58 protein-coding genes, 3 tRNA genes and 1 other RNA gene (2 of these 62 only partly in view) are annotated in these 55876 nt (G+C 67.7%); 33 read left to right on the forward strand and 29 right to left on the reverse strand.

Translation table 11 applies throughout. The features are described from left to right. Nucleotides 1–93, forward strand: the 3' portion of a protein-coding gene (glgC, locus tag ABJK40_RS18290) for a glucose-1-phosphate adenylyltransferase (protein ID WP_348479325.1). It extends 1131 nt beyond the left edge of the window; 93 of the gene's 1224 nt are visible here — the last part of the coding sequence; its start codon lies beyond the left edge, outside the window; it ends in the stop codon at nucleotides 91–93. A 25-nt stretch (nucleotides 94–118) separates the two neighbouring features. Here the strand turns inward: glgC and ABJK40_RS18295 are convergent, their stop codons facing one another. Continuing rightward, nucleotides 119–1159, reverse strand: coding sequence for a hypothetical protein (locus tag ABJK40_RS18295; RefSeq protein ID WP_348510367.1), 1041 nt, complete (start codon nucleotides 1157–1159; stop codon nucleotides 119–121). 101 nt (nucleotides 1160–1260) lie between these two features. Further along, a complete protein-coding gene (locus ABJK40_RS18300; protein WP_348479323.1) occupies nucleotides 1261–2223 on the reverse strand; it encodes a TIGR03621 family F420-dependent LLM class oxidoreductase in 963 nt (320 codons plus the stop codon). 114 nt (nucleotides 2224–2337) lie between these two features. On the opposite strand from ABJK40_RS18300, the gene ABJK40_RS18305 reads away from it, so the two are divergent. The 4 genes from ABJK40_RS18305 to ABJK40_RS18320 all read left to right on the forward strand — a co-directional run bounded on the left by ABJK40_RS18305 (nucleotide 2338) and on the right by ABJK40_RS18320 (nucleotide 6553). Then, on the forward strand, nucleotides 2338–4593 hold the full coding sequence (locus ABJK40_RS18305) for a transglycosylase domain-containing protein (RefSeq protein ID WP_348479322.1): 2256 nt from the start codon (nucleotides 2338–2340) through the stop codon (nucleotides 4591–4593). 69 nt (nucleotides 4594–4662) lie between these two features. After that, nucleotides 4663–5409 (forward strand): C4-type zinc ribbon domain-containing protein, encoded by a 747-nt coding sequence (locus tag ABJK40_RS18310; RefSeq protein ID WP_348479321.1) that lies wholly within the window; start codon nucleotides 4663–4665, stop codon nucleotides 5407–5409. 9 nt (nucleotides 5410–5418) lie between these two features. Beyond that, entirely contained in the window at nucleotides 5419–5907 is a 489-nt protein-coding gene (locus tag ABJK40_RS18315; protein ID WP_348479320.1) for a hypothetical protein, read from the forward strand. A gap of 73 nt (nucleotides 5908–5980) precedes the next feature. Then, entirely contained in the window at nucleotides 5981–6553 is a 573-nt protein-coding gene (locus tag ABJK40_RS18320; RefSeq protein WP_348479319.1) for a histidine phosphatase family protein, read from the forward strand. Nucleotides 6554–6569: 16 nt separating this feature from the next. Here ABJK40_RS18320 and rnpB read toward each other — a convergent pair. The 5 genes from rnpB to ABJK40_RS18345 all read right to left on the reverse strand — a co-directional run bounded on the left by rnpB (nucleotide 6570) and on the right by ABJK40_RS18345 (nucleotide 10501). Then, an RNA gene (gene rnpB / locus ABJK40_RS18325) (RNase P RNA component class A) lies at nucleotides 6570–6923 on the reverse strand. Nucleotides 6924–6965: 42 nt separating this feature from the next. Continuing rightward, the gene (locus ABJK40_RS18330; RefSeq protein ID WP_348479318.1) at nucleotides 6966–7793 is read right to left on the reverse strand and encodes a hypothetical protein; all 828 of its coding nucleotides are present in this window, start codon (nucleotides 7791–7793) and stop codon (nucleotides 6966–6968) included. Then, entirely contained in the window at nucleotides 7793–8419 is a 627-nt protein-coding gene (locus ABJK40_RS18335; protein WP_348479317.1) for a ferritin-like domain-containing protein, read from the reverse strand. The genes ABJK40_RS18330 and ABJK40_RS18335 overlap by 1 nt, the downstream gene beginning before the upstream one ends. A gap of 133 nt (nucleotides 8420–8552) precedes the next feature. Further along, on the reverse strand, nucleotides 8553–10064 hold the full coding sequence (locus ABJK40_RS18340) for an FGGY-family carbohydrate kinase (RefSeq protein WP_348479316.1): 1512 nt from the start codon (nucleotides 10062–10064) through the stop codon (nucleotides 8553–8555). Continuing rightward, a complete protein-coding gene (locus ABJK40_RS18345) occupies nucleotides 10061–10501 on the reverse strand; it encodes a hypothetical protein (RefSeq protein WP_348479315.1) in 441 nt (146 codons plus the stop codon). The genes ABJK40_RS18340 and ABJK40_RS18345 overlap by 4 nt, the downstream gene beginning before the upstream one ends. 207 nt (nucleotides 10502–10708) lie before the next feature. Between ABJK40_RS18345 and ABJK40_RS18350 the strand changes: the two genes are divergently transcribed. The 4 genes from ABJK40_RS18350 to ABJK40_RS18365 all read left to right on the forward strand — a co-directional run bounded on the left by ABJK40_RS18350 (nucleotide 10709) and on the right by ABJK40_RS18365 (nucleotide 14468). Continuing rightward, nucleotides 10709–12031, forward strand: coding sequence for a heterodisulfide reductase-related iron-sulfur binding cluster (locus ABJK40_RS18350; protein ID WP_348479314.1), 1323 nt, complete (start codon nucleotides 10709–10711; stop codon nucleotides 12029–12031). 179 nt (nucleotides 12032–12210) lie between these two features. Next, entirely contained in the window at nucleotides 12211–12465 is a 255-nt protein-coding gene (locus ABJK40_RS18355) for a WhiB family transcriptional regulator (protein WP_348479313.1), read from the forward strand. Between the two features lie 117 nt (nucleotides 12466–12582). After that, a complete protein-coding gene (gene trpD, locus ABJK40_RS18360; RefSeq protein WP_348479312.1) occupies nucleotides 12583–13632 on the forward strand; it encodes an anthranilate phosphoribosyltransferase in 1050 nt (349 codons plus the stop codon). Then, a complete protein-coding gene (locus tag ABJK40_RS18365; protein WP_348479311.1) occupies nucleotides 13629–14468 on the forward strand; it encodes a hypothetical protein in 840 nt (279 codons plus the stop codon). The genes trpD and ABJK40_RS18365 overlap by 4 nt, the downstream gene beginning before the upstream one ends. 18 nt (nucleotides 14469–14486) lie before the next feature. Here ABJK40_RS18365 and ABJK40_RS18370 read toward each other — a convergent pair whose 3' ends face one another. Then, on the reverse strand, nucleotides 14487–16160 hold the full coding sequence (locus ABJK40_RS18370) for a DEDD exonuclease domain-containing protein (RefSeq protein ID WP_348479310.1): 1674 nt from the start codon (nucleotides 16158–16160) through the stop codon (nucleotides 14487–14489). Nucleotides 16161–16245: 85 nt separating this feature from the next. On the opposite strand from ABJK40_RS18370, the gene ABJK40_RS18375 reads away from it, so the two are divergent. The 3 genes from ABJK40_RS18375 to ABJK40_RS18385 all read left to right on the forward strand — a co-directional run bounded on the left by ABJK40_RS18375 (nucleotide 16246) and on the right by ABJK40_RS18385 (nucleotide 18286). Continuing rightward, a complete protein-coding gene (locus ABJK40_RS18375; protein WP_348479309.1) occupies nucleotides 16246–17499 on the forward strand; it encodes an NYN domain-containing protein in 1254 nt (417 codons plus the stop codon). Between the two features lie 67 nt (nucleotides 17500–17566). Further along, entirely contained in the window at nucleotides 17567–18223 is a 657-nt protein-coding gene (locus tag ABJK40_RS18380) for a hypothetical protein (protein WP_348479308.1), read from the forward strand. Continuing rightward, a tRNA-Asn gene (locus ABJK40_RS18385) sits at nucleotides 18214–18286 on the forward strand. The genes ABJK40_RS18380 and ABJK40_RS18385 overlap by 10 nt, the downstream gene beginning before the upstream one ends. Before the next feature lie 71 nt (nucleotides 18287–18357). Here the strand turns inward: ABJK40_RS18385 and ABJK40_RS18390 are convergent. The 3 genes from ABJK40_RS18390 to ABJK40_RS18400 all read right to left on the reverse strand — a co-directional run bounded on the left by ABJK40_RS18390 (nucleotide 18358) and on the right by ABJK40_RS18400 (nucleotide 19321). Next, nucleotides 18358–18434 (reverse strand) — tRNA-Ile (locus ABJK40_RS18390). Between the two features lie 30 nt (nucleotides 18435–18464). Further along, complete coding sequence (locus ABJK40_RS18395; RefSeq protein WP_348479307.1) at nucleotides 18465–18728, reverse strand: hypothetical protein; 264 nt, start codon at nucleotides 18726–18728, stop codon at nucleotides 18465–18467. A 23-nt stretch (nucleotides 18729–18751) separates the two neighbouring features. After that, a complete protein-coding gene (locus ABJK40_RS18400; RefSeq protein ID WP_348479306.1) occupies nucleotides 18752–19321 on the reverse strand; it encodes a hypothetical protein in 570 nt (189 codons plus the stop codon). Nucleotides 19322–19346: 25 nt separating this feature from the next. On the opposite strand from ABJK40_RS18400, the gene ABJK40_RS18405 reads away from it, so the two are divergent. Next, nucleotides 19347–20171 (forward strand): inositol monophosphatase family protein, encoded by an 825-nt coding sequence (locus ABJK40_RS18405; RefSeq protein ID WP_348479305.1) that lies wholly within the window; start codon nucleotides 19347–19349, stop codon nucleotides 20169–20171. An 80-nt stretch (nucleotides 20172–20251) separates the two neighbouring features. Here ABJK40_RS18405 and ABJK40_RS18410 read toward each other — a convergent pair whose 3' ends face one another. Then, the gene (locus tag ABJK40_RS18410) at nucleotides 20252–20413 is read right to left on the reverse strand and encodes a hypothetical protein (RefSeq protein ID WP_348479304.1); all 162 of its coding nucleotides are present in this window, start codon (nucleotides 20411–20413) and stop codon (nucleotides 20252–20254) included. A gap of 88 nt (nucleotides 20414–20501) precedes the next feature. Here ABJK40_RS18410 and ABJK40_RS18415 point away from each other — a divergent pair, with 88 nt between their 5' ends. From ABJK40_RS18415 to ABJK40_RS18425, 3 genes are all read left to right on the forward strand, one after another. Beyond that, a complete protein-coding gene (locus ABJK40_RS18415) occupies nucleotides 20502–20846 on the forward strand; it encodes a hypothetical protein (protein WP_348479303.1) in 345 nt (114 codons plus the stop codon). 55 nt (nucleotides 20847–20901) lie between these two features. Continuing rightward, a tRNA-Val gene (locus ABJK40_RS18420) sits at nucleotides 20902–20975 on the forward strand. A 186-nt stretch (nucleotides 20976–21161) separates the two neighbouring features. Further along, nucleotides 21162–21422 carry a hypothetical protein gene (locus ABJK40_RS18425; protein WP_348479302.1) on the forward strand — a complete coding sequence of 87 codons (261 nt, stop codon included), beginning with the start codon at nucleotides 21162–21164 and terminating at the stop codon, nucleotides 21420–21422. A 58-nt stretch (nucleotides 21423–21480) separates the two neighbouring features. Here the strand turns inward: ABJK40_RS18425 and ABJK40_RS18430 are convergent, their stop codons facing one another. The 3 genes from ABJK40_RS18430 to ABJK40_RS18440 form a co-directional block, all read right to left on the reverse strand. Continuing rightward, nucleotides 21481–21825 carry a hypothetical protein gene (locus ABJK40_RS18430; protein WP_348479301.1) on the reverse strand — a complete coding sequence of 115 codons (345 nt, stop codon included), beginning with the start codon at nucleotides 21823–21825 and terminating at the stop codon, nucleotides 21481–21483. A gap of 579 nt (nucleotides 21826–22404) precedes the next feature. Beyond that, nucleotides 22405–23373, reverse strand: coding sequence for an alpha/beta hydrolase (locus tag ABJK40_RS18435; RefSeq protein WP_348479300.1), 969 nt, complete (start codon nucleotides 23371–23373; stop codon nucleotides 22405–22407). 12 nt (nucleotides 23374–23385) lie between these two features. Then, entirely contained in the window at nucleotides 23386–23586 is a 201-nt protein-coding gene (locus tag ABJK40_RS18440; protein WP_348479299.1) for a hypothetical protein, read from the reverse strand. Nucleotides 23587–23590: 4 nt separating this feature from the next. Here ABJK40_RS18440 and ABJK40_RS18445 point away from each other — a divergent pair, with 4 nt between their 5' ends. Beyond that, complete coding sequence (locus tag ABJK40_RS18445; RefSeq protein WP_348479298.1) at nucleotides 23591–24490, forward strand: DinB family protein; 900 nt, start codon at nucleotides 23591–23593, stop codon at nucleotides 24488–24490. 18 nt (nucleotides 24491–24508) lie between these two features. Here ABJK40_RS18445 and ABJK40_RS18450 read toward each other — a convergent pair whose 3' ends face one another. Beyond that, on the reverse strand, nucleotides 24509–25048 hold the full coding sequence (locus ABJK40_RS18450) for a hypothetical protein (protein ID WP_348479297.1): 540 nt from the start codon (nucleotides 25046–25048) through the stop codon (nucleotides 24509–24511). Nucleotides 25049–25470: 422 nt separating this feature from the next. Then, nucleotides 25471–26949, reverse strand: a complete 1479-nt coding sequence (locus ABJK40_RS18455; RefSeq protein WP_348479296.1) for a hypothetical protein — start codon at nucleotides 26947–26949, stop codon at nucleotides 25471–25473. Nucleotides 26950–27236: 287 nt separating this feature from the next. On the opposite strand from ABJK40_RS18455, the gene ABJK40_RS18460 reads away from it, so the two are divergent. Continuing rightward, entirely contained in the window at nucleotides 27237–28094 is an 858-nt protein-coding gene (locus tag ABJK40_RS18460) for an enoyl-CoA hydratase-related protein (RefSeq protein ID WP_348479295.1), read from the forward strand. A gap of 8 nt (nucleotides 28095–28102) precedes the next feature. Here ABJK40_RS18460 and ABJK40_RS18465 read toward each other — a convergent pair whose 3' ends face one another. Beyond that, the gene (locus ABJK40_RS18465) at nucleotides 28103–28831 is read right to left on the reverse strand and encodes a nitroreductase family protein (RefSeq protein ID WP_348479294.1); all 729 of its coding nucleotides are present in this window, start codon (nucleotides 28829–28831) and stop codon (nucleotides 28103–28105) included. Continuing rightward, a complete protein-coding gene (locus ABJK40_RS18470) occupies nucleotides 28828–29502 on the reverse strand; it encodes a DUF2889 domain-containing protein (protein ID WP_348479293.1) in 675 nt (224 codons plus the stop codon). Before ABJK40_RS18470 ends, ABJK40_RS18465 begins: the two co-directional genes overlap by 4 nt. An 88-nt stretch (nucleotides 29503–29590) precedes the next feature. Between ABJK40_RS18470 and ABJK40_RS18475 the strand changes: the two genes are divergently transcribed. Continuing rightward, nucleotides 29591–30772 (forward strand): acyl-CoA dehydrogenase family protein, encoded by a 1182-nt coding sequence (locus ABJK40_RS18475; protein ID WP_348479292.1) that lies wholly within the window; start codon nucleotides 29591–29593, stop codon nucleotides 30770–30772. A gap of 99 nt (nucleotides 30773–30871) precedes the next feature. On the opposite strand, the gene ABJK40_RS18480 is transcribed toward ABJK40_RS18475, so the two are convergent. Further along, a complete protein-coding gene (locus tag ABJK40_RS18480) occupies nucleotides 30872–31069 on the reverse strand; it encodes a hypothetical protein (protein ID WP_348479291.1) in 198 nt (65 codons plus the stop codon). Between the two features lie 167 nt (nucleotides 31070–31236). After that, nucleotides 31237–33306 (reverse strand): UvrD-helicase domain-containing protein, encoded by a 2070-nt coding sequence (locus tag ABJK40_RS18485; RefSeq protein ID WP_348479290.1) that lies wholly within the window; start codon nucleotides 33304–33306, stop codon nucleotides 31237–31239. Between the two features lie 54 nt (nucleotides 33307–33360). Here ABJK40_RS18485 and ABJK40_RS18490 point away from each other — a divergent pair, with 54 nt between their 5' ends. From ABJK40_RS18490 to ABJK40_RS18520, 7 genes are all read left to right on the forward strand, one after another. Beyond that, the gene (locus tag ABJK40_RS18490) at nucleotides 33361–33984 is read left to right on the forward strand and encodes a PH domain-containing protein (RefSeq protein ID WP_348479289.1); all 624 of its coding nucleotides are present in this window, start codon (nucleotides 33361–33363) and stop codon (nucleotides 33982–33984) included. Next, nucleotides 33981–34700, forward strand: coding sequence for a helical backbone metal receptor (locus ABJK40_RS18495; RefSeq protein WP_348479288.1), 720 nt, complete (start codon nucleotides 33981–33983; stop codon nucleotides 34698–34700). The genes ABJK40_RS18490 and ABJK40_RS18495 overlap by 4 nt, the downstream gene beginning before the upstream one ends. An 88-nt stretch (nucleotides 34701–34788) precedes the next feature. After that, nucleotides 34789–35718: an alpha/beta fold hydrolase gene (locus ABJK40_RS18500; protein ID WP_348479287.1), complete on the forward strand. Its 930-nt coding sequence runs from the start codon at nucleotides 34789–34791 to the stop codon at nucleotides 35716–35718. Between the two features lie 43 nt (nucleotides 35719–35761). Then, nucleotides 35762–36922, forward strand: a complete 1161-nt coding sequence (locus ABJK40_RS18505; RefSeq protein WP_348479286.1) for a CaiB/BaiF CoA-transferase family protein — start codon at nucleotides 35762–35764, stop codon at nucleotides 36920–36922. Nucleotides 36923–36984: 62 nt separating this feature from the next. Then, nucleotides 36985–37803: a PIG-L family deacetylase gene (locus ABJK40_RS18510; RefSeq protein ID WP_348479285.1), complete on the forward strand. Its 819-nt coding sequence runs from the start codon at nucleotides 36985–36987 to the stop codon at nucleotides 37801–37803. Nucleotides 37804–37900: 97 nt separating this feature from the next. Continuing rightward, nucleotides 37901–38737 carry a hypothetical protein gene (locus ABJK40_RS18515; RefSeq protein WP_348510368.1) on the forward strand — a complete coding sequence of 279 codons (837 nt, stop codon included), beginning with the start codon at nucleotides 37901–37903 and terminating at the stop codon, nucleotides 38735–38737. A gap of 12 nt (nucleotides 38738–38749) precedes the next feature. After that, nucleotides 38750–39169, forward strand: a complete 420-nt coding sequence (locus ABJK40_RS18520) for a hypothetical protein (RefSeq protein WP_348480146.1) — start codon at nucleotides 38750–38752, stop codon at nucleotides 39167–39169. On the opposite strand, the gene ABJK40_RS18525 is transcribed toward ABJK40_RS18520, so the two are convergent. After that, on the reverse strand, nucleotides 39162–40268 hold the full coding sequence (locus tag ABJK40_RS18525; protein ID WP_348480233.1) for an HD domain-containing protein: 1107 nt from the start codon (nucleotides 40266–40268) through the stop codon (nucleotides 39162–39164). The genes ABJK40_RS18520 and ABJK40_RS18525 overlap by 8 nt on opposite strands. Before the next feature lie 237 nt (nucleotides 40269–40505). Here ABJK40_RS18525 and obgE point away from each other — a divergent pair, with 237 nt between their 5' ends. Next, nucleotides 40506–41762: a GTPase ObgE gene (obgE, locus tag ABJK40_RS18530; RefSeq protein WP_348480147.1), complete on the forward strand. Its 1257-nt coding sequence runs from the start codon at nucleotides 40506–40508 to the stop codon at nucleotides 41760–41762. A gap of 73 nt (nucleotides 41763–41835) precedes the next feature. Beyond that, a complete protein-coding gene (proB, locus tag ABJK40_RS18535) occupies nucleotides 41836–42915 on the forward strand; it encodes a glutamate 5-kinase (protein WP_348480149.1) in 1080 nt (359 codons plus the stop codon). A gap of 39 nt (nucleotides 42916–42954) precedes the next feature. On the opposite strand, the gene ABJK40_RS18540 is transcribed toward proB, so the two are convergent. The 4 genes from ABJK40_RS18540 to ABJK40_RS18555 form a co-directional block, all read right to left on the reverse strand. After that, the gene (locus tag ABJK40_RS18540) at nucleotides 42955–43737 is read right to left on the reverse strand and encodes a PspA/IM30 family protein (RefSeq protein WP_348480151.1); all 783 of its coding nucleotides are present in this window, start codon (nucleotides 43735–43737) and stop codon (nucleotides 42955–42957) included. 9 nt (nucleotides 43738–43746) lie between these two features. Continuing rightward, nucleotides 43747–45354: a murein biosynthesis integral membrane protein MurJ gene (gene murJ, locus ABJK40_RS18545; RefSeq protein WP_348480152.1), complete on the reverse strand. Its 1608-nt coding sequence runs from the start codon at nucleotides 45352–45354 to the stop codon at nucleotides 43747–43749. Between the two features lie 16 nt (nucleotides 45355–45370). Further along, nucleotides 45371–45988: a hypothetical protein gene (locus tag ABJK40_RS18550; protein WP_348480153.1), complete on the reverse strand. Its 618-nt coding sequence runs from the start codon at nucleotides 45986–45988 to the stop codon at nucleotides 45371–45373. Nucleotides 45989–46064: 76 nt separating this feature from the next. Beyond that, the gene (locus ABJK40_RS18555) at nucleotides 46065–47453 is read right to left on the reverse strand and encodes an AAA family ATPase (RefSeq protein WP_348480154.1); all 1389 of its coding nucleotides are present in this window, start codon (nucleotides 47451–47453) and stop codon (nucleotides 46065–46067) included. 72 nt (nucleotides 47454–47525) lie between these two features. Here ABJK40_RS18555 and ABJK40_RS18560 point away from each other — a divergent pair, with 72 nt between their 5' ends. Further along, nucleotides 47526–49205 carry a PEP-utilizing enzyme gene (locus ABJK40_RS18560; protein ID WP_348480155.1) on the forward strand — a complete coding sequence of 560 codons (1680 nt, stop codon included), beginning with the start codon at nucleotides 47526–47528 and terminating at the stop codon, nucleotides 49203–49205. A gap of 32 nt (nucleotides 49206–49237) precedes the next feature. On the opposite strand, the gene ABJK40_RS18565 is transcribed toward ABJK40_RS18560, so the two are convergent. Next, nucleotides 49238–49792 carry a TIGR03086 family metal-binding protein gene (locus ABJK40_RS18565; RefSeq protein WP_348480156.1) on the reverse strand — a complete coding sequence of 185 codons (555 nt, stop codon included), beginning with the start codon at nucleotides 49790–49792 and terminating at the stop codon, nucleotides 49238–49240. A gap of 73 nt (nucleotides 49793–49865) precedes the next feature. Between ABJK40_RS18565 and ABJK40_RS18570 the strand changes: the two genes are divergently transcribed. Continuing rightward, a complete protein-coding gene (locus ABJK40_RS18570; protein WP_348480157.1) occupies nucleotides 49866–50786 on the forward strand; it encodes a MoxR family ATPase in 921 nt (306 codons plus the stop codon). A 9-nt stretch (nucleotides 50787–50795) separates the two neighbouring features. After that, entirely contained in the window at nucleotides 50796–52271 is a 1476-nt protein-coding gene (locus tag ABJK40_RS18575) for a VWA domain-containing protein (protein WP_348480159.1), read from the forward strand. Nucleotides 52272–52371: 100 nt separating this feature from the next. On the opposite strand, the gene ABJK40_RS18580 is transcribed toward ABJK40_RS18575, so the two are convergent. Beyond that, nucleotides 52372–53172, reverse strand: coding sequence for a PP2C family protein-serine/threonine phosphatase (locus ABJK40_RS18580; protein ID WP_348480160.1), 801 nt, complete (start codon nucleotides 53170–53172; stop codon nucleotides 52372–52374). Nucleotides 53173–53367: 195 nt separating this feature from the next. On the opposite strand from ABJK40_RS18580, the gene ABJK40_RS18585 reads away from it, so the two are divergent. Then, nucleotides 53368–54303, forward strand: a complete 936-nt coding sequence (locus ABJK40_RS18585) for a hypothetical protein (protein WP_348480161.1) — start codon at nucleotides 53368–53370, stop codon at nucleotides 54301–54303. A gap of 10 nt (nucleotides 54304–54313) precedes the next feature. Here the strand turns inward: ABJK40_RS18585 and ABJK40_RS18590 are convergent, their stop codons facing one another. Next, complete coding sequence (locus ABJK40_RS18590) at nucleotides 54314–54862, reverse strand: hypothetical protein (protein ID WP_348480162.1); 549 nt, start codon at nucleotides 54860–54862, stop codon at nucleotides 54314–54316. Nucleotides 54863–55086: 224 nt separating this feature from the next. Here ABJK40_RS18590 and ABJK40_RS18595 point away from each other — a divergent pair, with 224 nt between their 5' ends. Continuing rightward, nucleotides 55087–55876, forward strand: the 5' portion of a protein-coding gene (locus tag ABJK40_RS18595) for a hypothetical protein (RefSeq protein WP_348510369.1). The gene runs 464 nt beyond the window's last position; only the first 790 of its 1254 coding nucleotides appear in the window; its start codon is at nucleotides 55087–55089; its stop codon lies beyond the right edge, outside the window.

A 55876-nucleotide genomic window follows, 5' to 3' on the forward strand; every position in this document is an offset into this window, starting at 1 on the left:
AGGATCGGGCTCGACCCGGAACAGGATCGCGAGCGCTACACGGTCAGCGACGAGGGGATCGTCGTGCTGCCGAAGGACTACAAGTTCACCTGAGCGAGCGAGGTGACCGGCGCCCTGGTCACTGCCGAAGTGCCCAGTAGAGGATCCCGGTGATCGTGTCGGCGGCGCGCCCGCTGCTGTCCGTCTCGGGAACCGCCGGGTACTCGCCGTTGTAGGAGATGACCACCACGATGTCGCCGGGGCGCCACAGCCCTTCCGCGGTGACCCGGTTGTACATGGTCTGGAACTCCCGCAACCAGCCCGAACGCGGTTGTCCCGGCAGGCGACTCGCGAGCCACACGAAGCGTTGTCCGGTGTCGCGTGCGATCCGCATCGCACGGAAGAATCCGTCCTCGTACTCTGCTCCGTTGCACACGTCGTGGGGGCACTCGACGAAGATGCCATCGCCCTCGTAGACCGCTCGTTCCGCGCTCGAACCGGGCGCGATCGGCGGGTACTGGCGGACGCGATCGGTGTAGAAGTTCTGTGGTTGCCAGCCCGTGAACACGTTGATGTACGCATCGTCTCCGGGGCCGTAGGCGGCGCCGGCGACGGAGCGCCTGGCTCCGGCGATGCTGTCACCGTCCCAGCCGCTCGGCCGGGACGTGTAGAAGGTGATCGCTTCGCGTTCGAAATCGACACGCTGATCGATGCGCTCCACGTAGTCGTACGTCTCCACGAAGAACGACGACCCGTTGAACGCGGACTCGGAGATCAACTGCCTGGTGTCGGTCTTGGTGACCAGTCGTGCGATCTCGTCACCGGCGATTCCTGCGTTGTTGCCCCAGAAGCCGTCGAGGTTCTCCCTGACGTAGCGCCACTGAGGGTCCAGTGCGGAGACGTTCGCCAACGCGTTCGACCCACTGAATGCGAGGAACACGCGCGGTCGATCGGGTGTGAGGTTCTGCGGGGCATCGACCCGCTCGGCCTGCCTCGTGGCGACGGCAGCACCGTCGATGTCACCGTTCCCGATCGCTGCGGAGACGACGACGGACATGGCGCCCACGCTGGCTGCGCCGATCAGGGCGGTGAGGGTGGATCGGAGGCGCACGGTGGTGGTGTCGGCGGGAAGTCGCCGTGACCGAGGGTTCTCGAGCATCGACGGTGCCTCGCGTGGCACGAACGTAGCATTCCCGAGGGGGCGCCGCGACGTCCGTGTGGCGACCGTTCGAGGTGGTCGGGAGGGCGACGGGGATCCCCGTCGGTGCGCACCGATCCGCGTCAGGTTCCGGCGAGGCGGGCCACGACGGGGGCGAAGTCGTCGATCTCGCCGGCTCCGACGATGACGTAGCTGAATCCGAACTCCTCGCGACGTGCCACCAGCGTGTCGCAGATCTCGTCGGCGTCGCCCACGAGGGCGAAGGGTGATTCCGAGATCATCCGCGGGTCGACGCCGATCATGGCGGACAGTGCGTCGACCTGGGTGTCGCGGTCGTCGGTGACCGACACGAAGAACGTGCGGATGTTCATCTCGATGTGATCGAGTCGGCCTGCCGTGCGTGCTGCGTCGGCGACGATCGCCACCTTGTCGACCACCGCGTCGCGCGTCATCGTCGCGATGGCGTCCGGCCCGATGACGCCGGCGTGCAGGGTGCCGTTCACACCGACGATGTCGGCCTCGCGAGCCGCGAGACCGAGGACTCGGGGGCCGCCACCTCCGATGATCACGGGCGGACGCGGCCGCTGGACGGGCTTCGGGAAGCCGTCGTGGTCGCGAATGGTGTAGTGGTCACCGTCGAAGGAGAACGGGCCGTCGGCCATGAGTCCCGTGATCACCGCGAGCCCCTCGACGAACCGGTCGATCCGCACGCCGGCACGGTCGTAGTCCATGCCGGCCTGCTCGTAGTCGCTGATCATCCAGCCCGCACCGATGCCGATCTCGACGCGTCCGTCCGACAGGACGTCCATCGTGGCGAGCTCCTTGGCGAGGACGAGGGGATGCCGGTAGTCGTTGTCGAACACGAGCGCCCCGGCGCGCAACGTCGTCGTCGCCGACAGGATCGCCTGGAGTGCGGGCACCGGTGCGAACTGGGAGTCGAAGTGGTCGGGGATCGTGGCGACGTCGTATCCGAGACCCTCGACACGGCGGGCCTGCTCGACCCATGCGGCACCGGAGTCGGCCGACTGCAACTGCACGCCGAACCGGAACGGCTTGGTCGGGAACGGGCTGCTCTGGTCGCTCATCACCCCATCCTGCCATCACGCGATCACCCGACCTGGTGACATCCATCCGGCGTGGCTGTGACCACGTCGCCATGACGCACTCCGGGTTCGGCGCGCCACTAGCTTTGGGTCGTTGTGCAACGCCTGTACTGGATCCCCCGCCTGCTGCTCGTGGTCGCGAGCGGCGCACTGCTGATCGTCGCGATCGTCGTGGCGGTCGCTCCGCGCATGTGGAACGCAGCGAACGCCCACAGCGAGGATCCGATCGTGCTGCCCGAGTTCCAACCACTCGCGCAACGGTCCTACGTCTACGACGCCGATGGCAACGAGATCGGCATCTACGAACTCGAGAACTCACAGCCGATCAAGTTCGCCGACATCCCGTCCGACGTCGTGCAGGCCTTCCTCGTCGTGGAGGACAAGGAGTTCTTCAACCACGAAGGCGTCAACGTGCGCAGCCTCTTCCGGGCGACGCTGTCGAACTTCGCGTCCGACGCTCCCCAGCAGGGTGCATCGACCATCACGATGCAGGTCGTCAAGAACGACTTCCTCGCCGGCCTCGAGCGCGACGGACGGTACAAGCTGCTGCAGATCCAGTACGCCAAGCGGCTCGAGAAGGAGATGCCGAAGGAACAGATCCTGGAGCGGTACCTGAACACCGTGTTCTTCGGCAACAACGCGTACGGCCTCCAGGCGGCCGCCGAGACGTACTTCGGAAAGACCGCCGCCGATCTCGACTTCCTGGAAGCGGCGTTCCTCGCCGGCCTCGTTCGCTCACCCTCGGGTTTCGACCCGATCAACGAGCCCGAACGCAGTCGTGCGCGTTGGATCCAGGTGCTCGACAGGTTGGTCACCGAGGAGATCATCACCCAGGAGGAAGCCGACTTCCTCGAGGGCGACTTCCTGATTCCCGAACGGGTCCAGGTCATCCCGGGTCGCGACTACTCCCGCTCCTACTTCACCGAGGCGCTGAGGAACTACCTGTTGAACACCTCCGACATCCTGGGCGACACCCCCGAGGAGCGCTACAACCAGTTGTTCCGTGGCGGGCTGCGCATCCACACGACCCTGAAGCCGTCGATGCAGCAGGCCGCCGAACAGGCTCAATTGGAACTCCCGCCGACCGACGAGGGATTCGAGGCGGCGATCGTGTCGCTCGATTCGCAGTCCGGCGCGGTGCGGGTGATGGTCGGAGGTCGCGGCTTCACCGACGAGAATCAGCTGAACATGGCGCTCCAGCCACGCCAGACCGGTTCGAGCATCAAGTACTTCATCCTCGCCGCGGCCGTCCAGGCCGGAGCGCAGGCGGGCGACGAGATCGACGGACGTGTCGGATGTGCGTTCCCCAGCGGGGACCCGAACGAGCCCGTCTTCCAGATCAACGGGGGCGTGGCCGGATTCGTCGGCAACCTCCGCGACATCACTGCGCGATCGGTCAACTGCGGGTTCGCTCGTCTCTCCCAGATCGTCGGTCTCAACCGGGTCGTCGACACGACCTACCGGATGGCGTCGTCGCCGTACCTCTACAAGGGCCAGCCGGTCGAGGAGCGCAAGCCGGTGCAACCGTTCGTCAGTTTCGCCACGGGTGCGAACGAGATGACGGTGCTCGACATGGCCGCCGGCATCCAGACGCTCGCCAACGAGGGCAACCACAAGGAGCCCTACTACGTCGAGTTCATCGACGACGCCGATGGCAACCGCACCTACACCCACTTCGATCCCGGCACACAGGTCCTCGACCGCGATGCCGCACTGGAGACGGTGGACATCATGAAGGGCACGCTCACCTACGGCACCGGCCGCAACGAGGGCCCGCTCGAGAACGACCGACCCGCCTTCGGCAAGACGGGGACGCAGGAGAACAACACCAATGCCTGGTTCGTCGGAGGGACCAAGCAACTGTCGACCGCCGTGTGGGTCGGCAACCCCGATGCCTACACACCGATGGTCGGCATCAGCGGGTTCGAGTTCCCCAGGATCCAGGGCGGTACGTATCCCGCCCGCATCTGGAACAGCTTCATGGAGCCGGCGCACGCATTCCTCCCGATCGAGGACTGGGACGACCCGGCGCCGCCGGAGCGGGCAAACGCCCGCCTCGTCCTGCCGGGCAACGAGTGCGAGAAGATCGTCGTCGGCCAGTCGGGCGGTGAGGTCATCCCGCAGGAGGCGGCACCCGAACCGGCAGCGGCTGCAGAGGAGTTCCAGGTCGAGCCGCCGGCAACGGAGCCGCCGGCAGCGGAGCCGCCCGCGGAGCCGGTACCGGTGCAGACCACCCCGATCGTGATCCAGTACGAGAACGTGCCCCTGGGCACGACGATCGCTCCCGACAACCTCGATCCGTACGCGCCCCTGCCGTCGGTCGCGCTCGGCCGCAACATCCAACCCTGCTGAGCCGGCGCCGTCGCTTCCCCGGCGACGTGTTGGGTGTGGAGTCGGTCGTCCGTGGCATGATCTGTGACGATGACCGATTCGAGTGACGCCCCGGACCAGACACCGATCACCACCGCAGATCGGTTGTTGGAGGTCCAGCGGATCGACACCGAGGCCGACCAGTTGGCCAACCGCCGGGAACGACTGGTCGAGCGCGACCAGTTGCATGCCGCGTCCACGTCGCTCACCACCTGGGAACGTGAACGCAACTCGATGCGGTCCCGTCTCGACGACCTGACCGCCGTGATCGAGCGTGCCGAGTCCGACGCCGCAGGGATCGACGCACATCGAGTGCGACTGGCCGCACAGCTGAAGACCGTCATCGCTCCGCGTGAGGCCGAGGCGCTGATGCACGAGATGGCCACGCTCGACGAACAGGTCGATGCGCTCGACACCGTCGAACTCGAGGCCTTGGAGGAACAGTCCGACGTCGACGACCGTCTCACCGCCCACCTCTCCACCGAGTCCGCCCTCCGTGACGCCGTGTCGGTCGCGGACAGCGCGCTCGAGCGTGCCACTGCCGAGATCGACCGCGAACTGGACGAACTGAGCGCGCAGCGGTCGGTGGCGCGCGGCGAACTGGCCGACGGCGTGATGGCCCGGTACGACCGGGTGCGTGCGTCGTCGGGGGTCGCCGTCGCGAAGCTGGTCGGGCACCGCTGCGACGGCTGCCACCTCGACCTCTCCGCTGCGGAGGTCGACGTCGTGAAGGAGGAGGCGGCGGTGTCCGACGGAGTCGCCGACTGCCCCAACTGCGGACGAATGCTCGCGCTGTAGACGCTCCTCGTGTTCTTCTGGTTCTTCGCGACGTCGGTGGTCACGATCGGATTCGTGTTCCGCGATCCGACCTTCGACAACAGATTGCTGCTCGTCGGTTCCGTCCTGCCTGCGGTCGACGCCGTGTTCGGCGGGGCGCGGGCACTGCACAGCGTCACCGTGAGCATCGTGATGCTCGCCGTGGTGATGATCGCGACGAAGCGGGGGAGTGGGCGTCGTAAGACGCTGCTCGGACTCCCGATCGGTCTGTTCCTGCATCTGGTGTTCGATGCGGCGTGGAACGACACCGACACGTTCTGGTGGCCGTTCACGGGGTTCGGCTTCGATGACCGCGGTATCCCCATCGTGGACCGCGGGTGGATCAGCGTCGGACTCGAGCTCGTCGGGATCGCCGGCTGCGTCTGGCTGTGGCGTCGCAACGGAATGGGGGACCCGACACGGCGCCGACGGTTCCTGCACGACGGTCGCCTCGATGCGGTCCCCGACCGTACGCCCTGAGAGCAGCGTCGTCTCGGTCGGCTGACGAGGTCGATCGCCGGTGTCGATCCGATCGTGTGACACACTTTGCCCCGTGTTGATCTTGTTGCGCCACGGCCGGACCGCCGCGAACGAAGCAGGGCTGTTGCAGGGTCGCCTCAACCAGGACCTCGACGACCTCGGCCGACAGCAGGCGATCGATGCGGCGGCCTACATCATCGACGAGGTCGGGTCGGTCGACGCAGTCGTCGCCAGCCCTCTGAAGCGTGCGCAGCAGACGGCGTCGGCGTTCGGAGTCGAGGTCGAGACCGACGAGCGCTTCGTCGAACTGTCCTACGGGATCTACGAAGGCGTCCCCCACGCGGACGTGCCGTCGGAGGTGTGGCAGACCTGGCGCAACGACTACTCCTACGTGCCCGAGGGCGGCGAGTCCCTGAAGGCCCTCGACGATCGTGTGCGCACGGCGTGTGGCGACCTGGTCGAGCGAGCGGCTCACGAGAACGTCGTGGTCGTCAGCCACGTGTCGCCGATGAAGTCGGCCGTCGCCTGGGCGCTCGGCGTCGACATCGGCATCTCCTGGAACTGCCACCTCGACCATGCCTCGATCTGTCGAGTGGCGATCCGCGGTCGCCGACCGGTGCTGCTCACGTTCAACGAAACCGCCTGAGGCGGTTGTCGGTGCAATGGTGAGGTGGCCTGTAAGCGGGGTTCTGTAGGAGCTCGCGCTCCCGGTGGCCATCCATCTGTGCGGTCTACCCGAGCGAAACGGACGGGCCGCCCATCGCTCTGCTCGACCTTGCTCCGAGTGGGGTTTACCGAGCCGACGCCGTCACCGACGTCGCTGGTGCGCTCTTACCGCACCGTTTCACCCTCACCTGTGAACCCCGCGCCCGAGGGCGAGGAGAACCATCGGCGGTCTCTCTCTGTTGCACGTCCGTCAGGTCGCCCCGACCTGGCTCTCGCCAGCACTCTGCCCGATGGAGCCCCGACTTTCCTCGACTCGTGCGAACACGAACCGCGGCCACCCGGTCACCTCACCATTGCGTGCAGGACTCTACGCCTGCGCGCGTCGCAACGGCTCAGGCGTCGGGTTCGAGTTCGTTGTAGACGAAGCTGTTCAGCGACGGAGTCTGCAGGGAGAACGTCGTGCGCACGCCGTTCTCGTCGGCCGGGCCGGCGATGAGGTCGATCTGCGCGGTCTCACCGAACGTCGAGGAGATCGCGTAGTACGGGATCCCGCCCCGTTCGTCGCGGGCCACGTCCTCGCCGACGAGTGCGGGCGAGAAGTAGTTCTTCGAGTCGCCGGAGTTCAGGATGGCGAGAACCGAGGCGTGGCGCGCCTCGAGGAGCGCGGCTTCGAGGTGGGCGATGCGGGCGTCGGTCTCACCGATCGCGGACGCGAGCTCCTGGTGCGACGCCGCAGCCAGGTTCTCGAGAGCGGTGACCATGCTGAAGAGGTCGGCGTTGATGTCGTCGTCACTGCGGTCGCCCGACGTGATCGACTCGACCAGAGGGCCGACGACACGATCCATGAACCACGGGTTGGTCTCCGTCCAGGCGACTCCACCGATGTCTTCGGTCAGCCCGACCATGACGTCGGCGGTGCCCTGGTGGTCGGCCACGAGACGGTCGAGCAGTTCTCCGTCGAGCACGTCGAAGTCGCGGACGAGTTCGTACACGGCGATCGCGGTGTACTCGAGCGAGGACGCCGTGCGCAGCAGCACCGCATCGTCCACTTCGTAGTCCGGCGGTGTGGTGACGACGGGTGCGTTGCCGACCCGCCCCGGCGCGTCATCGCCGGTGCGGTTCTCGCCGCACGCGGCGGCCAGAGCGGCGAGGGTGACGGACAGGCCGCCGATCTTGAGGGCCTGGCGGCGCCCCGTGCGAGGGTTCAGTTCGAGGTTCATCAGGCATCGTCTCCCAGCGAGAGTGCGGACTCGTCGTTCCCGAACAGCACGTCGAGGTCGCTCACGCCGAGCAGGTCGGCGAGCACGGTGGCGTGACGGACCTCGGTGAGCGCGATCGAGGCGGTGAGGGCGATCGCGTCGTCGCTCTCGTACTGGCCCATCAATGCGGTGTGGGTGGCCGCTGCGGTCTGCTCGAAGGCATGGGCGGCAGCGAAGAACTCGTCGTCGGAGCCCTCGAACCCGGCCCGACTCGCATCGACGAGCGATTCGTTCGCCGACTGGGCCGAGAGGCCGGTGGCGCCGGCGACCGCCTGGGCGTAGGCCTGGTGGTTCTCGGCCATGATCCCGACGGCCACGGCCAGATCGCCGTCCGCGCTCTCCAACTTGAGTCGGTACAACTCGCTCGCGGCCAGCTCCAACCCGATGACCTGCGACAGGAGCGCCACGTCGGCGTCGGTGGGAACGTTCGGACGCTCCACCTCGTCGTCGGCGGGGAGGGCGAGCGTGGTGCGGTCGAGGAGCAGGGCGGCGGCGAGGCCGCCGAGGCCGGCAGCGCCGGAGAGGGTGACGAGGCTGCGACGTGACACCGATGTGTCGAGGTCACGCTCAGCTGGTTCGAGATCCACGGGGGATGGGTCCTTTCGGGTCATGCGTCTGCGGCCCTCCTCGGAGGGCAACGGAGCGATTCTAGGGTGACGGGACGCGTGAACACCGGATTCGTCCACTCGTGAAGTCCGTTGGGGACCGGTCGTGCGGCCATCAGAAGTCGAGTGCCGACAGTTCGGGATACCAACTCCGCGCGCGACCCAGCGCCTCGCTCCAACGTCGGCGCGCGACGTGTCGGTCCTGCTCGGCCTCCGGGCCACCTGCGGCGTCGGCAACCCGGCTCGGCCGCCACAGGTGTCGGACGTCGGTGACGTCGTCCCAGCGACCCAGTGCGAGGCCGGCGAGGAATGCAGCGCCGCGGGTCGTCGCTTCGGTCGTCGGCGACACCTCCACTCGACATCCGGTCGCATCGGCGAGGGCGGCGATCATCGTCGGGTTGACCGACATCCCGCCATCGACGCGGAGACTCTCCACGGACACCCCGGTGTCGGCCCGAACGGCGTCGACCATGTCGGCGCAACGATGGGCGATGCCCTCGAGGACGGCTCGCACGACGTGGGGTCGCTCGGTGCCTCGGGTCATGCCGACCAGCGTGCCGCGCGCCCCGTAGTCCCAGTCGGGAGTTCCCAGACCCAGCAACGCCGGCACGTACACGACGCCACCAGTGGAGGAACAACCCTGCGCCACGTCGTGGCTGTGGGCGCTCGTCTCGATGAGACCCAGATCGTCACGGAGCCACTCGATGTTCGTGCCGGCCGACAGCATGATCGCCTCGGCACCCCAGGTGAGTTTGCCGCCGAGCTGCCACGTGGGCAGGGCGTAGGTGCCCGCCGGGCTGCGTTCGATCCGGGAGGGCGGTGGCGCGCCGGTGACGACGTCGAGCATCGCTCCGCTCCCGAGCGTGAGCTTGGCGACACCGGGTTCGACGCAACCCTGACCGATCAGCGAGGCCTGCTGGTCGCCGATCAGGGAGGCGATCGGTGGTGATCCGGGGAGCGCAGTGGCGTGTCCCACGACGCCCGTCGAATCGACGACGAGGGGCAGGATCGCCTCCGGGATCCCGAACTCCGCGAGGCGATCGGTCGCCCACGCCGAGCCGTCGGCGATGCGCATCCCGGTCGTGGTCGTCGACATGTTGGTGCCGTCGCTGACGTGGATCGCTCCGTCCGTGAGGGTCCGAGCGATCCACGAGTCGATGGTGCCGAAGCACAGGTCGCGGCCGTCGAGGTCGCCGGAGTTCGCCAGGAGCCACCCGAGCTTCGTGAGGGACTGGTTGGGCGCCACGGTCCAGTCGTGCGTGGCCTTCGCGACGATGCACTCGGTGATCGTGCGCAGATCCTGCCAACCGAGCCCGGGAGCGACCGGTTCGCCCGTTGCCCGGTCCCACACGATCGTGCTCGCACGCTGGTTGGTGATGCCGACGGCGGCGACGGGCGAATCGACCGATGCCAGTGCGGCTCGGCTGGCATCGAGGACGAGCGACGCGAGGTGGGCAGCGTCGAACTCGACGAGCCCGTCGAAGGGTGTCGACGGCGGGTTGTGGCGGTACTCGAAATGCACCACGTCCAGGTCGTCGTCGACGATCGCCGCTCGGAGCCCGGTGGTGCCGACGTCGATGACGAGGAAGCGCAGCGGAGACGCCGAAGCGCCGTGCGTCGTGGTCATCGCCGACTCGACGGGACGAACCCCTGAGCCTGGAGCCGGCTGCCGAGGAAGCCGCCGATGACGCCGGCTGCCGAGATGACGGACAGCGTGAAGAAGATCGAGAACCACGGGATCTGCGTTCCGCGGACCAGCCGGATCGCGACGAACACGATCTCCACGAATGCGTACGTGCCGATCGCCGTCACCAGGGCGTGGCTCAGCGGCGTCCCCGTCCGCTGCACCCAAGCTGCACACCCTGCGCCGACGACGAAGAACGCCACGAAGAGGACGAAGAACAGTGCGTTCAGACCACCGGAGTCGCTGTCGACGATTGCGGCGACGATCCGGAACGGCACGGCGAGCGTGGCGCAAACCGCTGCACCCGAGCGCAGCGCGTCGAGGTCCCAGCGGTGAGGAAGGATCCCCTCGATCCGGGCGACGTGGTCGTCGTCGTTCATGACCGTCATCGTGGCACGCTCGCCGAGTGGCTCCCCAACCGGATCTCGGCCTGAAACCGTGGTGCGGCAAGTACCGTGGCGGTTCGTGCAACGAGCATCGACGGACTCGGATGTCGCTGCTCGGCGAATGTGTGCCACTGCCGACCGAGCGCTCGCCGACGACGGCGTCGCCGCTGTCCCCGCCGCCGTGACGGTGACGGTCACGACGTGACCATCACCTACGACCCGGTCGACCCGGCGTACACCGACGAGCCCGATGTTCGTCGGGAGCTGGCCCGAACGCACGAGGTGTGTCACGGGTGTCGGCGATGCGTGGGGCTGTGCGGCGTGTTCCCGACCCTGTTCGACATGCTGGATTCGATGGCCGAACCGGCCGCCGACCTGTTGACGCCGGCCCAGCAGGACCAGGTGGTCGACGCGTGCGTGCACTGCACGCTCTGCGCGGTGGGGTGCCCGAACGAACATGGCGCGACCGGGGCGAGCGACGGAGGCGTCGACGTGCCTCGACTGATGCTGCGTGCCCGTGCGATGCAGTTCGAACACGGTCACTTGGGGGCCACCGGAAGGATGGCGGCACGTGTGCTCGCCCGTCCCGACAAGGTCGGCAGGGTGGCCACGAAGGTGCCGGCGCTGGCGAACCGTGTGGTCAGCGTGTCCAACGGATCGCGGGTGCGTGGGGTCCTGGAGCGGTTCACCGGAGCCTCCTCGGTGCGCCGACTCGGCACGTTCGCCACGGAACGGTTCTCCGACTGGTTCGCTGATCGGCCCACGATCAGGCTGCAGCGGCGACAGGCCGCGGTCACGCTGTTCCCGACGTGCATCGTCGAGTACCAGGCGACGTCGATCGGCAAGGACCTCGTGAAGGTGTACGAGCGCAACGGCATCGAGTGCAGCGTGTCGGCAGCGCGTTGCTGCGGCGCCCCGCTGTTGCATTCCGGCGACATCGAAGCCTTCGCAGAGGTCGCCGAGGAGAACATGGCCCGACTCGCAGCGGAGATCCGCGCGGGAACCGACATCGTGGTGCCCCAGCCGGCGTGTGCCCACGTGTTGACCGTCGATTCGATCGAGTACGTCACGAGCGAGCAGGCCCGCCGCGATGCCGAGTTGGTGGCCGAGCGCACCTTCGACGCAGCGGGGTACCTGATGACCCTGCATCGAGGCGACCACTACGTGCTCGACACCGACTTCGAGGGCGCCGTCCCGCAACGGATCACGTACCAGGCGTCGAGTCTCATCCGTGCCCGTGGCGACGGGTTTCCCGGCCGGGACCTGATGCGCCTCACCGGTGCTCGCATCGACGTCGTCCACGAACCCACGGGAATCGGTGGAATCTGGTCGATGCGTGCGGGCGGTGACGTGGGTGACGCGATCACGCAGCGACTGGCCGAACAGCTGGACGCAGCGCCCGGCGAGGTGGTCGTCAGCGATTCACACCTGGCCAGCCTCGCGATCGGCGAGCACGCGGGTGTCGTGCCTCAGCACCCGTTGCAGGTGATCGCACGGGCGTACGGGATCCCCGAGGAGACCTGACCGCTGCGGCGTGGATCGACCGACGGATCGCGATGTCCGACCGCCCGGGAGCCGGTGGCGGGACCGCCGCGGGTGGTGAGTTTTTCCTGGCGTTCGTCGCTCGCACGTTCTAAGTTGCTGGTCATGGCGGAGGGGACATCGCCACACAGGGATCAGTCCGGGCCACTGGGGGCAACGACGTGTCGATACAACAGATCACTCCGCAGGAGACCAAGTGGTGGGGCCTCGGAGCATGCAGGGGGTTGCAGGCGGCGATCTTCTACCCCGACGACGAGCAGGAAGCGCAGGCCGCGAAGGCGGTGTGCGACGGATGTGCGGTCAGAACCGACTGCCTCGACCACGCACTGACCTACCGTGAGAAGTCGGGCGTGTGGGGCGGCGCGACCGAGCGCGACCGACGCCGCATCCTCCGCCAGCGCCGCCGTCCGCTCTGACCCGCCCAGTTCCTCGTCCCAACCTCTGTTGTTCGGTCCGGGACGGAACAACCGAGGTTGGGACGCTCGATGGAACGGCCTGCCGTCGCTGGGCTCGTGTCGCGTACGCTCCGTCAGATGTCTGCGATCGATGACCAGGGGGGCTGGCCCGCCGTACTCGGCACGCTGATCGCCGGAGGAGACCTCACCGCCGACGTGGCCGGTTCGGCCATGACGACGATCCTGTCCGGCGACGCGACCGCAGCGCAGATCGCAGGGTTCGTGGTGGCGCTGCGGTCCAAGGGCGAGTCGGTCGACGAACTGTCGGGGATGCTCGACGCCGCCATGGAGCAGGCGGCGATCGTGCCGCTCACCGACGCCGAGCGCAGCGCAGCGGTCGACGTGGTCGGCACGGGAGGCGACGGGTCACACTCGATCAACGTGTCGACGATGGCAGCGATCGTCGCTGCGGGGGCGGGGGCCACCGTGTGCAAGCACGGCAACCGGTCGGCGTCGTCGAAGTGCGGCACCGCCGACGTGCTCGAACTCCTCGGCGTCGCAATCGAACAGACACCCGACGGTGTGGCGGCGTGTGTGCGCGAGGTGGGACTCGGCTTCTGTTTCGCCCCGTCGTTCCACGCCGCCTTCCGGTTCGCGGGCCCGCCGCGTCGGGAGATGGGCGTGCCCACCGTGTTCAACCTGATCGGGCCCATGGCCAACCCCGGTCGGGTTCGCAACCAGTTGATCGGCATCGCCGACCCTCGGTACGCCCCCGCGATGATCGGAGCACTCGAACGGCGCGGGGTGACAAGCGCCTGGGTGGTGCACGGCGACGGACTCGACGAACTGACCACCTGCGGGACGTCGCACGTGTGGGAGCTGCGTGACGGGGTGACGCGATCGTTCTCGATCGACCCGCGCGACGTCGGGATCGACCGGGCCGACGCTGCCGATCTGCGGGGTGGCGATCCGTCGGACAATGCCGACGTGGTGCGCCGGGTGCTGGCGGGAAGGCCGGGTCCGCATCGTGACGTCGTGGTGCTGAACGCAGGAGCGACCCTCCTGGTGGCCGGAGGCGCCAGTGACCTGGCCGACGGTGTGGAACGGGCTCGCGCCGCCATCGACGACGGCTCGGCGGCGGAGGTGCTCGACCGCTTCGTGACGGTCTCCCAGGCGCAGCTCGGATGACCGCACCGCCCGGGCTGGTCGTGCGGACGCCGGGGTCGTCGGCGAACCTCGGTGCCGGCTTCGACGTGTTCGGCATGGCCGTCGATCTGTACGCCGATCTCGGTCTGGGAGAAGCTCCGCACGATGCCCATCCGATCGACGATCACCACCCGGCCCGCATCGCCTTCCACCGCCTGGGCGGGTCCGGGCCCGTCTGGATGCGGACGAACATCCCGATGGCCCGCGGCCTGGGGTTCAGCGGCGCCGTCCGGGTGGGTGCAGCGGCTCTCGCCGTCGCGCAGTCGGGACGGTCCATCGCAGAGTGCGATGCCGACATCATCGGGGTCGCCGGCGAGCTGGAAGGTCACGGTGACAATGCCGCTGCCTCGCTCCATGGCGGTGTGGTCGCCTGGGTCCAGGGCCGTGCGATTCCCTTCCGGGTGGGCCCGGTTCTCGGCGGCGCCGCGGTCGTGGCGTGGGTGCCCGACGTGACGACGTCGACGGATGCGTCGCGCCTCGTTCTCGCCGACGTGGTCGATCGTGCCGACGCGGTCCACAACATCGGTCGTGCCACACAGTTCGCGCTTGCCTTCGCACACGACGATCCCACGCTGCTGGTCGACGCGACGTCGGATCTGCTGCACCAGGCGTCGCGGCTGCCCCGCGTGCCGGGGGCGGTCGAGGCGATGGAGGCGGGTGCGGCGGCGGGGGCCTGGTGTTCCTGGTTGAGCGGCAGCGGCCCCACCGTTGCGCTGTTCGCTCCCGTCGACGTGGCCGACGCGGTTGCGGCGGCGCTGCCGCGAGGTGGTCACACGAAGCTGTTGTCGATCGATCCGCTGGGAGCGCGTGTGCTCTGACGCGCCCTCGGGCGGATGTCAGGCGGCTCGTTCGAGCGGAGGGATCCGTTCGGTCGAGGAGATCGGAAAGCGCCAGGTCCCGCTGCACGTGACGGCGAGGCGTGCTGCGTGCTTGTCGAAGAACTTCGCGAGGCACAGGGCCTCGTCGGCGTGTTCACGTGCGACCGGTACCCCGGCGGTGACCGAGCCGAGAGGCGCGATCGACAACGCCGACGTGAGGGCCGACGACGTTCGGGTGTCGGAGAGGTGGCCGTCGGTGATGATCCAGGTCGTGTCGCGGTGGGTGACCTCGGCGTGACGTACGTGCCCGAGAGCGTCGAGCAACTGCGTTCGACGAACGGCTCCGAGCAGAGCGGACAGCCGATCCCGGGTGGCGGCGGCCTCCTCGAACCTCTGCTGTCCGGCGAGTGCGGACATCCGCTCGCGTAGACGTTCGACGACGAAGGCGGGGTCGCCTCGGAACGCACGCGACGCCTGCTCGACCGCGGCCGCGTAGTCGGCAGGGTCGGCCGTTCCCGAGCACGGGCAGTGGGCCACGCCGAGCTGTGCGGCACTGCAGACGGGGGCGTCGAACGGAGCGGTGTGGTTGCGCCCCAGGCGCTGCGTGCATCGACGGAGCGGCACGGCGGTGTGCAGCGCTTCCTGCACGAGGGTGGCCATCGTCCGCGACGGCAACGGTCCGAGGTGCAGACCCTGCGTGGCGGGATTCTTCACGATGCTGAGGCGTGGCCAGGCCGACTCGGTGTCCAGGCGCAGGTAGCAGTACTTGTTCGCCGTGGTGCCCCGACGGTTGTAGTGGGGGAGGAGCCTGGCGATCATGCGGATCTCGACCACTTCGGCGGTCAGCGGATCGGGCAGCGGGACGTGGGCGATGGACTGGGTCTCACGCAGCATCGGTCCGATCTTGCGACGGTCGTCGCTCCCGAAATAGCTCCTGACGCGCTGGCGCAGGTTCGTGGCCTTGCCGACGTAGAGCACCCGTTCGCCCGCCCCGCGGAACGAGTACACCCCGGGCGATCGCGGCAGGTCGGAGGTGAGTTTGAGCTTGGGTGCCATCGGGTGGCCGCCGATCTTCGCGAGCGAGACCAGATCGTCGAGACCCAGCACGCCGAGTCCGGCGGCACGCTCGATGAGCAGGTGCAGCAGGTCGGTCGTGGCCAGGGCGTCGTCGAGGGCACGGTGGCTCGGCTGGTGATCGAGGCGGAGCCGGGATGCGAGCGTGCCGAGCCTGCAGTTGGGCACCTCGTCACGCACGAGACGGCGAGCGAGGTGCACGGTGTCGACCACGGTGCCGCTCCACGCCGGACGCTCGGCTCGCTGGAGTGCCGCCTGGATGAACCCGGTGTCGAACCGGGCGTTGTGGGCGACGAGGACGGCGTCGCCGAGGAAGCTCAGGAGCGAGGGCAGCACCGCCTCGATGCGTGGTGCGGGCGCGACCCGCACGTCGGTGAGGCCGGTCAGGACGGCGATCTGGGGAGGGATCGCTCGTCCCGGGTTGACGAGTGTCTGGAACGTGCCGAGGCACTCACCTCCGCGAACCTTGACCACGCCGACCTCGGTGATCATGTCCTCGTCGCGGTTGCCACCGGTCGTCTCGAGGTCGAGCACGCAGAAGGTCACGTCACGGAGAGGGGTTCCCAGTTCATCGAACGAACGTTGCGTGATGTGCGATGAATCGGTCCCAACTGTCATCATCGGAGTGAACACGAACACGCGTACGTGTGTCAAGCCGACGCACCGTCGACACGGCGAGGTCGACCGCAGGTAGCTTCGGTCCATGGGCGAGGTCGAGCATCGACATCTGCGGTCGGCACTCGAGTTCGCCCTGCTCATCGCCACCGAGGGTCAGAAGCGACGTCCTCCACTCGACTTCCCCAGGGAACTCAAGCCGTTCCTCGCGAAGCCGAGGATCCCCAACAGTTCCCTGGGACGCGTCCGTCGGATCATCGAGGCCGATGACGTCTTCCGGTCAGCGATCGCCGCTGGAGCCCTGCCCGAACTCGTCGACGACGTCGGACGACTGTGGCTGGTCGGCCACACCGGATGGGAGCGGCGGGCCGAGGAGCTGCTCGCCGCCGAGGAGTCGGAGCGTCAGACGAAGGATCTGGAGCGCGATCTGCGACGGGCAGAGAGGCGTCGGCACGCCGCCGAGCAGGCCGCCGCGCGGATCCAGGCCGAGGTCCTCGTACGCGATCAGATCATCGCAGTCCGAGATGCCGAACTCGACGACCTGCGCGCCGACGTCGCCAAGGTGACGGACGCCTTGGAGGAGGTGCGCACGGAGTTGATCGACACCCGCAACGAACTCCGCCACGCCCGGGATCGTGAGGCGGCCGCGGTCCGGCGAGCAGACGCCGCTGCGACCGACGCAGCGACCGGCCCACGGGGCCGGGGCGGGGGCGACGAGCGAGCCCGGGTGGCCCATGGGACGGTGGAGGCTGCGGAGGCGGCTCGCATGGCCGCCGAGGTGCGAGCACGCATCGACGCAGCATTGGAGGCCTCGCGCGTGTTCGTGAGCGAGATGGAGCGACTGTCCACACCGGACGAGAGGTCGCTGCCCGGTGCGGTTGCGTCGAGGAACCCTCGACGCAACCGGTCGCCGATCCCGCTTCCCGGAGGTGTGATCTCGACGTCGGCCCAGGCAGCCGAACATCTCGTGCGTGCCGACGCGGCGATCCTGATCGACGGGTACAACGTCGCGAAGTTGGGATGGCCCGGCCGCCCGCTCGACGAGCAGCGGGACGCGCTCGTCGAGCGGACCGAGAACCTGGCCCGACGCCACGGTGCCGACGTCACGATCGTGTTCGACGGGGATTCGGTCGTCGGTGCGCACGCACCACGCCGCCGCACGGTGCGCATCGTGTTCTCACCCACGGGGGTGACCGCCGACGACGTGATCCGGAGCGAAGTCGCCCGCCTACCGGTCGACCGAGCCGTGGTGGTGGTCACCAACGACCGGGAGATCGTGGCCGATGTCCGGCGAGCCGGCGCCAATGTCGTGCCCAGCAACGCCTACATCGCCACGCTCTGAGCATGGGGCTCCGAGCTGCCGTTCGAGAGCGCGAAACTCTGGAGTAGCCCCTCGTCATGATGACGACATGGGGCACCAGGGCAAGATCGTCGAACGTGCGAGGGCGCGGGAGTTGCGCGCCGAAGCGTGGACTCTCGCCGAGATCGCTGCGGAGCTCGGCGTTGCCAAGGGCAGCGTGTCGGTCTGGGTGCGTGACGTCGAGTTCGTTGCCAAGCCTCGGAACCGGAATCGCACTGGTGACTCGCCGCACCCGATGACCGTACGAAAGCAGGCCGAGCTCGAGGACTGCCGCCGGCGGGGGCAAGAGTTCGCTGCGACTGCGACGGATCGAGACCTGTACATCTGGGGACTTGCGATGTACCACGGGGAAGGCTCCAAGACCGAGGCATCGGGCTTTCAACTCGCCAACACGTCCGACGAGATCGTCGCAGCGTTCGTCACGTGGATGCGAAGGTTCTTCGAGATCGAGGAGACGCGACTACGAGCTTCCCTGTACTTGCATGAGGGTCTCGATGAAGCTGCGGCTGTGGCCCATTGGTCGCACATCACCGGCATTCCACCCGGCCAGTTCACGAAGACGTATCGGCCCTCACGGCCCGCTGGTCACAAGACATCCAAGCACGAGCACGGGTGCGTGTCGATCCGGTATCACGACATTTCGTTGTTCCGGCGTGTGATGGCCGAGAGCACGGCGCTAACGTGCCGGTTCGTCATTCCGGGATAGCTCAGCTGGCAGAGCATCCGACTGTTAATCGGATTGTCGCAGGTTCGAGCCCTGCTCCCGGAGCTCGAAGGCCCGCCCTCCACGGGGCGGGCCTTCGTACTTTTTCGAGTCGGTCAAACCGTGCGCTGGACCTGTGGTGGGGCGACTGGGGCTCGAACCCAGGACCGAAGCATTATGAGTGCCGTGCTCTGACCAACTGAGCTATCGCCCCGTGCGGCGCCGATCACGCGCCAGGTGGACGTCAGTCGTCGGATTGTTCGATGGCGTCGAGGAACGCGTTCACGTCGCCCTCTTCGCCACCGACGAGCCAGATCGTCAGCTCGCCGTCGTCGATCTCGGCGCCGTCGTCGTCCTCTGCGTCCTGCCACGGCAGCACGCCGTCGACGAAGTAGCGATCGACGGTGATGTCGTCACTCTCCCCGTCGACCGGCGCGATGACGGCGAGTTCCACCTCGGCGTCGGCCGGCTGGTCGCTGAGGATGTCGATGAGTTCGTGGACGCGCATGGAGGTCTCCCAAATACCGTTGTTCAGAGGTCGTCGAGCCAGGCGGGCGCCCGGTCGAGCAGGTAGAGGCTGACGTGCTTGCACCGCTCGAGTGCAGCACCGATCGCGTCGTCGTTGGTCATGTACACGTCGGCGAGGTCGACGGTCATCTTGGCGACGATCGACAAGCTCCGCTCGGGTGCGTCGGTGACGGAGGGGAACGAATCGATGGCCGAGACCTCGACCGGAAGGTCGACACCGCCGACTCCGGCGAGGTCGGTGGCGAGGACGAGCAGGTCGGGCGGCTCCGGCAGTGGTGGCAGCGTCCAGGTGAAGAGCATCGTGAACGTGAATCCGGTGGGCGGCGGGTCGTCGACTTCCTCGAGCCGGATCACCTCGTCCTCGAAGGCGAGCATCGCTCGCGGGTCGACGTCGAGCGACAGGTGAAGATCGATCGGACCTTCGCACGCTCGCTCGGGGTGCAGGTCGACCTCCCAGAGTTGACGGAGCGAGTACGTCTCCACGAAATGCCGCTCGTCGTGCACGTGGAATCCGTGATCGATCGCTTGACTCTTCACATCGGCGACGAATCCCGCTACATCGATGACTGCCATCGATTCGGACACTACCGTCCCGACGGTGCAGCCGAGCAACGAACACGGGCCCGATCGTGAGCAGCGTCGCATCGATCATCATGACGCACACGCCGTGCTCGACCTGTTCCGCTCCGTCACCGCTCGAACGACCTTCTTGCTCGCCGACAACGGTGACTGGTCGATGGCGGGTCGGAGCGAGTCGCAGTACGCCGTCGACATCGAAATCGACCGTGCATGCCTCGCCATGTTGCACGGTGCCGGGTTCACGGTGCTGTCCGAGGAGAGTGGGCTCACGGACCCCGACGGCCGACGATTGGACGCGGCCGAAGATGCGCTCGTGGTCGTGGATCCGCTCGACGGATCGACCAATGCGTCGCTCGGTCTCCCTTGGTGCGCGACCGCACTCTGTCTGGTGCTCGACGGTGTCCCGACCGTCGCTCACGTGGCGAATCTTCGGACCGGAACACGATTCGAGGCGATCCGGGGCAGCGGCGCGACCCGTGACGGGCGACCGATCCACGTCGCTGCCCCCGTCGCACTCGTCGATGCGGTGATCGGCGTCAACGCTCGACCGCCTGACGGCTTCCGACCCCGACAGCACCGGGGCATGGGAGCGACCGCGCTCGACATCACGTCGGTCGCTACATCGGGCGCCGTCGGAGGATTCGACGGAACCATCGACTTCGACGACGACATGATCGGTGTGTGGGACTACCTGGCCTCGGTCCTGATCCTCGAGGAGGCCGGGGGAGTTGCTGCGGATGTGCTCGACCGCGATCTGACGACGACGGATCACGCGGCGCGTCGTCGGCCCGTGACGGCGACATCTGTCGGACTCCTCGACGAACTCCTTGCCGCCGCGAACTGACCCCGCACGCGAACGACCGCCGCCCGCAAGTGCGAGCGGCGGTCGTCGGTTGCTTCGGAGATGTCCGAACCTGGTTCGGTTCAGGAAACCGGGACCTCCACCACACCGAACGGATCGAAGTCGTAGATGGTGCCGTTGATCTGGAGAGCGTCCATCGCTCCTTGGAACGCGCTGTCCGTGCCCGTGGCGACCTGCACGGTGTAGATGGTGGCGCCTGCGCCCGTGGCGAGGAATGTCTGCACATCGGCGAACGTGCACGCAGTGACGTTGATTCCACACCGCGTGTTGGCATTCGCGAACTGGCCCCTGGTCAGTCCCCATGTTCCTGTCGTGGTTGCATCGACGGTCGTCCATGCATTCGCTTCGGTCTCGGCCGAAGGCACCCACACGAGCGAGGAGTATGTACGGTCGCGGCGACGCTTCCACCAACTGGTGCCGTGGCTCGCCGACCGATATGGCATCCCGCTCGTCGAGGTGTCCGCGTTCGCCGACTGGTCGGCGATGTTGCGACTTCGTCGGAGCCTTCCTCGCCACCAGCGCCGCCACTTCGACGGGGTGCACTCCGCGCTGGCTCGACTGGCGATCTTCCACGACCAACCAGGGGCCACCGACGCCGCAGCGGAGGCGGCGCTCGCCGAGCGACTCCATGCCGCACGACACTCACCCTCGGGTTGATCGGTGAGCGGCCGCCACCAGCGATCTCGGCGTCCCGCTACGATCCTGCGACGTCGGGCGCATAGCTCAGTTGGCTAGAGCGCTGCCTTTACATGGCAGATGTCGGGGGTTCGAGTCCCTCTGCGCCCACTACCTGACCAGGTGTTTTGTGTTCGGTCGGTCGCTCCGGCCGTCAGTCGGTAGCAGTCCGGTAGCAGTTCGCCTCGATATTGCGTCCGATCGTCGCACTTCTGCCGGGTGCCGACAGGGGTGCGGAGCGGGTGCGGCGACGTAGCACGCCGGACTTTGAGGTACCCCTTCGTCAAGATCGTCTGCATGACCGACAACACGCTCCGATCGGTGTGGCAGTACATCGACGCCCGAGCTCTCGACCAGACGAAACGCGTCGCAACGCTACGAACGACAGTGGGGGAGGCGGCACGCACCGATCCGGACGCAACGATTGAGGCGCTTGCGGTGGTTGCGTGTGTCGCGATCGATCATGCGGTGACGGCCATGGCGCTCGCCCGCAACGTTGAGCCGGACCAGGCCGTTAGGGAGTTACTGCTCCACATCGGTCGCACCGTGAACCGCTGATCTACCGTTCGACTGTCCCGAGGCGTTCCTCATGAGATCGAGGATGCTCTCGCTTGCGTCAGTCGACTATGTCGTCTTCGGTCCACCCGAGGGGTTTCGGACACTCCGTAGAGGCGATGCTCAACATCCTGTCGGTAACGGCATCAGGGTCGTCCATTCCTGACGCTCGTTTCATGAACTCCTGCGTCACAGTCACAATGGGGCGATACCAGTAGATGGCACAGAAGTCGTAAGTCTCGGCCTCTTGCTCCCAGATGAATCGAGCCGATTCCGTCGCACTGACGGTCGGAGTGTCGTCCTCGGCGGGGCTGCCCGTGAGCGACGCAAGGACGGCGAAACCAATCAAACCCACGGGGAGGAGGACGCGCGCCCAGGCCGGCATCGACATGAACGTCGCCAGCATGTACTTGAGGGAGTCGACCAGACGACGAGAACGGCTCTAGTCGCGTCGGACGTGTCGGCGTCGGCGGACCCGTACTCGCCCGCAGCAATCTGGCGGCGAAGCTCGGCGATCTTCGTGCGGGCGGCGGTCTTGTCCTTGCCGGTTCGCTTGTAGCGGCGTCCGTCGATGGTGGCGAACATCGTCCACGTCCCTCGGTCGTTCCTGAAGAGTGATCCGTCGCCGTATGCCATGCCGATTCTCCCGATTTCGCTTCCGGTAGCACTTCAGGTAGCAGTCTAGGTGAACCGTGAGGAACAACGAGATACAAGTTTCTCCGGTAAATGGGGGGTCTGGGAGTCGTGAGCAGGACTTCTGGCTGCCTTTACATGGCAGATGTCGGGGGTTCGAGTCCCTCTGCGCCCACCGATCCACCTGGCGTTCCGTGAGGTCGCCGCAAGGAGGCTCACGTGCACGGGATCTCTCCCTCGTGTCGGATTCGTCCACGACGTCCGGCGCGCTGGGGGTCAGTACCGGTGCATCGACCAACGAGTGGACAGAGATCGCCGCCAGCGTCGACCACGTCGACACCGCCGCGCTCTTCTACGCGACATCGCTCCGTTGGGACGCGCTCCCGACCGCCGTTGGGATGGCGGGGTCGTCGAGGCGTTCGACGACGACGTCGCCCGCTTCGGGAACGGGTGCACCGGCGAGCCAGGCGAGGAGCATCGCATTGACGATCTCGGGTGCTTCCTGCTGCACCCAGTGCGACACGCCGGGAAGGTAGCGCAGCGTGAGGTCGGCGACGTGCTCGTCGGTGCCGTCGGTCGTCTCCTTCGACAGGGCAGTGTCCTCCAGACCCCACACCATCAAGGTCGGGGTGCCGATGACGCCGAACTCCTCACGAGCCGACGACCGGGCGCCACGGAACGCCGAGCGGTAGTAGTTGATCATCGATCGCATCGCCCCCGGCCGCAGCGCCGCCTCGCGATACACGTCGGTGACTGCGGCCGGGAACCGGCTCGTGTCGACCGCCATCTTCTCGAACGAGTCCGCCACGGCCTGCGCCCGCCGGGCGCAGAGCAACCGCTCGGGGAGCCACGGGATCTGGAAGAAGAAGACGTACCACGACTTGCGGAGCTGGCGGAACGAGCGCAGCTCGCGTCGCATGCAGGCGGGATGGGGCACGTTCATGATCACCAGCCGCTGCAGCGGCCGCACCCGTCGGATGGCGAACATCCACGCCTGCACGGCGCCCCAGTCGTGCCCCACCAGCGTGACGTCGTCGCGCCCCGACGCGTCGATCAACGCGGCGATGTCGGCCAGCAACCGGTCGATCGAGTAGTCGGACACCTTCGGTGGCTTCGACGATTCGCCGTAGCCACGCAGGTTCGGCGCCCACACCTCGTAGCCCGCCTCGACGAGCTCCGGGATCTGATGACGCCACGAGAACGCGAGTTCCGGGAATCCGTGCAGCAGCAACGCCAGGCCGGCCGGCCCGCCCTCGTTGGTGACCGACACCTGCAGTTCGACGTCGTTGACGGCAACGGTGCGATACGTCAGAGGATCCATCCGCCCATGCTGTCAGACGGCCACACGGATCACGAGACGGTCGATGCGGCGTCGGCGCGGCGTTCGGGTAGAGCCGCCCGGCGAGCGATCGGTGACGTCGCCGACACGGAACACGATCCCCTCGGAGGTCTGGGTGACGTCCCACAGCGCATGTCCCGAGATCCCGTCGTGGCCGGGCTCCATGCCCGTGTCGAGCAGTCGGCCTACTCTCATCGGGATGGTGCACACGACTGAAGAGTTGAAGCGCTTGTCCGACACGGTCTGGGAGCGCACGAGACGGCGACTCGACGGGCTCACCGACGAGGAGTACCGCTGGGAACCGGTACCAGGGTGTTGGTCGATCCGAACGCGACCCGACGGCGCGCCGTTCGTCGAGCAGGCGCCGGTCGTCCACCCGGACCCGTTCACGACGTTGGCCTGGCGTCTCTGGCACCTGATCGACATGTACGGCGAGGATCGGGCCTCGCGATGGCTCGGCGTGCCACTACAGGGTGAGGCCGTCGGACTCGACGCGCCCGACCCGTCACCGCCGGCGACGGCCGCCGACGCACTGGATCGGCTCGATCGTGCCCACGCACGTTGGGATGCGCACCTCGCACTCGTCGACGACGCACGCCTCGGCGCTCCCATCGGCCCCGTCGGCGGTGAGTACGGCGACGGCACCCGAGCCGGGTACGTCCTGCACATGATCGACGAGTTCGTCCACCACGGAGCGGAGATCTCGATGCTTCGCGACCTCCACCGGTGGCAACAGCCGTTGAGCGCCGACCCACTGACCGAACGAGCGATCCGTGGCGACGAGTCCCTCGTTGCCGACATCGCAGCCGTCGACGCCGCGACTTCGACGGCGCTGCTCGGCACCGCGGCGAGCTTCGGGCGTTGGGCGCTGGTCGAGTGGCTCCTGGATCACGGCGTCGCGCCCGCCACCTCCGGGCGGACGCCGGCACATGTCGCCGCCGGCTCCGGCGAACTCGGCCTGCTCCGCAAGCTGGTGGACCTCGGCGCCGACCTCGGCGCCCGCGACGGCGATTTCGACGCGACGCCACTCACCTGGGCACGGTTCATGCGACGTGATCACGTCGTCGCGTGGCTGGAGGGGCAGCACGCTCCGGAGTGATCGTGCGCCCTGGTCGCCTCATGAACCTTCCGGGCGGTCGCCGAGCAGGACGAGCAACTTGGGAGCGTTCGCGGTAACCGACGTGCGGTCGTCACGTGCCAGGCGTCGAGCGTGCGGCAGCAGCCAGTCGGCGAGTTCCCGGTCGGTTCGTGCCCACGAGCCGAGCACCTTCATCGAGTTGTTCAGCACGATCCAGTCCGAGTGGTGAGCGAGGTTGCCCTGCATGATCTCGAGCGGCAGCGCATGCTGGCGCAGCGACATCCGGTCGGCCAGGAGGTCGAAGATCAGCGCGAGGGTCCACTGCGTGGATGCCTGGTCGATCGCCGCGACGTCGGTCTGCAGTCCGTCGACGAAGTCCATCGTCCACTCCCGGTGTTCGATCGTGACGCGCTTCATCGCGCTGGACATCCGGAGCCGGACGACCTTGTCGTCGCTGAAGTAGCAGTGGTACAGGTCGCCGAGGCGAGAACGGTCGTCCAGCACTGCGTCGACGACCTCGAGTGTCCTCCCGAGCGAGTTCGGGTGGCCGCCGGACAGCATCGCCTCGAACTCCTCCACGCCACCACGATCTCACAGGACGACGCCGAGCGTTTCCCGGATGTCGAAACGTCGGCGGATTGCACCCCCCGTTCCGCACGCGTGCTGATCCCGTCGTCAGTCGGGGTGCGACAGTCGGTGGAGGACGAAGATGCCGCCGAGGCGAGGCAGGTCGGCCGCCCGCCGTTCATCGTCCGTGGCGGCGTACTCGTCGAGGATCGCCTGGATTCGCCCGAGCAGTTCGGCCCTTCCCGATTGGTCGAGGTGGAACGCAAATCGGGACGACGACTCGATGCTCCGATCGTCGTCAGGACGAGTGCTCGCTTCGTGACGTTCCAGCCTCCTGGGTTCGCCGAAGTCCGCGCCGTAGTGGCGTCGAATCGTCGAGGATCGTCACCCCGAGGACCCGAACGTCGGCGAGCTGGAGCAGCGGCAACTGCATCTCAGGCGTGGTGGAGGCGGTGGTCGCCCGCACGTACCCGCCCGAGGGCACGCAGGCGACGACCGCGCGAGCGCCCGCGTGCTCGCAGCAGGGTCATCGCCGCCAGCGGCGTGCTCGTGCCGACGAGCACGAGCAGCGCAGCCAGCCCGGCGAGCCTCGCCTGGCCACGAACTTCGGCACCGACATCCAGGTCGATCGTCGTCGGTCGGAGTTCCGGCGCGACGCTCGCGACTGCGATCTCCTCGCTCGGCATCACCGTCGCCACGGTCGAGTCGGGCGCAGCAGCGACCTGGGGTTGGGGTTCGGGTTCGGCGCGAGCCAACTCCATGTCCGGTGCCCGTGTGAGGTTGGCCGACGACACGCCGGGAACCTCGACGGCTCGAACGCTCGAGCGGTAGAGCGACGCGTTCGCGAAGGCCTCGGTCATGTCCGTTGCGTTGTTCGACTGGGCGATGACCACCTGGTCGCCCTGCAACTCGGGAAGGACGAACGCGCCGTAGTTGTTGCAGGCGTCGCCACACTTGGTCTCCGGTGTGTATCGAAGCGATTCGGTCCAGGGTCCCTGAGGCGCCGGCGCCGTGTACACCACCACGTCGTCGCCGAACCAGTCGCCCTCGTCGGAGGCAGCGACGTAGACGTCACCAAAACGTTGAACCGACATCGGCATCGACAACTCCGATGAGAGAACGGGCAGTCGATCGGAGCGATCGTCCGACCATCCCGCCGAGGTCCAGTACTCGAGCGCCTGGTCGAACTCGCCGACCGGGACACGCGCAACGTATGAGTGAGGTGAACAGTCGGGGTCGAATCCGATCACGCCCGCCTGATCGAACTGTCGATAGCAATGTCCGTAGAGGTACGAGTACTCGTCGTCGGACACGACGGAATAGCCGAAGAGGGACCGTGACGAGTCGGGTGCGGGTTCCATACCGACCAGCTGCAGATCGGGGAGCGAGTACCGGGCGACCCAGGTCCCGACGGGCAACGCACCGCGCGCGGCACCGCTACCGTTGGGGTTCTGCACCTCCGCGAGGAAGAGCCAGAGATGACCGTCGGCGCCGACTTCGGCGTCGAGAGGCCACAGCCAGTTCTGCAGGTCGGTCTCGACCCAGGAACCGATCCAGGAGTTGCCGTCCCCACCGGCGGCCACCAGTCGTTCGAAGCAGTCGCCGTCCTGCACCAGCGCAGCGTTGTGGGCGAAGTCGTCGCCGCTGAGATCGTTGTCCGCGCCGAAGAACACGTCCTGGAAGTACCACAGGGTGCGTCCATCGGGCAGCTCGACCGCATGCGCATAGTCGGCTCCAGCAATTCCTGCGGCGTCGTCGGATCCGAAGAACCAGGCCAAACTGTCGGCACCCGTCACGTCGCCCCCGGCAGGGGCGCAGTCGGCGGCCTGGACGGTCGGAGCGCCGACCATCGCCAACATGGTCGCACCCATGGCCAACGCCGTCACCCCCATTCCCAACCCTCGACTCGACATCGAGACATCATCGCACGTCCTGCACTCGATCACCACTCGACCGTCGGATCGACGATCGGATCGCGACTCGGATCGCCGCTCGGATCGACGTGCGTACGGAAGGACGAGGATCGTGGCCGTCCAGCCGCAGGCTCAGGTCGAGGTCGACATCGACCTCACTGAGAAGGTGAGGTCTGTACGTCCATCATCCCTCGCCGACGACGAAGGCGGGGTGGATCGGGTCGCCGGGGCCCGCGCTGCGACGTCCGGTTGGAGACGCCGCCCTCGACCGTGACACAGTCGGAGGCGTGTACGAACAGATCGAGTACGACGTCACCGACCCCGTGGCCACCATCACACTGAACCGACCCGAAGCGTTGAACGCATGGACCGGTGCGATGGGCAAGGAGGTCGACGATGCGCTGTCGCGTGCGGCGAGCGACCGACGGGTCGTCGGGATCGTGATCACCGGTAGGGGACGGGCTTTCTGCGCCGGTGCCGACATGAACACGCTCGACGATCTGTCGTCGGCGGGCTCCGGCGCCTCGAGCGAGGACGGCGACGGTGCGAGCGGCGATCTGATCGCTGCTGCGGGAGGACAGGAGCCGACGGATCAGGACGGTGAGTTCACCGGGCAGTTCCCGTTCCTGTTGACGATCGACAAGCCGATCATCGCGGCGGTGAACGGTGCGGTCGCCGGAATGGCCTATCCGTTCTCGCTGTGCTGCGACATGCGGATCGGAACCCCGAACTCGCTCTTCCTGACCGCTTTCGCCCAGCGGGGACTGATCGCCGAGTGGGGCCTCAGCTTTCTCCTGCCGCGCCTGGTCGGCCCAGCCGTCGCACTCGACCTTCTGATGTCGTCGCGACGGGTGACGGGGGAGGAGGCCCGCTCGCTCGGTCTCCTGAACGAAGTCGTCGAACCGGACGAACTGCTGCCCTGGTGCAACGAGTACATCACGAACCTCGCGCAGCGTTGCTCGCCTGCGTCGATCGCCGTCATGAAGCGCCAGGTCTACACCGAGCTGTACGTCGGGCTGGGCGCCGCGGAGCGCCATGCCGGTCAGTTGATGGGTGAGAGTTTCGGTCGGCCCGACTTCCGGGAGGGTGTCACGTCGTTCCTCGAGAAGCGAGCACCCGAGTTCGCCCGCATCGGCGACGACTGAGTTCCGGGTCAGCGCGACGGTGGTCCGGCTGACGTGAATCGCGTGCCGGGTGGGTCCTCCCAGTCGACGCACGCTCCCCACGAGTCGGAGAAGACCAGTTCGCGCATCGGGCGCCGCCGCACGGGACCGTGCGCACCTGCAGGTCTGCCGATCGTGACCGTTCCGGCGATGAACACGTCGTCGGGGATGTCCAACAGCGAGCGCAACTCGTCCTCCACCGCTGCATGCCAGGCGGTCAGCGCACCTCCGAAACCGAGGGCGCGTGCGGCCAGCAGCAGGTTCTGGACGGCGGGGAAGACCGACGCTCCCTCCAGCGGGTTCGGCTCGCGGTAACGCTGGAGACACGGCAGGACGAGTACCGGCACGGACTCGAACGTGTCCACGTACTCCTGCATCACGCGCGCCATGCGTGCCTTCGGTGAGTCCTCGACGGTGCCCGACCCCGAATCGTAGGAATCTCGGGTCCGCTTGGCGGACCACGCATCGCGTGCTGCGTCGCCGATGATCCGCTTGGCAGACACGGCCTTGGGTCCGTCGGTCAGCACGAGCATCCGGAATGGTTGCCGGTTGGAGCCGCTGGGCGCTCGGGTGGCGGCGAACATCATCGCCCGCAGCGCGTCGTCGGGCACCGGATCGTCGGTGTACCGGCGGATCGTGCGCGTCGTGGCGAGCCCGTCGAGCAACCCCACGCTCTCGGTGCTGTCGACTGCGCCCTCGACGTCGTCGGACCCGCTCACTGTTCGGACATCCGGCCGAGCTCCGCGAGGCGACCCCGCAGGAAGACCGGGATGCCATGGGGAGCGCCCGCTTCTCGGGCGGCGACCTCCGGTCCGTTCTCGTCCCAGATGTGGCAGGTGTTCACGATGGAGCGCCACATGTCGTCACGCTCGTCGCTGTCGGCGTCGAACATCGGGTTGTCCCGCCCGTCGAGCACTGCGGATGCGGCCTTCATCGACCAGAAGCACTGCATCGCGACGGGCGCCATGGCGTACAGGAGGGCCGTGACGTGGGTGCAACCACGTGGCCCGCCGAACAGCGCCGCGACCTTCTTCGTGAAGCCGCGGGCGATCGAGAGCCCGATCAACCCGTCGTAGCGGCCGGTGATCTGCGGGCACTCGTCGTGAGGGTGGGACTCGAAGTGGGTCGTGACCGACTCGATCTCGAGCGACGGGAACGCCACCTCGACCGAGAGCTTCATGTGGTGCACGGTCAGTGGGTCGGGATCGTCGCGCAGGTACAACCCCGGTGGCTTCTGGTCGCGGACGGCACCCTGGAGCACGATGCGGTCGGCGGACAGTCGGAACGCCCGCACCCGGTACTCGCGGTCGTGGAGGATCGCCTCGGCACCGTCGGGCGGTGGAGGCAGGATCGATCGGTCGTCGAACGACTCGGTGTCGAGCAGCGTCATGGTCCGATGCAATCAGAGCGACGGCGGCGATCCGCAATCGAGTGGTGTCGCTGGCTCGCTCGGGCGCTGCACGACCTAACGTCGCATCGTGACCTCGCAGACTCCCGCCGCCCGGACCGACACACCCCGCCCGATCTTCGACGACGAGCACGAGGCGTTCAGATCGTCGTTCGCCGCGTTCGTCGCAGCAGAGATCTCACCCCACTACGTGGAGTGGGAGGAAGCGGGTATCGCTCCCCACGACCTCTACGCGCGGGCGGGCGAGTACGGCTTCGTCGGGATGGCCATCGCGGAGGAGTTCGGCGGCGGAGGCACCTCCGACTTCCGGTTCAACCAGGTGATCGCGGAGGAGCTCGCCGCCGCCGGAATCGGAGGAGCAGGTCTCGGTCTCACCCTGCACAACGACATCACCACGCCGTACTTCGTCGAGTACCTGAACGACGAACAGTCGCACCGGTGGCTCCCGGGCATCGCGTCGGGCGAACTGGTCACGGCCATCGCAATGACCGAACCGGGAACCGGGTCCGATCTCGCCGGCATCGCGTCGACCGCCATTCGTGACGGCGACGAATACGTGCTCAACGGCTCCAAGACCTTCATCACGAACGGGATCAATGCGGACCTCGTGATCGTGGCGGCCAAGACCGACCCGACCCAGCGCCACGCCGGCGTGTCGCTGCTGGTCGTGGAGCGCGGCATGTCGGGTTTCGAGCGCGGCAGGAACCTCGACAAGATCGGGATGCACAGCCAGGACACCGCCGAGTTGTTCTTCACCGACGTCCGCGTCCCTGCGACCAATCTGCTCGGCGAGGAGGGGAGCGGTTTCCGCTACCTCACGGCCAATCTCGCGCAGGAGCGCCTGTCGATCGCGATCACCGGCGTCGCCTCGGCGCGAGCCGCACTCGGCTGGACACTGGAGTACGTGCGTGAGCGCACGGCGTTCGGACAGCCGATCTCTGCGTTCCAGAACACGAAGTTCGTCCTCGCCGAGGTGAGGACCGAGGTCGACATCGCTCAGGCGTACGTCGACCAGTGCGTCCTGGCACTCAATGCGGGCACGTTGAGCCCTGCCGACGCCGCCCAGGCCAAGTACTGGTGCACCGAACTCCAACTGCGCGCAGCCGATCGGTGCCTCCAGTTGTTCGGGGGATACGGGTACATGACCGAGTACCCGATCGCCAGGAACTACGCCGACGCACGTGTGACGTCGATCTACGGCGGCACGACCGAGGTGATGAAGACGATCATCGCGAAGGACCTCGGTCTCTGACGTCGATCCCGAGGCGCGTGCAACGCACCCGGTTCGCCTCGTTCGTCGAGTGAGTGGTCGCCGGAAGCGGCTCGACAGCCGTTGGTTCGTTGCGTCCGCTCAGGCCACCGCGACGTCGTTCGACCGTTGCTCCTCGTGACGTCGACGGTCACGCCGCCGGAGCGAACGTGGGTGATCGGCGTCTTCCGCGGAGCGGCCGCCGTCGTCCGCGCCCGCCGTGGGAGGGACGATCGGCGCGTTGATCGCCGCGATGGCGAGACCGATCAACGAGGCGGCCTCGACCACCAGTGCGCCCATCGCGACGATCGACGTCGTTCGTGTCTTTCGCTCTCGCACATCAGCACCAGTTCTCCGCCCGCACGGATTTCCTCGCTCGACCGTAGCACTTCGACCACGGAGGGCGTCGACGACGCCGCTCTCCGTGTCGAGTGATCCGACGGTGCCACTGGCTCGGACGTGTCGATTCAGGAGTCCGTCTCGACGCCGAGCCGTGCGACGTCGTCCCGCACCGATCTGCCGGACGACGGGTCGACGATCGGCAGCACGTCGGGAGCGAGACGTCGTGCGGTCAGGAGACCGATCTCGGTGATCTCGTCGATCTCCTCGGCGGACTTCGGGCGCGCGACAGCGAGCTTGTTCAGGTCGCGGTCGCTCAGGATCTGAGCGGGCACCACCCGCACCCGTCGCGCTGCGCCGGCTCTCCACTCGGTCAGCCGCTCGAGGACGAGGTCACCCGACTGGCGTCCACGCCGCAATCCGGCCGGCGGCGCGACGGGTTCCGGCGTGCTCACATCGATCGAGGCGAGATAGGGCGAGATCTGTCGGGCGTATCCGGCCCGGCGTTCGGCGAACGAGAACACGAGTCTGTCGGTTGCCCGTGTCGTGGCGACGTAGAGCAGGCGCGCCTCCTCGGCACGTTCGGTCGACGTGGTGGCCGACTTGTGGGGCATCAGGCTCGTCTCGACACCGGCCACGAACACGGTGTGCCACTCCCGTCCCTTCGCGGCATGGAACGTCAGGAGTTCGACACCGTCGGTGGAGCGATCGTCGAACGGGTTCGTGGTGGCCACCCAGGACCGGAACTCCGCACCGTCGCCTCGCGGTTGGTCGCGGAGGAAATCGAGCAACGTGGTGGCCACTCGTCGATCCGCCTCGGTGCGGGCCACTTCGGCCCGGGCCTCGGCCATCCGCGTCGAGAGAGCAGCTGGCGGCCGCCGCGACGCCGCCGATGAACGTCGGCTTTCGACGGCGTGTTGCTCGAGGTCTGCGAGCTTGGCCTCGGCGGCGCGGAGGGATGCGATGTCGTCGAGTGTGTCGTGGGCCCACGCTCGGAGCCCCGACGCCGACGTGCTCGACGACGCCACGCGCATGGCTGCCTGCAGCGGCGAGTTGCTCGCGTTCGCCGATCGCCGCACCGACATGCCCCGCTCGATCAGCGCCGACTCCACCACGTCGAGTTGCGCGTTCGTTCGCACGAGCACGGCGACATTGCCGGCGCGGATCAGGTTGGGATCGTCCTGAGCGATGCGGGTGGCGATCATGGCCGCCTCGGTGTGTTCGTCCGGCGACGAGGCGACCTCCACCGATCGCCCATCGTCACGCGCAGACCGGATCTCGGTGGGCTGACCTCCCTCACTCAGGACGTGGGCCCCGGCACGCACGATCTGCGGGGTGCAGCGGTGGTTCACCGGAAGCCGGATCACCTCGACACCGGGAAACTTCGTCTCGACCTGCACGAGCAGAGCCGGATCGGCGCCGTTGAAGCCGTAGACCGCTTGGGCGGGGTCCCCGACCAGGAACACGTCGTCACGACCGGCGCGCAGCACGTCGATCAGTCGATGCTGCACCGGGTTCAGGTCCTGGGCCTCGTCGACGAGGAGGTGTCGGAACCGCCAGCGGAGCGCATCGGCGAACTCGACATCTCGCTCGGCGTCGTGCAGCACGTCGAGCAGGACGTCGTCGAAGTCGATCACGCCGCGCGAGCGCTTGAGGCGTTCGTAGCTCGCGAAGACGGCGCCGGCTGCGTCGATCCCGCCGGCGGGACGCCGACCCGCTCGCCGAGCGAGAGCCGCGTAGCGCTCGCTCGGGATCCCGCGGGCCATCGCCCACGAGATCTCCTCGTTGCCGACCTCGACGAGTTGGCGCCCCCCTGCGATGTCGTCGTCGCGCTGGGCGTCGCGGATCAGTCGTCGCCGATCCGACACCAGCGTCTTCGGGCGCCGCTCGGTGTCGGTCCACCGCTGGCGCAGCACGGAGAGCATCACGGAGTGGAACGTTCCGGCCTCGACGTGGTCGCGTAGCCCGAGACGGTGGAGGCGTCGGCGCAACTCGCCTGCCGCCTCCCGCGTGAAGGTGAGGGCAAGCGTGTGGCGTGCATCGGCGTCACCCGTGGCGATGCGGTGGGCGATACGCCGCGTGAGGACCCGCGTCTTGCCCGCACCGGCGCCGGCGATGACGGCGACGAGATGCGATTCGGTCGTGACGGCTGCGCGCTGGTCGAGGTCCAGATCGGCAATCAGCGCATCCGCGTCCACGCGGTCATCGTACGAGGTACACCGCGTGCGGTCGCTGCGAAGTACGTTGTGCTCATGCCGTACCCGCGCAAGCTGCTCAACCCGCACGAGGAGGTCGCCGTCGATCTCCATCCGCACTGGTGGTACTACTCCAAGCCGGTCGGCACGCTCATCGCGTCGATCGCCTTCGGGATCCTGACGCTGGTGATCACGGATCCGGGGACCACGGGACGCAACATCATGGGCTGGCTCTCGCTGGTCTTCCTCGTGCTGTCGGTCCTCTGGCTGATCGGTCGGTACATGAGGTGGGCCACGACCAACTTCGTGATCACGTCGGATCGCCTGATCTTCCGCGAGGGCGTCGTCGCGAAGCGTGGCGTCGAGATCCCGCTCGAGCGCGTCAACACCGTGCACTTCAACCAGTCCGTGTTCGAGCGGATGCTCGGCGCCGGCGACCTGATCATCGAATCCGGCGGCGAGGACGGCCAGCAGCTCTTCACGGACATCCACAACCCCGACCGGGTCCAGCGCGAGATCCACACACAGATGGAATCGAACGAGGCCCGCCGTTTCACCATCTCGGGGACCACCGGAACCGATGTCGCCTCACAGCTGGAGAAGCTCGAAGGCATGCTCGAACGTGGCAGCCTGACCGCTCAGGAGTTCCAGGCGCAGAAGGACAAGCTGCTCGGCAGTTGAGCCTCCGGATCGTCAGCCTCGTCCCGTCGAGCACCGAGACGCTGCTGGCTCTCGGCGCGCAGGTCGTCGCGTGTACGAAGTACTGCGAGCAACCGCACATCGCTCACGTCGGTGGATCGAAGAACCCCGACATCGGGGCGATCGTCGACCTGGGACCCGATCTCGTGGTGCTCGACCGTGAGGAGAACCGGATCGAGGACCACGATGCACTCGTCGCGGCCGGCGTCGCGGTCTTCGTGTCCGACGTGACCGACCTCGCGACCGCCTTCGCCGTCGTCGACGACCTCGCCGCGGCCGCCGGTGTCGATGCCACCGGACACGCCGTGCGCGTGCCGTCGACCGTGAACGTCACCCGCCCCGTGCCCGGGAGGAGCACTGCGTTCGTGCCGATCTGGAGGAGGCCGTGGATGACGATCGGGCGTGCCACGTACGGTGCGTCGCTGCTCGACGCGCTGGGCTTCGATGTCCTGCAGTTCGGCGACGACGCGTATCCGACCGTCGACCTCGTCGACGTGGCCGATGCTGCACCCGACGTCGTGATCGTCCCGAGCGAGCCGTACGAGTTCGACGACGGCCACCTGTCGGAGATCGCGGACGCGATGCCCGCGGCGTCGATCGTCCGCGTCGACGGGCAGGACCTGTTCTGGTGGGGGATCCGGACCCCGGCTGCACTGGATCGGTTGGCCCGAGAACTCGCGCCCCCGTCGACGCACTGACCACCCCGTGGACTCGCCCCGACGTGTCGGCTCCGGCTGCAACGGTCCGGGCTTCGGTGACGATGCCCGCCTCTGTCATGATCGGCGCATGCCGCGAGCTGCACTGTCGACGGGGATCGAACTCGAGTACGAGACCTTCGGTGATCCGTCCGATCCCACGCTGTTGCTCGTGTGCGGGTACACGAGCCAGATGAGCGGGTGGGACGCGGCGCTGTGCGAACGACTGGCGGCACAGCACCTGCACGTCGTGCGCTTCGACAACCGCGACGTCGGGCTGTCCTCCAAGCTCGAGGGATCGGCCCAGCCGATGAAGGTGCTCACGGCGATGATGGCCGGCGAGCCGGTTCCCGACGTGCCCTACACGCTGTCGCACATGGCCGCCGACGGCATCGGCCTGCTCGACCACCTGGGCGTCGAGCGTGCGCACATTGCCGGCGTGTCGATGGGCGGGATGATCGTGCAGACCATGGCGATCGAGCACCCGGGTCGCGTGGCCAGCCTCACGTCGATCATGTCCAGCACCGGCGCGCCGCGTGTCGGAGCACCCACGCCCGAAGCCCGTGAGGCGCTGCTCGCAGCACCCCCATCGGAGCGCGAGGCCTACATCGACGCGTCGACTCGCGGAGCGGTCTGGGCGTCGAAGAAGTACGTCGACCTCGATGCGATCCGGCAGCGCGCCGCCGCCGACTTCGACCGCATGTTCCATCCGCAGGGCGCCACCCGTCAGCTCGCGGCGATCTACGCGAGCGGTGACCGGTCCGATGCGCTGCGCATGCTCGACGTGCCGACGCTCGTGATCCACGGGCGCGACGACACGCTCATCACCCCTGGGGGAGGCGAAGCCACGGCCGAGCTGATCCCAGGATCGAAGCTGCTCGTCCTCGCGGACATGGGCCACGACCTGCCCCGGCCACTGTGGCCCGTGTTCGCCGAAGCCATCGGCGGCCACATCCGCACGTCCACCTCGACGTCCAGTACCACCGCCAGCACCCTCACCCCGGGGTCGGCCGGGGCCTGACCCCGATCGTTCCTCGCCGACCACACGACACAGGAGTCACCACATGCCAGGACCACTCGCAGGACATCGCATCATCGAGATCGCAGGGATCGGGCCGGGCCCGTTCGCAGCGATGCTGCTCGCCGACCTCGGCGCCGAGGTGATCCGCGTCGAACGCGCGGGGGCGGTACGCGGGCCCGCGCCCGACCAGGCCCACGGCGACATCCTGCTGCGCGGTCGGCGCAACGTCGCGATCGATCTGAAGCACCCCGACGGCGTGGCCACCCTGCTCGACCTCGTGGAGCATGCCGACGCACTCATCGAAGGCTTCCGGCCGGGCGTGATGGAACGGCTCGGCATCGGTCCCGACGTGTGCCTCGAGCGCAACCCGAAGCTCGTGTTCGGTCGCATGACCGGATGGGGCCAGACCGGCCCCTACAGCCAGGCCGCCGGGCACGACATCAACTACATCTCGCTCGCCGGCGCCCTCGCCCACTTCGGTCGGCGCGGGGAAGGTCCGACGCCTCCGCTGAACATGGTGGGCGACTTCGGCGGCGGCGGCATGTTCCTCGCCCTCGGCGTGGTCGCTGCACTGCTGGAGGCGTCGAAGAGCGGCGAGGGTCAGGTCGTGGACACGGCCATGGTCGACGGCTCGGCGGTGTTGATGTCGATGTTCTGGGCGTTCAACTCGATGGGCATCTTCGACGAGAACGCACGCGGGACCAACCTGCTCGACACCGGCGCCCACTTCTACGACGTCTACCAGTGCAGCGACGGCGAGTACATCTCCATCGGCTCGATCGAGCCGCAGTTCTACGCCGAACTGCTCCGACTCACCGGCCTCTCCGACGACGAGCAGTTCGCCAAGCAGATGGATCAGGGTGAGTGGGTCGAACTGAAGGAACGCCTCACGGAGATCTTCGCGACCAGGACGCGTGACGAGTGGTGCGAGATCATGGAGCACACCGACGTGTGCTTTGCTCCCGTCCTCACGATGTCCGAGGCCGCAGCCCACCCGCACAACGTCGAACGCGAGACGTTCGTCGAGGTCGCCGGGGTCACCCAGCCGGCGCCTGCGCCCCGGTTCAGTCGCACCGCCAACGAGATCGCGTCGGCACCCGCCTGGCCAGGCGAGCACACGCGTGAAGTGTTGTCCGACTGGGGGATCGCACCAGATCGTGTGGATGCGCTCGTCGAATCCGGCGCCGTCCGCCACGCGGACTGAACGAGCCGAACGCCGCGAGCCGTCGAGCGTCTCACGACGCAGCTGCTGGCAGACTGACCGCCATGGGAACACTGGTCTGTCTGCACGCCCACCCCGACGACGAGTGCATCTCCACCGGCGGGACCATGCGTCGTGCCGCCGACGAGGGTCACCGGGTGGTCCTCGTCGTGGCCACCAACGGCGAGTTCGGTGAGGTGCCCGACGACCTCGGCGACGGCGAGACGCTCGCGGACCGGCGGCGAGCCGAGACCGAGGCATCAGCTCAGGCCCTCGGCATCGCCCGCGTGGTGATGCTCGACTACCGCGACTCGGGCATGACGGGTTGGGCCGGCAACACCGATCCCGAATCGTTCCACCAGGCCGACGTCGATGCTGCTGCCCGGCGTGTCGCAGACATCCTCACCGAGGAGCGCGCCGACGTGTTCACCCACTACGACTGGCACGGCACCTACGGCCACCCCGACCATGTGAAGGTGCACGTCGTCGGCACGCGCGCCGCCGAGATGGTGGAGCACCCCATGCGCACGATGCAGGCGACGTCCAACCGCGACGCGATGGTCGCCATGATCACGGCCGCCCGCGAATCGGGCGTCGCCATGGGTTCCCCCGACGAGGACAGCGACGACGACTTCGACCCCGGGGGCCCCGCCGACGACGGCAACCCGTTCGGCGAACCGGAGGAGGTGTTGACGCTGTGCGTCGACGTCACGGACCGCTCCGCCGCCAAGCGCGCATCGATGCGCTGCCATCGCAGTCAGATCACCGACTCGTCGTTCTTCCTCGAGATGCCCGACGAGGTGTTCGCCATGGCCTTCGGTCGCGAGTGGTTCATCGAGGCCGACCGCACGCCTCCCCATCGGGACGGTTGGATCTTCGAGTGATCGGCGCGTCCGGCGCGGGCGTCGAGGCGGCGTCGACGCCGGGTCGACATCGTCGAGCGTCCGCGTCGGTGTGTGCGGCGTCGTGCATGATGAAGCGATGACATCTCGACCGATTCTCGTGTTGGCGACCGCGGTGTCGATCGCACTCGTCGCGTGCGGTGGCGGCGGGTCCGACGACGCAGATGCCACCGTGCCCGAGATCACGCTGATCACCTCGACGACGGAGGCGCCCGTGTTCGACGAGGGCGACGGAGTCGTCGAACCACCGACGACCGACGGCACCGAGGATTCCGGTCCGACCGCTCCCACCTCCGACGTCGACACCACCGTGGCCACGCCGCCATCGACGGCGGCGCCCACCACCCTGGGGTCGGTCCCGGATCCGGTGACCTCCGCTCCGGAACCCTCGGCACCCGCCCCCACCGATCCCGCACCGGCGTCGGTCGGAGGAGACTTCGTCCTCGGGCCGGACGGACTCGGAGCGGTTCCCTTCGGTACCGAACCGGAGCAGACGATCACGTTCCTCACCAGCGTGCTCGGTGCGCCGACGGCCGACACGGGCTGGGTGGATCCGTTCGAGATCGGGGCGTGCAGCGGCACACGGATCCGGCGGGTCGACTGGAACCAGTTGCAACTCGAGTTCGGTGACGCGTCCGACGTCGTCCAGGGGCGCGACCATTTCTACGCGTACTTCTACGGACGCGAAGGATCGGCCACCGCGGAGCCCGCCGGCCTGCAGACCGCCGAGGAGATCGGCGTCGGATCGAGCGTGGCGAGCCTGCTCGCCGCGTACCCCGGAATCACCCTCTTCCAGGGCGACGACCTCATCGGGCCGTCGTTCAACGTCAACGACAACCTCACCGGCCGGATGAGCGGCACGGCCGACGACGATGTCGTCGAGGTCGTCGTCGGCGGGCTTCCCTGCGACGGATGAGCCGGCGGCCTCGTGGATCTGAACGACCTGCACCGATGGACGGCCTGGTTCCTGATCGGTTCGAACGCCGTCGTGGGACTGTGGGCGCTCGCTGCGCAGTACCTCGTGTCGATTCGACACCGGGCGCTGTGGTGGGCGACCGGCGTGGCACAGGTGTCGACGCTCGTGGTGGCGGCCGTGGGTGCACTGATCGTGAACCGCAACGACATCGAACTCGACTCGTTCCACGCGCTCTACGGGTTCAGCACGATCTTCGCGGTGGCGATCCTCTACAGCTATCGCAACAGCCCGTTCATCTCCGACAAGCTCCACCTCCTGTACGGGTGCGGCAGCCTGTTCATCATGGGCCTCGGGTTGCGAGCGATGTTCCTGACGCCGAGTCACGAACTCGAGGGGCTCACCGCCCTCGCCGCCGTGCTGACGCTCAGGTGACGGCCGTCGGGAGATCGGCCGGGTTCCACGCCAGTTCCACGAGACCGCGTTCGCATGCGAAGCGGTCGGTCATGCCCGCGACGTAGGCCACCGCTGCACGCAGCGCCTCCGTCGAGCCCGCTTCCACGAAACCGAGCGGCACGTCGTCACCCAGGACCGCCCGCGCCGTCGCGTCGGGGATCACGTGAGGTCGGTCGGCGTAGTGCTCGACCAGCGCCCGCAGCAACGAGATCACCGCGTCGGCCTGCTTCGTGCTCGCCGGTCGCAGGTAGATGTTCTCGTAGTTGAACGTGCGGAACGCCGCCAGCGCAGCGGCGATGTCGGGGGTCATCCCGATCTTGCCCGTGCGCCTGGTCGCGGTGACCATCGCCCGAACGAACGTCCCGAGTTGCGTCGACCTGTCACGACCGCACCGTTCGGCCACCAGTTCGGGAAGCATCTCGGCCGTGACGATCCCCGATGCGACGGCGTCCTCGAAGTCGTGGCACACGTAGGCGATCCGGTCGGCCCACGACACGACCTCACCCTCGGGCGTCCGTGGCGCGGGCCGACTCCACGAGTGGTTGCGGATCCCGTCGAGCGTCTCGGCGCACAGGTTGAGCGGACGCAACGTCACGTCGGCACCCCACGGGGCGTGGTCGAAGCCCTCCTCCAGGAACGGTGACAGTGCGTCCTCGCTGGCGTGCCCACCGGGGCCGTGCCCGCAGTCGTGACCGATGGCCATCGCCTCGACGAGTGGCACGTTGAGACTCAACGACTGCGCCACGGAGCGGGCGACCTGTGCGACCTCGAGCGCATGGGTCATCCGGTTGCGCTGGTGGTCGCCCGGGAAGACGAAGACCTGGGTCTTGCCGGCGAGGCGGCGGAACGACGAGTCGTGGAGGATGCGGTCCCGATCGCGTTCGAAGCACGTGCGGTAGGGGTCGGGCTCCTCCTCACGGGCCCGGCTCCCGGCCCCGACGGCCCTGGTCGCGCGACCGGCGAGCAGTTCGTCGTCGCGTTCCTCCCGCGCCTCGCGGGTCAGGATCGTCGCGTCACCGACCGTCGCGTGGGAATCGGCGTGAGCGACCACCACCTCGTCGTCGGCGTGCCCCGCCATCGTCGAGGCCCATCGGTCGGCGCGCTCCACGGCGTCGTCCAGGAACGGCAGGTCATCCACGAGGTGATGGTATTGGGACGGACTCTCCGACGCGACCAACTGCGCCACACCGCGCGCCACACCGCGTCCCACACCGGGCCCCACACCGTGTCGCTCCACCTGTGAACGAGCACGCCGACGTCCGCACTGTCGTCGCGTCGGCCTGGGAAGGGGGCCGGGACGACCTAGCCTGGACGGGTGAGCCAGTTCGTCGACGAGTGTCAACTGAACGTGCGGGGCGGCGACGGCGGCGCCGGTTGTGTCAGTTTCCGGCGTGAAGGTCCCGTCGTGATGGGTGGCCCGAACGGTGGCGACGGCGGCAACGGGGGCGACATCTGGCTGGTCGCCGACCACAACGTCGCCTCCCTGCTCGCGTTCAAGGACCACCCGCACCGCAAGGCCGAGCGCGGCGTGCACGGCAAAGGCAAGGACCTGCACGGCCGTCGCGGTCAGTCGCTCGAGATCAAGGTTCCGATCGGCACCAAGGCCAGCGACCTGTACACCGGCGAGGTCTACGCCGAACTGAACAACCAGGGAGACCGGTGGCTCGCGGCCGCCGGCGGCCGTGGCGGGCGTGGCAACCACAAGTTCCTGTCCAACAAGCGACGCGCGCCGAGCTTCGCCGAGCAGGGCGAACACGGCGAGGAGCGCTGGCTCAAGCTGGAACTCCGCCTGATGGCCGACGTGGCGCTCGTGGGATTTCCGAACGTCGGCAAGTCGACGCTGATCAGTGTCATCTCGGCGGCCAAGCCGAAGATCGCCGACTACCCGTTCACCACCCTGGAGCCGAACCTCGGCGTCGTCCGCCTCGACGACGACACCGAGTTCGTCGTGGCCGACATCCCGGGTCTGATCGAAGGCGCGAGCGAAGGCAGGGGCCTCGGACACCAGTTCCTGCGCCACGTCGAGCGGGCACGCGTTCTGTGTCTGATGATCGATCTCACTCCGACTGCCGAGGTCTGGCCGAACGAACAGCAACGCATCCTGCTCGAGGAACTCGGCAACTACCAGCCCGACCTGCTCGAACGACCTCGGGTCGTCATCGGGACGAAGGCCGACATGGTCGTCGACGGTGACCTCGAGGTGATGGAGTGGAGCGGTCAGGTGATGTCGTCGATCACCGGTGACGGTGTGTCGTCGCTCGTCGGTCAACTGGCTGCTCTGGTGCACGACGCGCGCCAGGCGGTCGACTACGAGGACGGGCTGATCGTCATCCGCCCGGAGCCGAGCGGCGCCATGGTGGCACGGGAGGACGACGGATCGTTCCGACTGCTGGGTCGCGACGTGGAGCGAGTCGTGGCGCTCAACGACGTCACCACACCCGAGGCGCTCGCCTACATCGACTACCGCCTCGAGAAGCTCGGCGTGCCCAAGATGCTGGCCAAGGCCGGCGCGGAGGAGGGCGACGTGATCTGGATCGGCGGATTCAGCTTCGACTACGCGCCCGACCGCTGACCCGGACCCTGCGTCAACGCGGCGACTCGCTGCATCCACGCCCGAGTCGCCCGACGCACGGCAGAATGCAGCCGTGAGAATCGTTGCGAAGATCGGGACTGCGTCGATCACCGACGACAACGGAGCGATCGACGTCGCAGCGATCTCGCGGCTCGCGGACGAGGTGGCGACCTTGCGTGGCCGAGGCGACGAGGTCGTGATCGTCTCGTCGGGAGCCGTCGCCGCCGGCGTCGCCGCACTGGGCATGCCGTCGCGGCCCGCCGACATGGCGACGATCCAGGCGGTCTCCGCGGTCGGCCAGAGCCGACTGGTCGAGGCCTACAACGTCGAGTTCGCCCGGCACGGCCTCGTGGGCGCCCAGCTGCTCGTCGACCCGTTCGACTTCGTGTACCGCGAGCAGTACCTCCACCTGCGCCAGACCATGAAACGACTGCTCGAACTCGGCGTGGTGCCCGTCGTCAACGAGAACGACGCGATCGCCAACGACGAATTGCGCTACGGGGACAACGACCGGATCGCGGCCCTGATCGCCAACAGCGTCGGTGCCGACGTGCTCGTCCTGCTCACCGACATGGACGGGGTGTTCACGGCCGACCCCCGTCGGGACTCGACCGCGACGCTGATCCCGTTCGTGCGGTCCGACGACCCGCTGCTGTCGATCTCGGCCGATGCCGGAGGCAGCGGGCGGGGGAGCGGTGGCATGGCCAGCAAGCTCACGTCGGCGCGGATGGCGTCGTGGTCGGGGATCCGCAGCGTGATCGCCCGTGCGTCACGCCCCGGCGTGCTCGCCGGGTCGGCGCAGAACGAACTGGTCGGCACCACGTTCGAACCGCACACACGCACGCTGTCGGCGCGCAAGCTGTGGATTGCCTTCGCGGCCGACATCGCCGGGTCGATCGTGGTCGACGACGGTGCTCGTCGCGCCCTCACGGATCGTCCGAACAGTCTGTTGCCCGCCGGCGTCGTGCGCGTCGAAGGTGCGTTCGAGACCGGGCACGTGGTGCGGATCGTCGACGGAACGGGCGAGGAGTTCGGACGGGGAATCAGTTCCATGTCGGCGGGCACCGTGACCGCAGCCGTCGGGCGTCGCACGAGTGAGTTGCCCGACGGTCGGTCCCACGTGATCCACCGCGACGATCTCGTCATCGTCTGAACGACCGGCGAATCGGCCGGCCGGGACCGATCGAAGGGATCAGCTGGTGCCGGGCTGCGCCTGGGGTTCGCCGGCCTCGACCGCCTGGGCCTGCGGCGCCGCATCGAGACCGAGTTCGGCACGGAGCTCGGACAGGCGGCTCTGCGCCTCCACGTTCGCCGTGGCCTGTTCGATCTCGAGCACGCGGCTCTCGACGGTGACCTCCTGGAGTTCGGCGGACGCCTTCGCCTTCGCGTAACGGGCCTCGATCTTCTCCTGGACCTCGTTGAAGGTCGGGACGTCGTCACCGACGGTCTCGGTCAGCGATGCCATGGCGGAGTTCATCTCCTCCTGCATCTGGGCCTGATCGAGCTGGCTCATCAGCTTCGACTTCTCGGCGATCTTCTCCTGGAGCAGACGGGAGTTCTGCTTGACGGCGGCCTTGGCCTGATCGGACGCCTGGGTGGACTCCAGCACCATCGCCTTGAGGGATTCGACGTCGGCCTCGACGGAGATCAGCTTGTCGGCGATGATCTCGGCGGCGCTCGTGTACTGGGTGGCCTTCTCGGTGTTGCCGGCCTTCTCGGCGTCGCTCGCCATGATCAGTGCCTGGCGGGCATTGCCGTTGAGCTTGCTCAGCTCCTCCATCTTCTTGTTCAGACGGATTTCGCTCTGCTTCTGGTTGGCGATGACGTTGGCAGCCTGCTCCTTGAGGCGCTTGTGCTGGCTGTGTGCCTCACCGATGGCCTGTTCGAGCTGCACCTTCGGGTCGGCATTGGCCTCGGCCCGCCCGGTGATCTTCGCGACGAAGTACTTCCACTGCCTCTTGATGTACTTGAACATCGCGACATGCTAGTCGGCGGGAGTCGGTCGACGCCCCGACGAACGTGCCGGGAGACGCCGCCTCAGAGCGTCGAGTTCGGGTGCGCCCATCACGGCCAGCAGGCCGAAGTACACGGCGATTCCCGCCACGGTGCCCGCGCCGAGTCGCAGGACGGCGTCGACGCCGACGTTGCCACCGACATTGCGGGCCACGACCCACACGGCCTCGCCCATCAGTGCGCCGGCGACCACCATCCTGGACAGGCTGACGAGGATCGGGCGCAGCTCGAATCCGGGCACCTTGTAGCTCATGATCTGCAGGACCCAGAACGCACTGATGACATAGGCGAGCGCGTACGCCGCTCCGAGTCCGAGCACTCCGTAGGAACCCACGAGCAGGACGGCGAGCAGGATGTTGATCGCGTTCTCCACCACGTTCACCTTGAATGCGGTCTTCGTGTCCTTGTGGGCGTAGAAGCCGCGCAGGACGAAGAGGTAGATCGAGAACGCTCCGAGCCCGAGTGCGAGCCCCGCGAGTGCGCGCGACACGTTGAGGGCGCCGTCGGCGTCGAACTCGCCGTTCTCCAGGAACAGGCCCACCAGCGGGCGACGAAGCACGAACAGACCGATGCCGGCGGGAATCGTGAGCAGGCCGGTCATCCGCACGCCGATCGACATCGTGGTGACGAACGACGCCTTGTCGCGACGCGCCACCGAGCGCGCCAGTTCCGGCTGGAACGTGGTCGCGATCGACACGCCGAGCAGACCCTGGGGGAGGACGAAGTAGGTGAACGCAGCGACGTAGGCGAAGGTGTCGCTGGAGCCCGGGACGGTGAGGTTCTTCACGACGACGAGGGCCGCGATGTTCGCGCCGACGAATCCGAAGGTCCAGAACGACAGGCCGAGCAGACGTCTGACGGCGGGGTGTCGCGGTTGCCACTCGAACCGGAACCTGAATCCGGTGCGCAGCGCGGCGGGGATCAACGTCGCGGCCATGGCCCCGATCCCGAGGGTCGCGCCCAGCGTGAGCGTCCACCGGAACCGGTCGTTCGTCAGCACGTCGTCGAGTGACCACCCGTTCGACGGCGACGGCAGCGAGAGCAGCGTGACGATGATGATCAGGTTCGGCAGCACCGGACTCCACGCCGCCGCGAAGAAGCGCCTCCGGCTGTTGAGGAACGCATTGGCGAGTCCGGTGAGGCCGTAGAAGAGGATCTGGATGAGGAAGATCCGCGTGAGGGTCGTCCCGACCGAACGGAACACGTCGGCGTCGATGTCGTCGGCGACCTGCAGTGAGAAGAGTCGGAAGATCAGCGGTGCGGCGGCGACGGCGATGACGGTGAGTGCGGCGATCAGGGCGACGGCCATCGTGATCACGACGTTCGTCGATTCTCGCCCCCTCTCGTCGTCGGCGTCCTCCGCGAACGAGGAGAACAGCGGGACCAGCGTGGCCGACAGCACGCCGCCCAGGAGCAGTTCGTAGACGATGTTCGGGGTCTCGTTGGCGTTGACGTAGGCGTCGTTCAGCGCGGTGCTTCCGAGCACGCCGCCCAGCACGGTCAGGCGCAGCATGCCGGTGACCCGTGAGAGTGCGGTTCCCGCAGCGACGGTGAGGTTGCTCTTGAGCAGTCCGCTCACGTGGTGCTCATCAGCGTCAGGGTCGGTTCGTCTCGTCGACCGCCTGGCGCAGTGCTTCGAGTTCGATCACGAGGTCGTCGACGTCGTGTTCGTACGCATCGGTGTCTCCCGCCCCGATGGCCACCTCGGCTGCCCGTGAGACCAACTCGTCGAGTCTGGTCTGGGTGAGGCGCAGCCGGTCGGCGGTCTTCTTCGACTCCAGCTCGAGTCGGCGCACCGACTCGAGCTGGCTCTCGACCGAAGCGATCGCCGACTCGATGTCGGGTGTCGATCCCGATGCCGACCGCGTTTCCAGGGTCGCGAGCTTCGAACGCAGAGCGGTGGGTTCGAGCCGTGCGATCGCAGCGTCGATCTGATCTCCACGACGGGCGATGCCCCACGTCTCCCGGAGACCGTCCTCGAGTCGCCCGGCGATCACCGTCATCCGGTCCCGGAGAGGGCCCGGCTCCGCGTCGGCGATGGTCTGACCCAACTTGGTGCCGGAACGAGTGGCGCCCTGCACGAACTGTCGCCAGGGTTCCCCGACCGTGAACGGGTCGAGGCTGCTGCGGCGGTCGGACTTGAGCGAGGTGAACAGTCCGACGACCACCAGAACGGTGACCACCACACCCACGAGGACCAGCACCCACCACATGCGACCCCGACGCTACTTGCCCGCCCGGGCTCGCCGTGAACCTCTGTTGATCCGTCCGGGAGCAGACAACAGAGGTTCAGTCGACGGGATGGATGTCGGGGGCGGTGAGAGTGGTGAGTTCGGCGTCGTCGATGTCGGCGTCGTCGGTGTCGACGAGACGCAACGCATGGTGGCCGACGGCGGCCTCGAACACGTTGCGCACGAACCTCCCGTTGCCGAAACCACGTCCGCGCGGCTCGGCGTCGATCACGGACCGCAGTTGTGCGGCCCCGGCTTCGTCGAGGTGGTACTCCTTGCCACCGGCGATCAGCTCGAAGATCGCGATCAGTTCGTCGGTGTCGTAGTCGGGGAAGTGGATGGTGCGGGTGAAGCGGCTCTGGAGACCCGGGTTGGAGTCGATCAGCGTCTGCATCTCGGCCGGGTAGCCCGCGGCCACGACCGAGAGGTCGTCGCGGTGGTCCTCCATGAACTTCACGATCGTGTCGACCGCTTCGAGGCCGAAGTCGTTCTCGCCGCCGCGTGCCAGCGCGTAGGCCTCGTCGATGAGCAGGGTGCCGCCGATCGCGGAATCCAACACCTTGCGGGTCTGCGTCGCGGTCTGGCCCACGAAGCCCGCCACGAGTCCCGAACGATCGGTCTCGACGAGATGGCCCTTCGTCACGACGCCGAGTGATCGGAAGATCTGCGACAGCAGCCGGGCGACGGTGGTCTTCCCCGTTCCCGGGTTCCCGCTGAAGACCAGGTGTTTCGACGTCTCGATCGTGGGCAGATCGCGGGCGGCGCGCAGTTCCTGGATCCGCAGCAGCGATGTGAGGCGTCGCACCTCCTCCTTCACGTGGTCGAGTCCGATGAGCGCGTCGAGTTCGGCGAGGAGTTCCTCGATCGGACGCTCGGCAGGCAGTTCGACCTCCGGTTCGATCATGGCCTCGCCACCTTCGGTGGCCCCCGCCCGAGTGGCCGGCGCAGGAGCGTCGGGTCGTCCGGGTCGGGGAACACCGTGCTCGTCCATGGCGGTGAGCAGCATCGAGCGGAACGCATCGATTGCGCGGATCTCGTCGGGCGAGGGGATCAGGTCGAGGGCCGCCGTGGCATGGGCGAGAGCCAGAGCCAGTGTGTAGTACTCGTTGGCCCGACGCTTCGTGTCCTTGGCATCGGCCCGCACCAGCAGGTCGAACATCGTGCTCGGCGAGTCGAGCCACTCCTTGCGACCGGCGAACGTGTCGTCGTCGCGCAGTTGTTGCGGCGTGACGATCATCGACGGTCGCAGCCGCGTGCCGATCGCACCGATCCACGCGTCGAGTTCGTCGGTCGTGTGACGACCGTCGGCGTCGATGAAGGCGGCGACGAGGTTCGAGGCCTCGATGACGCACTCGGCCCGATGGTCGACACCACCGGACAGGTCCGAGAGCATCGTCGACATCGTGTCGATCAGGTCGACTGCATGGTCCTCGAACGCCTCGCTCATCGGCGTCACACTATGCACGCCGGTCGAGTGGCGGAGAACGTCCGGTGATCCGCCGTCTGGGATGATGACGGGATGGACGTGACGTGGGAACCACCGGGGCCGGGCACGTGGGAGCGTGATCGGTCGCACTTCCCGCCGACGGTGTCGCGTCTGATGATCGAGATCCTGGAGGATGCAGCTCCACGCGGCATCGCCGAAGGCTTCGACCTGGTCGGTGCGCCGCTCGCGACGATGGACGTCCGATTCGTCAACGGCCAGTTCTACCGACGCCTCGTGCCGATCATCGGAGGCGGTGCCGGGTCGCGCCGCCCGCCGCCGAACCCGGTCGTGCGGGCCGTGTTCGCCGTGCATCCTCGTCTTCGTCGGCGGGTGCGAACGGCGGTCGCGGCGATGGACAGCGGAGTGTGGAACGCCGAGGCCGATCGTTGGGACTCCGAGTGGAAGCCGGACCTGATCGCCACCAACCGGCGGCTCGGATCGGTCGACGTCGCCTCGCTCGACCAACCGGCGCTCGCCGACCACGTCGCGGAGTGCATCGAACACTGTCGGCGGGCCGCCGTGTTGCACTTCCGCCTCCACGTCAGCGACCTCGGTCCGATCGGCCGCCTCCTGGCTGCGACCGACGAGTGGGGGATCGATCCGGTGTGGGTGATGGCTACGCTCGCCGGGGCGTCACCGTCGACGAGCGAGGCGATGGATGCGCTGCGTCCGATCGCACGGCTGCTCGACGAGCGTGGCGTCGAGGTCGGCAGTCTCGACGATGTCCGAGCGGCCGGGGCCGACGTGGCGGGTCTGCTCGACGACTATCTGCTCGACTTCGGCGGCCGCCTCACGACGGGCTACGACCTCACCGACCGGACGCTCCTCGAGCTTCCGGACGTGACCGTGGCGTCGCTCGGTGACCCACAGTTGCTCGACGAACACACGACCGCCGAGAGAGCGCAGCGACGCGGCGACGAGACACTGGCGGCCGTGCGACAACAGGTGCCGGATCGGGAGCGCGCTCGATTCGACGAACTGGTGGTCGAAGCACGACGCCTGTACGGGCTGCGCGACGAGAACGGCCCGCTCACCGTGGAGTGGCCGACCGGTGTGCTGCGCACGGCGATGCTCGAAGCCGGTCGGCGTCTGGCCGCCGGCGGCCGCCTGGTCTCAGCGGAGCACGTGGTGAACTTCGGCGGCGACGAACTCGTGGCATCGCTGCGCGGGCAGGTGGGGCCGCGAGCCGAGGCGGTCGCGACCCGTGACGAGGTGAGACTCCGACGTGCCGGGTTCGAGTCGCCGGCCCACCTCGGCCCCGAGCCCGTCGAACCGGACCTCGCCGCACTCCCCGAAGCGATGCGGGAGATGATGTCGATCTCGCTGTCCGTTCTCCGACTTCTCGAAGCCGCCGACGCGAGTGCGCCGACCGAGGGCGTCCTGGTCGGCACGGGGATCGGCGTCGAGGCGTACGTCGGCACTGCACGCGTCGTGACCGACGCCGACGAGGCGTTCGATCGAGTGGAACCGGGTGACGTGATCGTCGCCCCGTTCACCGTGCCCACCTTCAATTCGGTCCTGGCGCTGGCCGGCGCCGTGGTGACCGAACAGGGGGGCCTGCTGTGCCACACGGCGGTGATCGCACGCGAGTTGGGGATCCCCGGAATCGTCGGCGTGGCCGGCGCCCTCGACATCCCCGACGGGGTTCGGGTGGAGGTCGACCCGGTCGCCGGCACGGTGACGGTCGACCCGACGGTGGCGCGCACGATGTGACGAACGACGGCCACCGACGCCGGTGGCCCCGGTCAACGGACGCTGGTGCGGCCCGTGAACGCGATGAACTGATCGAGGGCGCTCGAGGAGTCGGTGGGGACCGCGTCGCCGAAGCGGCCCGGGCCCCGCATCTGATCGGCCATCGGCCCGATCGCCTGATGGACCGCAGCGGCGCTGGCGTCGTCGATGCCGTGGTCGATCCCGGCCGCATCGGCGATGTCCCATGCGTGGGTCATCGTGTCGGCGCTCATCAGCGACAGGAACCCGTCGAGCGGCATGCCGAACGGGGTGTCCTGATCGAGGGCGTGCGGCTGGTCCAGGGCGGCGATCGCGGCGTCGACGGCTGCACTCACGGTGGCGGCCGGGTCGTCACCGGCACGTTCGGCTTCGGGCATCGCGTCGGCCATCGCCCCGCCCTCGGCGAAGCTCGCCACGGTCTCGAGTCCCCACGAGATGTGGCCGGCGACGTGTCGGGCGGTCCAGCCCTCGCAGCACGAAGGACTGTCCCACTGGTCGGCGGGCACCCGGTTGACGACGCTGCGCAGCATCGATGCACCCTTGACGAAGCTCTGCAGGTTCTGACTCATGTGACGCACGTTAGGCCATCGGAGCACGATCCGATTCCAGCGCAACGTCGAGCGACCGGTAAGTTCGACCCATATGACGACGATCCCCGATGCCGCACTCACGGTTGACGCCGAGCCCCGTTTCGAGAGCGTGCAGCAGGTGCGCGACTCACTGCGTGACGCCCAGTACCTCTCCGACGACGGCATCGCCGGCATCGTGTACCTCGCCGACCGACTCCAGAAGCCGATCCTGGTCGAGGGGCCGGCGGGCACGGGCAAGACCCAGCTCGCCAAGTCGGTCGCCGACATCACCGGAGCGAAGCTGATCCGCCTGCAGTGCTACGAAGGACTCGACGAGTCCAAGGCGCTCTACGAGTGGAACTACAAGAAGCAGTTGCTGCGGATCCAGACCGAGAAGGGCGCCGACGGCGTCGAACAGGGCGAGGACTGGACCGACGTCCGCGACGACATCTTCTCCGACGAGTTCCTGCTCACCCGGCCACTGCTCGAGGCGATCACGTCCGACGAGCCGGTGGTGCTGTTGATCGACGAAGTGGATCGCGTCGAGGTCGAGACCGAGGCGTTGCTGCTCGAGATCCTCTCCGACTACCAGGTGTCGATCCCGGAACTCGGCACGATCACCGCCAAGCAGATCCCGCTCGTGTTCCTCACCTCGAACAACACCCGCGAGTTGTCCGAGGCGCTCAAGCGGCGCTGCCTCTACCTGCACGTCGACTACCCGCAGCTCGAACGCGAGAAGGCGATCGTGTTGGCCAAGACCCCGGGCATCACCGACAACCTGGCCGACCAGATCGCCCGCGTCGTGCGCTCCATCCGCCAACTCGACCTGAAGAAGTCTCCGTCGGTGTCCGAGACCCTCGACTGGGCCCGCACGCTGATGCTGCTGAACATCGAGACGATCGACGAGCAGATCGCGAAGGACACGCTGAACATCCTGCTCAAGTACCAGACCGACATCGCGAAGGCCGCCAAGGAACTCTCGATCGATGAGTGAGCGAGCCCGATGACCGATCTGGTGGGTTCGCACACCAAGCAGCCGGGCGGCATGCTCGACCTGCTCAACGGCTTCGTCGTGGAGTTGCGCAATGCGGGGCTCCCCGTGTCGCTCACGGAGAACCTCGACGCCATGCAGGCGGTGCAGCACATCCCGATCGAGGATCGCGATGCCTTCAAGTACGCCCTCGGCGCCACGCTGATCAAGAACCACTCGCACTGGCGCAGCTTCGAGACCGTGTTCGAGGTGTACTTCAGCCTCCGCGGGCCCGAGTACAAGATCTCCGATGGGGACGGCGACAGCGCGATCGACGACCTGTGGCGCGAGATGCAGGAGCAGCAGCAGGGCGAAGGCCAGGGCCAGGGCGGCATGGACGGGATGACTCCCGAAGAGATCGCCAAGATGCTGATGCAGGCGCTGATGAACGGCGACCAGGGCATGATGCGCGCCATGGCCAAACAGGCCGTGCAGCGCTTCGCCGGGATGGAACCCGGCCGCCCCGTCGGCGGCACGTACTACCTCTATCGCACGCTGCGCAATCTCGACCTCGACAACATGCTCGACAAGATGATGCAGGCGTCCAAGGAGGAGACCGGCGGTGAACTCACCTCACTCGAGGAACGTCTGGAGAAGGAGGAGTTCAGCGACCGGATCGAGAAGTTCAAAGGCGAGATCGAGGCCGAGATCCGTCGGCGCCTGGTCGCCGACCGTGGCGCCGAAGCGATGGCCAAGACTCTGCGCAAGCCGCTGCCGGAGGACGTCGAGTTCATGCACGCGTCACGCGACGAGATGCAGGCGCTCAAGAAGTCGCTCGGGCCGCTGACCCGCAAGCTCGCCGCCCGTCTGGCCCGCAAACGCAAGCACAAGCGCAAGGGTCCGCTCGACTTCCGCAGCACGGTGCGCCACTCGCTCAGCTACGGCGGCGTGCCGGCGGACCCGAAGTTCAAGGCGCCGCGTGTCGCGAAGCCCGAGTTGATCGTGATCGCCGACATCTCGGGATCGGTGGCTGCGTTCGCGCGCTTCACGTTGATGCTGGTGTACGCGATCCAGAACCAGTTCAGCAAGGTCCGTTCGTTCGTGTTCATCGACGGAATCGACGAGGTCACCGACTACTTCAAGGCCACCGAGGACATCCAGGAAGCGATCCATCGGGTCAACACCGAGGCCGACGTGGTGTGGGTCGACGGGCACTCGGACTACGGACACGCCTTCGAGGCGTGGTGGAACGAACACGGCAAGGACGTCAGCCCGAAGTCGACCGTGCTGTTCCTCGGCGACGCACGCAACAACTACCACGCGAGCCAGGCCTGGGTCGTGAAGGAGATCCAGAAGAAGGCCCGCCACGTGTACTGGCTGAACCCGGAGCCCCGGAGCTACTGGAACACAGGAGACTCGATCGTGGGGGAGTACGGCACGTTCACCGACGGCGTGTACGAGTGCCGCAACCTTCGCCAACTCGAGTCCTTCGTCGACCTGTTGGCCTGACCCGTCCTGCGTGAGCACCACTCGACGGAGTTCGAGTGGCCCGAAACGCACCGCCACTCGCCTGACCGACGCGACGCACGGTCAGGCGATGGGCGCCCGGCTACGAAGCGACGACCACGGGATCGTCGAGGCGACGCAGGAAGTGGTCGGGGGCGCGGTGATTGCGCGGACGCATGATCATCAGCGCCATGTCGTCCTCGGAATCGGCGACGGCGTCGTCGAGCACGATCCGCACGATGTCGGCGCACGACTCCTCGAAGTGATCGCGCACGAGACCGGCGACGCGCTCGACACGCGTGTCCCAGGAACCGTCCCGCCGTTCGACCAGTCCGTCGCTGAACAGCACGAGGAGGTCGTCGACTGCGTACGTGAAGCGCACCGGCTCCGCGAGGTCGACGTGGAAACCGAGAGCGGGGCGCATGCCCTCACCGACGACGTCCCATCCACCATCGCCGCGAACGTGGAGCATCGGCGGATGGCCGGCCGCAGCGATCCGTCCCGTGGTGGTCCCGTCGAGCATGACGACGATCACCGATGTCATCGACGCGCCCGGGAAGTCCCGCGCGAATCCGTCGAGATGTGCGACGACGTCGTGGGGTTCGGCGCAGCAGCGACTCAGTGCGTTCGTGGCCGCCCGGAGTTGGCCCATCACGCCGATCTGGCCGAGTCCGTGCCCGACCACGTCTCCGACGATCGCCACGACCTGATCATCGGGCCGATCCACGAGGTCGTACCAGTCGCCTCCCAATCGAAGGTCGTCGTTGTGGGACCGATAGCCGGCGCCGACCTCGGTGCAACCGACCGGAGGGAGCGAGGCAGGGAGCAACAGACGTTGGAGTTCCCGGAGCCGTTGCGCTTCGCTCGCAGCCGTGGAGTCGGTCGCGGACACCGATCGAGACACGCTCCCACGATATCTCCGTCCTCGGGAGCGCCGTTTCGCCCGATCGAGTGAGCGGGGTCATGCGATCGGCGAACGGCGCGTCACCTCGGGGCACACCCGGATCTCTCAAGGTGCCATGACTCGCGACCGATCAACGACGTGAAACGTTGCCACGACGATCAGGACCCTGACGTCGACCCGAGCGAGGAACAGTCGATGCGTCCCACAGAGCACTCCGACGACGGTCGACCGGGACGGTCTCCGACGCCCGCCCGACCGCTGGACTTCGACTTCATGGATGCGTCGGAGTGGCTCGACTTCCACTGCGAGTTGTGGGACGTGGTGGGTGAACTCGACCTGGCGGTCTCCACGATCGGGGCCGGCGCGATCAGACTCCGTCACGGCCATTCGGTCGGTCTGCTGCAACTCGCGCAACACTGTCACCTGCGTCCACCCGACCAGTGGCGCCCGTTGATCGTCGACCACCTCCGCACCATGACCGCCCACCTCCACGACATCGTCGAACCGTTCTCGATGTTCGATCTCCGGGTGCGTCTGGTCCCGGACACGCCCGACGACGAGGTGACGCTGCGGGCACTGGGCGCACGCCCCTTCGCCGAGGGGATCGTCCAGGTCCTCGCCATCGACGTCGCCGATGCGATCCGCTGCGTTCCGGTCACCGAGGTGACCGAACGCGGGTGGGACCTCGACGAGGCATGGCGGAGCGCCTTGGCCCAGACGGAGATGTTCGAGGCCCCCGAGGAGATCCACACGATCGACATCGGCGGGGTCGACATCATCCACGTCTTCGGCGAGCGGTCGTTCACCGCCGGGATGATCGGAGTGGTCGATCGTCTAGTGGCCGAGATCGCCCACATCGGGACGACGGGAGCGATCGTGTCGATGCCGCTGCGACACAGCATGCTCGTCCACCCCGTCGACGGTGCCGAGGTGCGGACGGCCATCGCCGGCATGATCCCGATCACCCGACAACTGTTCAAGCAGGGGCCCGGCTCGGTGAGCCCGCACCTGTACTGGTGGCGCGAGGGGAGGCTCCAGTGGATACCGACGTTCTTCGATGGCACCATCGAGGGCGTCGAGTTCTACCCCTCTGCCGAACTCGCCGACGTGATCGCCGGCTTCGTCGACTGAGACCGTCGACTCAGTCGACGTTGTGGAGCGAGTCGACGAATGCGTCGACCTCCGCGCTGGACCGCAGTCGGTGAACCTGTGCAGCCGCCCAGAAATCGCCGTCCGCGTAGGTTTCGTACACGGTGCGGTAGTCGTCGTGGTGCTGCCACGACCACAAGACGACGTTGCGTCTCGGATCTCGTGAGAACAGGTTGCGCAACGTCTCGCGATTTCCGCCCCACACCCGCTCACGGGTGACGACGCGACGCAACGAGCGCCGCACCAGTCGGCTCACGACGACCCGGCGCGGCAGATCGAGCCAAACGATCGTGTCGGCCCGACGCTGCACGATGTCGGCGACCGAGCGGTAGTTCCCGGGGGTCACCCAGCCGGTGTCCCCTGTCGCCTCGATCGCCGCCACCACCTTCGCACGGAACTCCGGGGTGGGTGTCGGTGTCCAGTCGGGACCGTGCATCAGCGCATCGAGCTCGATCAACGTGAGTCCCAGCCGGTCGCCGATCGCGTTCGCCAACGTCGACTTGCCGGCACCGGACGAACCCACGATGGCTACCCGACGCATCCCGGCACGCTACCGACCGGCCGATCCGGCCATCGGTCCAGCGGCCGTCGGCCGGGTGTGGGGGTGCGTGACAACTGCTCAAGGTGCGGGAATCCATGCCGAAGCACAGATGTGTTCTTCACGGAAACCACACAGACGGCCGGGGCAGCCATGTCGGCTCCCGTCGCCGTCCGCGACCGAGACGCCGTCGTCGCCGCGTCGTCACTCACCGCTGTGGGTGCGTCGTGACGAACGAACGTGTGTCGACGATGATCTCGACGACCAAGCCCGTCGACGTCGAGGTCCGATGTGATTCCTGCACGGCGTCGATCGACGATGGTGCGACCCTCACCTGGAACCCTCTGGCAGGAGCGATCGAGTGCGCTCCGTGTGCGTCGAAAGAGGTTCGAGGGCATCGCCTCGTCGTCGCGACCGTGACGCGATCGCGTCGTCCCGACGTACCGGGCCGATCCGAGGTCGTCGAAGGACCCGGCGTCGACGAAGGCATTGGCATCGCCGACCCCGAATCGACGCCGATCTCGGACCCCCTCGCACCACCGGCTCTGCATGTGTTCGACGTCCAGTCGGCGGCTTCGGCTGCGGACGCGGTCGCACTCGTCGCCGCTGCATCGGCCGCCGGCATCGTCGGGGAGGACGACGACACGGCCGAGATCGAACTTCCCCGTCTGCCCGACGACGCGCACTCCGTCGCCGGGATCGAGGTCGTCGAGTCCCCTCAGGACGTGCGCGACGGTGCGGGTCCGATCGGGTTCGCTCCGCCCACGGGTCTCCGGTCGATGCTGATGCCCCCTCCGTTCCCCACCGTGCGGATCGCTCGCCCGAACGCAGCGTCCACCGTGCCGCACACCGTGTCGGCGACCTTCGCGCCGATGCGGGGCGAACCCACGTCTCCGCAGACGAACGACGACCGGCCCGTTGCGTCGCCGATCTTCGAGCCTCGGCTGCCGGCGGTCCAGGAGCCGGCGGGCCGGGTGACCCTGTCGTCGGCGATGCCGGGCGACGAGGTGTCGAGCT

It is taken from the genome of Ilumatobacter sp., from assembly GCF_039969435.1.
Classification (GTDB): domain Bacteria; phylum Actinomycetota; class Acidimicrobiia; order Acidimicrobiales; family Ilumatobacteraceae; genus Ilumatobacter_A.

What these genes read in the sequence shown, in the direction of transcription:
- ABJK40_RS18455 (WP_348479296.1), bottom strand. Translation starts at nt 26,949, where the DNA reads ATGTCGAGTCGAGGGTTGGGAATGGGGGTGACGGCGTTGGCCATGGGT.
- ABJK40_RS18440 (WP_348479299.1), bottom strand. Translation starts at nt 23,586, where the DNA reads ATGAGAGTAGGCCGACTGCTCGACACGGGCATGGAGCCCGGCCACGAC.
- ABJK40_RS18340 (WP_348479316.1), bottom strand. Translation starts at nt 10,064, where the DNA reads ATGACCACGACGCACGGCGCTTCGGCGTCTCCGCTGCGCTTCCTCGTC.
- ABJK40_RS18590 (WP_348480162.1), bottom strand. Translation starts at nt 54,862, where the DNA reads ATGCGTCGGGTAGCCATCGTGGGTTCGTCCGGTGCCGGCAAGTCGACG.
- ABJK40_RS18510 (WP_348479285.1), top strand. Translation starts at nt 36,985, where the DNA reads ATGGGAACACTGGTCTGTCTGCACGCCCACCCCGACGACGAGTGCATC.
- ABJK40_RS18435 (WP_348479300.1), bottom strand. Translation starts at nt 23,373, where the DNA reads ATGGATCCTCTGACGTATCGCACCGTTGCCGTCAACGACGTCGAACTG.
- ABJK40_RS18445 (WP_348479298.1), top strand. Translation starts at nt 23,591, where the DNA reads ATGGTGCACACGACTGAAGAGTTGAAGCGCTTGTCCGACACGGTCTGG.
- ABJK40_RS18575 (WP_348480159.1), top strand. Translation starts at nt 50,796, where the DNA reads ATGACCGATCTGGTGGGTTCGCACACCAAGCAGCCGGGCGGCATGCTC.
- ABJK40_RS18395 (WP_348479307.1), bottom strand. Translation starts at nt 18,728, where the DNA reads ATGCGCGTCCACGAACTCATCGACATCCTCAGCGACCAGCCGGCCGAC.
- ABJK40_RS18430 (WP_348479301.1), bottom strand. Translation starts at nt 21,825, where the DNA reads ATGCTGGCGACGTTCATGTCGATGCCGGCCTGGGCGCGCGTCCTCCTC.
- ABJK40_RS18480 (WP_348479291.1), bottom strand. Translation starts at nt 31,069, where the DNA reads ATGGGCGCACTGGTGGTCGAGGCCGCCTCGTTGATCGGTCTCGCCATC.
- ABJK40_RS18555 (WP_348480154.1), bottom strand. Translation starts at nt 47,453, where the DNA reads ATGAGCGAGGCGTTCGAGGACCATGCAGTCGACCTGATCGACACGATG.
- ABJK40_RS18505 (WP_348479286.1), top strand. Translation starts at nt 35,762, where the DNA reads ATGCCAGGACCACTCGCAGGACATCGCATCATCGAGATCGCAGGGATC.
- ABJK40_RS18300 (WP_348479323.1), bottom strand. Translation starts at nt 2,223, where the DNA reads ATGAGCGACCAGAGCAGCCCGTTCCCGACCAAGCCGTTCCGGTTCGGC.
- ABJK40_RS18490 (WP_348479289.1), top strand. Translation starts at nt 33,361, where the DNA reads ATGCCGTACCCGCGCAAGCTGCTCAACCCGCACGAGGAGGTCGCCGTC.
- ABJK40_RS18570 (WP_348480157.1), top strand. Translation starts at nt 49,866, where the DNA reads ATGACGACGATCCCCGATGCCGCACTCACGGTTGACGCCGAGCCCCGT.
- ABJK40_RS18330 (WP_348479318.1), bottom strand. Translation starts at nt 7,793, where the DNA reads ATGAACCTCGAACTGAACCCTCGCACGGGGCGCCGCCAGGCCCTCAAG.
- trpD (WP_348479312.1), top strand. Translation starts at nt 12,583, where the DNA reads ATGTCTGCGATCGATGACCAGGGGGGCTGGCCCGCCGTACTCGGCACG.
- ABJK40_RS18470 (WP_348479293.1), bottom strand. Translation starts at nt 29,502, where the DNA reads ATGACGCTGCTCGACACCGAGTCGTTCGACGACCGATCGATCCTGCCT.
- ABJK40_RS18370 (WP_348479310.1), bottom strand. Translation starts at nt 16,160, where the DNA reads ATGACAGTTGGGACCGATTCATCGCACATCACGCAACGTTCGTTCGAT.
- ABJK40_RS18560 (WP_348480155.1), top strand. Translation starts at nt 47,526, where the DNA reads ATGGACGTGACGTGGGAACCACCGGGGCCGGGCACGTGGGAGCGTGAT.
- ABJK40_RS18425 (WP_348479302.1), top strand. Translation starts at nt 21,162, where the DNA reads ATGACCGACAACACGCTCCGATCGGTGTGGCAGTACATCGACGCCCGA.
- ABJK40_RS18380 (WP_348479308.1), top strand. Translation starts at nt 17,567, where the DNA reads ATGGGGCACCAGGGCAAGATCGTCGAACGTGCGAGGGCGCGGGAGTTG.
- ABJK40_RS18540 (WP_348480151.1), bottom strand. Translation starts at nt 43,737, where the DNA reads ATGTTCAAGTACATCAAGAGGCAGTGGAAGTACTTCGTCGCGAAGATC.
- ABJK40_RS18375 (WP_348479309.1), top strand. Translation starts at nt 16,246, where the DNA reads ATGGGCGAGGTCGAGCATCGACATCTGCGGTCGGCACTCGAGTTCGCC.
- ABJK40_RS18525 (WP_348480233.1), bottom strand. Translation starts at nt 40,268, where the DNA reads ATGGCGGGGCACGCCGACGACGAGGTGGTGGTCGCTCACGCCGATTCC.
- ABJK40_RS18310 (WP_348479321.1), top strand. Translation starts at nt 4,663, where the DNA reads ATGACCGATTCGAGTGACGCCCCGGACCAGACACCGATCACCACCGCA.
- ABJK40_RS18550 (WP_348480153.1), bottom strand. Translation starts at nt 45,988, where the DNA reads ATGTGGTGGGTGCTGGTCCTCGTGGGTGTGGTGGTCACCGTTCTGGTG.
- ABJK40_RS18400 (WP_348479306.1), bottom strand. Translation starts at nt 19,321, where the DNA reads ATGGCAGTCATCGATGTAGCGGGATTCGTCGCCGATGTGAAGAGTCAA.
- ABJK40_RS18365 (WP_348479311.1), top strand. Translation starts at nt 13,629, where the DNA reads ATGACCGCACCGCCCGGGCTGGTCGTGCGGACGCCGGGGTCGTCGGCG.
- ABJK40_RS18500 (WP_348479287.1), top strand. Translation starts at nt 34,789, where the DNA reads ATGCCGCGAGCTGCACTGTCGACGGGGATCGAACTCGAGTACGAGACC.
- ABJK40_RS18515 (WP_348510368.1), top strand. Translation starts at nt 37,901, where the DNA reads ATGACATCTCGACCGATTCTCGTGTTGGCGACCGCGGTGTCGATCGCA.
- ABJK40_RS18345 (WP_348479315.1), bottom strand. Translation starts at nt 10,501, where the DNA reads ATGAACGACGACGACCACGTCGCCCGGATCGAGGGGATCCTTCCTCAC.
- ABJK40_RS18585 (WP_348480161.1), top strand. Translation starts at nt 53,368, where the DNA reads ATGCGTCCCACAGAGCACTCCGACGACGGTCGACCGGGACGGTCTCCG.
- ABJK40_RS18565 (WP_348480156.1), bottom strand. Translation starts at nt 49,792, where the DNA reads ATGAGTCAGAACCTGCAGAGCTTCGTCAAGGGTGCATCGATGCTGCGC.